Origin of the sequence: Dyella humicola, from assembly GCF_026283945.1 — a bacterium.
GTDB classification, from domain to species: Bacteria; Pseudomonadota; Gammaproteobacteria; order Xanthomonadales; family Rhodanobacteraceae; genus Dyella; species Dyella humicola.
On record NZ_JAPDPC010000003.1, the window covers coordinates 344,967 to 401,625 of the forward strand.

The window sequence follows — 56,659 nt, forward strand, 5'->3', positions numbered from 1 at the left end:
AGGCTTGGCCGCCTTGGCGAAGGTGGGCGCAAGCTCGCCCAGCGGGCCGGCGAGGATGTTGGCGATGAAGATGTCCGAGGGTTCCGCCTCGAGTTCGTCCGGCAGGAATAGAGCGAGACGGTCGGCTACCTCGTTGCGCTCAGCGTTGTCGGCTGAAGCCGTAATCGCCTGCGGATCGTTGTCCACTCCGATGGCGCTGGCGGCGCCGAGCTTGAGTGCGGCGATGGCGAGGATGCCTGAGCCACAGCCGAAGTCGGTCACGGTCTTGCCAGCAAGATCTTGCCCATCCAACCACGCCAGGCAGAGCGCCGTGGTGGGGTGCGTGCCGCTGCCGAAGGCCAGGCCCGGGTCCAGGCGCACGACGACGATGTCCTCATCCGCCGGCGGCTCGATATTCCACGGATAGATCCACAGCCGGCGGCCGAACACCATCGGCTTGAACTGGTCCATCCAGGCGCGCTCCCAGTCCTCGTCGGCGACGTCGCGGAACTGCATATGGTCCGGCTCCAGCCACGGCAGCAGTTCGCTCAGCGCCTCGCTCAGGCCGCGGCGATCGGTCTCTGCTTCGAACAACGCATTGAGGGTGATGGTCGGCCACAGCGGCAGCTCGCCCACGCCCGGTTCAAAGATGGCCTGCTCGTCCGGCGTTTCCGCATCCGCGTCCTGCAGCGTGATGGACAGCGCGCCGATATCGTCCAGCGCCTCTTCTACGCGAGGCTGCTGTTCGGCACGGACGGTGAGCGAGAGTTCAAGCCAGGGCATGGGCGGAGAGTCCTGCGGAAAGCATGCATTGTCGCCGAAGAGGTGGCGAGCGGGAGAGGCGGTTACAAGAGTGGCGACGGCATGCCAAGGAAGGCATCGTGGCGGCGGTAGTGATCCAGCGCATTGGCGAAATCGCTCACGCCAGAAGCTGGTTCGCGACGCCGCTGCACGAACAGCACTTCGGCGAAATCAGCTGCTTCGAGGAAATGCTGCAGGTGATGCTTGGCAGCGAAGGCGGGCATGGCCTCGCCGTTGTCGTCGATCAGCGAGTCGTCCTCGTCCGCCACATGCGAGAGGTAGAGGCGGCACGCGGGTTCGGTGATCTCGCCACGGAGGTACACCCACGCGTAACGATCCCAGCCATCACCGTCGTCGAAGGCGTCGGTGATGGCCGCGATGGCTTCGTGCAGGGTCAGTAGCATGATGTTCGGCGTGGTCTGGCGGGTCGCTGTTGCGGCCCGCCATTATCGCTCATGCAGCGGTCGTTCAATGACCGCCAGCAGCCTTTTCTTTCTGCTCGGCCATGCGCTTTTCCAGATAGTGGATGTTCTGTCCACCCTGCTGGAAACCGACGTCAGCCATGATGCGCTGCTGCAGCGGGATATTGCACTTCACGCCTTCTATCACCGTCTCGGCGAGCGCCAGGCGCATGCGAGCGATGGCAGTTTCGCGATCCGGACCGTGCACGATCAGCTTGCCGATCATCGAATCGTAGTTCGGCGGAATGCGGTAGCCGTCGTACAGATGCGTGTCCACGCGTACGCCCGGGCCACCGGGTGCCTCGAAGCGCTTCACCGTGCCTGGCGAGGGCAGGAAGGAATCTGGATCTTCGGCGTTGATGCGGCATTCGATCGCATGGCCGTGGATCTGAATGTCTTCCTGGCGGATCGTGAGCTTCTCGCCACCGGCGATCAGCAGCTGCTCGCGCACCAGGTCGATGCCGGTGATCAGCTCGGTCACCGGATGCTCCACCTGGATGCGGGTGTTCATCTCGATGAAGTAGAAGCGGCCATCCTCGAACAGGAACTCGAACGTGCCGGCGCCGCGATAACCGATGCGGATACAGGCTTCCACGCATACCTTGCCGATCTGCTCGCGCAGTGCCGGCGTGATGCCCGGCGCGGGGGCTTCTTCCACCACTTTCTGGTGACGGCGCTGCATGGAGCAGTCGCGCTCGCCGAGGTGGATGGCGTTGCCCTGGCCGTCGGCCAGCACCTGGATTTCGATGTGGCGCGGGTTCTCCAGGAACTTCTCCATGTACACCTGATCGTTGCCAAAGGCCGCCTTGGCCTCCTGCTTGGTCATTGTGATGGCGTTGCCCAGATGTGCCTCGGTACGCACGACGCGCATGCCGCGACCGCCGCCGCCGCCGGAGGCCTTGATGATCACGGGGTAGCCGATCTCGCGCGCGATGCGCACGTTTTCCTCGACGTTATCGCCAAGCGGGCCACCCGAGCCGGGCACGCAGGGCACGCCGGCCGCCTTCATGGCGCGGATCGCTTCGACCTTGTCGCCCATCAGGCGGATCACGTCGGCGGTCGGGCCGATGAAGATGAAGCCGCTCTGTTCCACCTGCTCGGCGAAGTCGGCGCGCTCGGAAAGGAAGCCGTAACCCGGGTGGATGGCCTGGGCGTCGGTGATCTCGGCTGCGGCGATGATGCGCGGGATGTTGAGGTAGCTGTCGGTCGAGGGGCCGGGGCCGATACAGACCGACTCGTCGGCCAGGCCGACATGCTTCAGATTGCGGTCCACGGTGGAGTGCACGGCGACGGTCTTGATGCCAAGACTGTGGCAGGCGCGCAACACTCGTAGGGCGATTTCGCCGCGGTTGGCGATGACGACTTTTTCGAGCTTCATGATCGTCAGGCTGCTCAGGCGATCACGAACATCGGTTCGTCGAATTCGACCGGCTGGCCGTTCTCGACCAGGATGGCCTGCACGGTGCCGGAAACCTCGGCCTCGATCTGGTTGAACATCTTCATGGCCTCAATGATGCCGAGCGTCTCGCCGGCCTTGACCTGCTGGCCGACCTTGACGAACGCCGGCGCACCCGGGGTGGCCGACGCATAGAAGGTGCCGACCATCGGCGCCTTGAGCACGTGCCCGGCGGGCAAAGCCGCGACGGCAGGTGCCGCTTCGGCCACCGGTGCGGCCGGCGGTGCGGCAACGGGCGCGGCGGCCATCACCGGCGCCGGGGCGACGGTCACGGTGCCCTTGGGCACGCGCGAAAGACGGACGACTTCCTCGCCTTCCTTGATCTCAAGTTCCGCGAGGTTGGATTCCTCAAGCAGGTCGATGAGCTTCTTGATCTTGCGCAGGTCCATTGTTCAAACCTTTTCGTGAGTGCCGCCAGGAGCGGCCGGATGTGGAATGGGTGGCCGGTGGCCGTGATTCAGGCGGCGGTGGATGCCGCCGCCCGGTCGAGCCGATGCAGGGCGGCATCCAATGCCAGCCGGTAGCTGTCCGCGCCGAAGCCGCAGATCACGCCAACGGCGATGTCCGAGAGATACGAGTGCTGGCGGAAGGACTCGCGCGCATGCACGTTGGACAGGTGCAGCTCGATAAACGGGATCGCCACCCCCGCCAGCGCGTCGCGCAAGGCGATGCTGGTATGGGTGAAGGCGCCCGGGTTGATCAGGATCATCGCCGTGCCATCCAGGCGCGCCTGGTGGATGCGCTCGATCAGGCCGTGCTCGGCGTTGGACTGCAACGAGACGAGGGTATGGCCGGCGGCCTGCGCGCGTGATGCCAGCAGGGCGTCGATATCGGCCAGGGTCTCGCGGCCGTAGATCTCCGGCTCGCGCACGCCCAGCAGATTGAGATTGGGTCCGTGCAGGACCAGGATCTTCGCCACGCCTATACCCTTGGGTCGAACCGGCTGGGCCGGCTTCCGGCGCGGAGTGTGCGCGTCCTCGCCAATGTTGTCCAGTTCGGCGTAGTTCGGCGATGTTTGAAGGAGAAGTTAACGTTAAGCCGTGCGCGAACGTATGGTAGGGCGAAACCGCATCAGCGCGCGGCTGGCGCCAGCCATTGCTGCAACTGCGTCACGTCCAGGGCACCCCGGCGGCTGGCCAGCACCCGACCGTTCTCATCCAGAAGCACGCTGTAAGGCAGTAGTTCGCCGACGTTGCCTAGTTGAAGCGAAGTGCTGGGGCTGTCGAGCCGGCCCAGCAGGACCGGATAGTTCAGCGGATGGTTGGCCAGGAAGGCGCGCACGTGCTCGGGATCGTCCATGGCAATGCCGACGACGATCGCCCCTTTTTCGCCGACGTTAGCCTGGGCTTTGACCAGGGCTGGCATCTCCTGCAGGCACGGGCCGCACCAGGTCGCCCAGAAGTTCAGCAGCACCCGGCGACCGCGATAGTCCGTCAAGCGATGCGGCTTGCCGTCTAGATCGGTCAGGGTAAGGTCGGGCGCGATGTCTCCGTTTTCGGTCACCTGCACGCCGGCAGGGACGTGCGCGCGCTGGCTCGCGCGCTGCATCCAGCCGCCCGCGGCGGCGGCCAGCACCGCCAGCGCAAGAATGGTCCAGTTGCTGCGACTCAACATCATGGGGTGGCGGCCACCGGCGTCCCCGCCGCCTTGGTCAGGGCGGTTTCGACCAGCGAAGAGGTCAGCACCGTGGGGAGCTTTTTGCCGTCACTGCCATCTTTCGGGAACACCACATAAAGCGGCACGCCGGGCGAGTGGTATTGCTGCAGGAAGGCGGCGATGGTCGGGTTCACGTCGGTCCAGTCGCCCTTCATATAAACCGCGCCGGTGCGCTTGAGCAGGTCGCGGAAGGCGTCGGTATCGAGCACGGCGTGCTCGTTAGCCTTGCAGGTCACGCACCAATCGGCCGTCATGTCCACGAACACCGGCGTGCCGGCCTTGCGCAACTCGGCGAGCTTTTCGGGCGAGTAGGCCACCACACCGTCCTCGGCTACGGTTGCCGCGGTCGGTGCGGGCACATGGGCCAGGTAATACAGCGGCACCAGGGTGGCCAACGCCAATAGCGCAACGGCTACGCGCGACAGCGCGCCGTGGGAACGGCTGCGCTCGAACCACCACAGCGTCATCGCCAGCAGGACGGCAGCCACCAGGACCAGGCCCACCGCATCGGCGCCACGTTGGTGCGCCAGCACCCACACCAGCCACACGGCAGTGAGATACATCGGGAACGCCAGCACCTGCTTGAGCGTTTCCATCCATGCGCCCGGCCGCGGCAGCAGTCGTCCCAGTGCGGGCACGAAACCGATCAGCAGGAACGGCAGCGCCAAACCGATGCCCAGGACGAGGAAGACCAGCAAGGCGTTGAACATCGGTGCGGCGAACGCATAGGCCAACGCGGTACCCATCAGCGGCGCCGTGCATGGGCTGGCCACCGCCACGGCGAGCACGCCGGTGAAAAAGTCGCCTGCGGGACCCGAGCGCGATGCCAGCGAGTTGCCCACGTTGCCTAGCGAGGTGCCGAACTGCACCACGCCCGACATCGACAAGCCGACGGCCAGCATCACGCAGGCGAGCACGCCCACCACCAGGGGCTGCTGCAACTGCGCGCCCCAGCCCAGTGCGTGGCCGGCCGAACGCAAGGCAACGATGGCAATGCCGATCAGCATGAAGCTGCTCAGCACGCCGGCGGTATAGAAGAGTGCATGTTTACGCACTCTCGCCGGGTTCTCGCCGCTTTCCAGCAAACCCACCGCCTTGATCGACAGCACCGGCAACACGCAAGGCATCAGGTTCAGCACCAAGCCGCCACCCAAGGCGAGCAGCAGGGCGGTGAACAGGCTTACTTCTAGTGCTGGAGCGGCCGGCGGCATCTCCGGCGCCGGTTCCGCTGCCGTGCCGGTGGTTGGCGTCGCGCTGCCGAGATCGACGCTGAGTGCGCGCGTCAGCATCGGATAGCACAGCCCGCCGTCCTGGCAGCCCTGGAAGCTCGCTTCCAGCGCCAGCGTCTGGCGACCCGAGGTATCGCCCTGGATCGTCACCGGCAGCTCGACCTGGTCGAAGTACACCGTGGTCTGGCCGAAATGCGGGTCGTTGTGCATCACGCCGGCGGGCCACTCGGGCGTGGCCAGGGTCAGGCCATTGGCATCTTTCAGGCGCAGCGTGGTCTGGTCGCGATACAGGTAATAACCCTTGGGCATGGTCCAACGCAGCAGCAGGTGCTGGCGGTCCTTGGCCAGGGCCTCGAACTGGAAAGCCTGTTCGGCCGGCAGCGGGGCGCTGTCCATGCCCGCGGGAGCGGCCTTGCCGGCGGCGCCCAACTTGCCCAGCGCGTTACCGAGGGAGCCGCTGGCGCCTGTGCTGGCTGCGCCGCCAGCGAGCAGTGCCAGATCCAGGTGCTCGGTGTTCGGCGGATAGCAGATCTTCGGGTCGACCTCGTGGCAGCCCTGGTACTGCACGCTCAGCTTCAGACGCGTGGTGCCGGCCGCCAGCGTATAGGGCACGGTGGCGTCGATGCCGTGGTGATACGTCTCCACGTCGCCCAGGTATTCGTCGTGATGCTTCTCGCCATCGGGCAGCTGCGCCTCGCCCAGCGTCACGCCGTCGCCGCCCTTGAACTTCATGCGGCCGCGGTAGAGGTAGTAGTCGGGCGCGATGGTCCAATGCAGCTTCACCACGCCCGGGGTCGAGGTGTCGGTGCTCAGCTTGTACGCCTCGGTCACCGGCAGCAGACCATCGCTGTCGTCCTGCGCCAAGGCAGGCAGGGCGCTCAGGCAGAGGGCAAAGCACAGAAAAAGCAGAGCGGAGAATCGAGCGGCCAGTTGGCCTGGGTGGATCGGACGCATTGCAGCTCCAGCGAGGAGGAGCCTGCGCCGGAGCGCAGGCGAAGGAAGATTATGGCTCAGCTTGCAGGAAGCGATTGTTCAGGCCTCTTCCACGGCGACGACCTTTGTTGCGAGGGGGCGCAAGCGCACCAGGCCGGTGGTCAGCGCGACGCCGAGCAGGATGATGGTGCAGCCGCCGGCCATCGCCGGGGTCACCGGCTCGTGCAGGAAGACCAGCCCCCACAGCACGCCGAATACCGGAATCAGGTACAGCACGGCCATCGACTTGGTGGCGCCAATGCGCGACATCAGCCGGTAGAACAAGACATAGGCGATCGAGGTGCAAGCGGCAGCGAGACCGAACATGGCCAGCCAGGCCTCGACGCCCGGCATCTTCGCCGGCCACAGCCAGACGGTGAAGGGCAACAACAACATGGCCGCGGCCACTTGGCTGCCCGTCGCCACCGACAGCGGCGCCACGCCACGCAGGCGTCGCTGGCTGTAGTGGGCGCCGAAGGTGTAGCAGACATTGGCGCCGACACAGGCCGCCATCGCCCAGCCGGTCGCGCCGCCGCCATGACCGAAACCCATCGTGCCGGCGACCAGCCAGACCACGCCGGTCAGGCCGATCACCAGCCCGCTGGCGCGCGTGGCGTCGAGCCGTTCACCTAGCCACATCCAGCCGGAGGCGGCCACCAGCAGAGGCGCGATGGCATCGGAAATTGCCGAGACACCGGCCGGAAGGCTTTGCGCGGCATAGGAGAACAACACGAACGGCAAGGCGGAATTGGCTAGGCCCACGACGGCTATAGGGCGCCAATGCGTGCGCATCTCGGCCATGCGCCGACGCGACAGCAGCAGCGGCAGCGAGCACACCGCAGCACCAATGGCGCGCATGCCCGCCAGCGCCATGCCGCCGAACTGGTCGGCGCCCATGCGCATGAACAGGAACGACGCGCCCCAGATGGCACCCAGTAGCAGCAGCGCGGCGATGTCGGACTTCTTCATGGCGAGGGACTCGTGGGTACGTGCAGCAAAAGTAGTCCAGGGTAGCGACGAGACCTGTCAGTAGTCTTCGCCGCCGAGGTCGGGAGGGTTACAGACCCTCAGCGCCTATCGGGGGTTCCGACCTGGCCGAACAGCACGCGGCGTTCCTCGTCGGAAATGTCGCGCTGGCGCGCGGCGTAGACGTTGGCGACGCCTTCATAGGTCCGCAGGGTGGCCGGCCGCTGCGACATCGCCACGAACCAGCGCTCCAGGTGGGGGAAATCGGACAGTGTCTGGCCGTGTGCCTCATGCGGCACGATCCACGGGTAGCAGGCGATATCGGCGAGGGAGAGGTCACCCGCGATGAACGCGCGATCGACCAGACGCTGGTTCAGCACGCCATAGAGGCGGGCGGTTTCGCGGGTGTAGCGATCGATCGCATAGGGCACCTTTTCCGGCGCATACACATTGAAATGCCCGATCTGCCCAGCCATCGGCCCCAGCCCCGCCATCTGCCAGAACAGCCACTGCAACACCTCGGCGCGGCCGTGGATGTCGGCGGGGATCAGGCAGCCCGCCTTCTCGGCCAGGTAAAGCATGATCGCGCCCGACTCGAACAAGGTGACCGGCGCGCCGCCGCCCGCAGGGGCGTGGTCGACGATGGCGGGAATCTTGTTGTTCGGCGAAATGGCGAGGAATTCCGGCCGAAACTGTTCGCCCTTCCCGATATTCACCGGGGTCACGAAGTACGGCAGGCCGGCTTCCTCCAGGAACAGCTTGAGCTTGAGGCCGTTCGGCGTGGCGGCGAAGTACAGCTCGATCATGACGGGACTCCTGCAAGTGGCTGGAAGTAGCGATGGCTTAGTGTCGTTGGTCCACTGGTCTTGAAAAAGATCCAGATAAGGCGAAATCTTTAGGTCCAGTGAGGCAGCTCGGCCAAGGCGCCATGGATCAGCTTTTCGCTTTCCCCCTAGAGATTCCGGCGCGCGGCCGCCTGCAGGCGCTGCACGGGCAGTTGCGTGCGGCCATCCTGGATGGGCGACTACGGGGCGGTCAGACCTTGCCTTCGACGCGCGCGCTGGCAGGTTCGCTGGGAGTGTCGCGCAATACCGTGGTATCGGCCTATGACCGGCTGCTCAGCGAGGGCTACGTCTCGGCGCGGCAGGGGGCGAGCCATGTGGTCGCCGATGTATTGAGCAGCCGCTCCGCCGCGCCGCATGCGCGGCCGGCGGGTGGTGATTCGCGGCTGCATCCGCGTTGGCGCGAAGCGACTCTGCCGCAGCCGCTCAGCGCAGCGATGCCGGCGCGTTACGACCTGCGCGTGGGCCTGCCCGACACCTCACGTTTTCCGTTCGAGATCTGGCGGCGGCTGTCCGCGCGAGCGCTGCGCACGTTGTCGCGCGCGCCTGCCATCTACGATGCGGCCGAAGGACGCCTGTCACTGCGTGCCGCCATCGCCGGCCATATCTCGTTTACGCGCGCCGTGGCCTGCAGCGCGGACGACATCGTGGTGACCAGTGGTGCGCAGCAGGCGTTCGATCTGCTGGCGCGCGTGCTGGTGATACCAGGCCGCACGGTGGTCGCTGTGGAAGACCCGGGTTATCCGCCCTTGCGCGCCGCGTTTGAGGCGGCGGGCGCTCGCGTGGTGCCGGTGCCGGTCGATGCCGAAGGTCTCGTGGTGGAACGCATTCCCATCGAAGCGCGCGTGATCTACGTGACGCCCTCGCACCAGTTCCCGCTGGGCATGGTGATGTCGCCTGCGCGTCGCCTGGCGCTGCTGGCGTTTGCGCGACAGCATGGTGCGGTCGTGATTGAGGACGATTACGACGGCGAATTCCGCTACGGCGGTCGTCCGCTCGACGCTTTGCAGACGCTCGATCGCGATGGCGTGGTGTTCTACGTGGGCACTTTCTCCAAGAGTCTGTTTCCCGCGTTGCGCCTTGGCTACCTGGTAACGCCGCCGTGGGCGATGGCGGCCCTGGCTCGTGCGCGTCAGTTGAGTGATTGGCACAGCGATGTGCTCGCGCAGGACACGCTGGCCTTGTTCATAGCCGAAGGTCATCTCGCTCGGCACGTGCGCAAGATGCGGCGAATCTACGGCGAGCGTCGGGATGCCCTGCTCGATGCATTGTCACGCCAAGCGGGAAACGTGCTGCGGCCGCTGGCATCCGACGCGGGGCTGCATCTGGGGGCGACACTGTCCGCACCCATCAGGATCGATGCATTGATCGCTCACGCGGCGGAGCAGGGGCTGCGGATCGAATCGCTGCAGGATTACGCGATTGGCGATAGTGCACCAAGCGGCTTGGCCTTCGGCCTGGGCATGATGTCCGCGGCGCGCATCGAGGAGGCCGCGCGTCTGCTGGGCCGGCTGCTTCATGCGCACCGGGAAACGCATCGACCGTGACAAAGAGGCATCTGCTGCCTTGCTCGGCTTTCCTGATGAAAGACAGCTAGCCCAGAAGACCCATTGTGTCGCCGCAGTCATCATGTATACGATGTATACATGACTCGCTTGACCACCGCCGAGAAAATCCTCCGGGCCGCGCACAAGCTGTTCGATCGCGACGGCGCCGACGCCGTGACCATGCGCCGCGTCGCCGAGGCGGTGGGCATCACGCCTATGGCGATCTACCGTCACTTTGCCACCCGCGATGCGCTGCTGAAGCGGCTCTCCGACGACAGCTTCAATGCCGTCGCGCATGAGTGGGAAACGCGCCGCACACGGAATCCCGAGGTACTGAAGCGATTGATGGCACTGGCCGAGCCCTACCTGGATTACGCGCTGGCGCATCCGCATCTGTTCGACCACGCGTTTTCGGTGCGTCGCGATGATGCGCGACGTTTTCCCGAGGACTTTCGCGCCGGCCATTCACCCACCTTCAATGTCTTGCTCCATGCCGTGGTTGAAGGCATGGCCCAGGGGGTGTTGAAACAGGACGACCCGCACGACGTTGCGATGGCCCTATGGGCACAGCAGCACGGTTTGATCGCGCTCTATCGCGCCGGGCGCTTCAGTTACGACGAAGTGCAGTTTCGTGCCTTCTACCTACAATCGCTGGGGAGGTTGTTCGATGGCATCAAGGCCTGATCGAAGCGCACCGCTGACGTCGTTGGCGGCAACGGCGCTGACGGCGCTAGGCTGGTGGTTCGGCACGGGCGTACAACCACGATGGTGGTTGACCTGGCTCGCGCTACTACCGCTGCTATGGCTTGCCCCTCGGGTTCGCGCACGCTGGACAGCGCTGGCGGCCTTTCTGGCGATCGCAATCGGTGGGTTCAATCAGTGGGATTATTTGCACGAGTATATCGGCTTGCCCGTGCCGATCATCGTGTATGTCATCGCCATGCCCGCCCTGGTGATGATGTTATGCGTGCTGTTGTTCCGACGCTTGCTCCTGCGTGGCCGTCATCTTGCGGCGGCCTTGGCGCTGCCAACGGCATGGGTGGCCGCCGAATACATCAACAGTCTGACGTCGCCGCATGGCACGTTCGGCAGCCTTGCCTACACGCAGATGAACGCCCTTCCGATCATCCAGGTCGCCGCCCTGGCAGGCATCTGGGGTATCAGCTTCCTCGTGTTGTTGTTGCCGGCCGCCATCGCCACACAACTGGCACCGCAAGCCGCGAAGCGTCACCGCCTTCCGGTGGCCGCGACGGCCGCAGTGCTGATCATCGCCAGCATCGCCTACGGCAGCTGGCGCTTGCAGGCACCGGCGGTGGCGACGATGCGCATCGGCCTGGTCTCGCTGGAGAAGCCGATCCGACCCGCCTTGGGTGATGCGGATGGCCAGGCACTGGAAGCGCGCTACATCGATGCGATCAGTCGGCTCGCGAACGCTGGCGCGCAGGCCGTCCTGATCCCGGAAACATCCTTTGCCACGTCCGAGACGACCGTGCCGGCCTTCGCGGCACTGGCGAGGCAACACGCGGTAGCCGTGGGCGTCGGTATCGATTTCAAGGGTGATCCACGCGCTGAACGCAATATGCTGATGGTGCTCCCATCCAGCGCCACGGCGCCGGCTGCCTACAACAAACGTCATCTGATCCCTGGTTTTGAACGCCATTACACGCCGGGCGACAGCTACACCCTGCTCGCCGGCACGCCGCGGATCGGACTGGCGGTGTGCAAGGACATGGATTTCCACGATATCGGCCGCGCCTACGCAGCGCGCCATGCGCAACTGTTGCTGGTGCCCGCGTGGGACTTCAGCATCGACGGCTGGCTGCATAGCCGCATGGCGATCATGCGTGGCGTGGAAAGTGGATTCGCCATCGCGCGGGCGGCCCGCTCCGGCCGACTGACTTTAAGCGATGATCGCGGTCGCGTCGTGGCCGAGGCTTCCAGCGAAGAGCATGACGCCGACGTGGTAGGCGATCTCCCGTTACGCGACACGCGCACGCTGTATGCGCGATGGGGTGACTGGTTCGCGTGGCTCAGCCTGATCGCGTTGACGGCGTGGCTGGCGCTGGCCTTCCTGCCACGCGGCGCAGGCGATCGCTAGAAGCGTTTCCGTTCGAGGCCTGGCGGAGGTTTCCATCCGCACACCTCGCACGCGAGAATTTGCACGGCGGCACCTCGTGCCCCGACTTGAACTACGGGCGCAGCGAAGCGCACCGGTATCTGGAGGTTTGGTGGAAGGTAAGACGTTGGAATCAAATGCGCGGCGCTCACGGCGCTGGAAGAGTCTCGGTCGGGTCGCGCTGGTGCTGCTCAGCATCGGCTTGGCGACCAGTGCCACGGCCGCGGCTGCGAGCAAGCCCTTGAGGCACGCCGTGCAGGTCGGCTCGTATCGCGTGGAACGCGACGTAACACCTGGTCGCAACAAGGTGGTGGGAACGTTGACCAACGTGAGCCGGGCGCGGATCCACGCCACCCGGGTCAGCTTCCGGCTGTTCGATGCGAAAGGGCGTGCCATTGGGCGCGCAGTTGACGAGGTGCACGACCTGGAACCCGGACAGACATGGAAATTCCACGCCCGTGCGCGTGGAAATGTAAGCCGGGCCCACCTGTTGCGCGTCGAGACTGAGTAGCATCCGTGCGGGGGCCGCTCGTCGCTTTTGGTCGAAAAGTGGTATGGCCGCCCAGACGATGGGAATCGTCCGCGTTCGATCCAAAACGAGCTCATCTCAAACGAGTGCCCGTGGCCTCTTGGGCCCTTGTTGACGAGCTGTTTTTTTCGACGTGCCCACGCCGGGTTCGGAAGAAAGTTTCTGTCGCATGCGCTCGTAAATGGTTGCTTTCTGCAGGGCGCGATCCAGCCGATCAAGGGCCTCGACGACATTGCCGGCTTCGGCATTAAGTTCAATGGAGATCGCGTTGAGCGCTTCCCAGAGCGGCTCGAGGCGACGAACTAGTTTCTTGCCAAGCGGTGATAGGCGGAGCCGGCGACTACGGGCATCGACCGGGTCAACGTCTGAGCGCACCAGGCCGGACTCCTCGAGCGAGCGACGCGTTTGGCTCACTGATGAATGACGAATGCCGAGATAGCTTGCCAATTCGCTGACGGATAACGAACCGTGCAGGGCCAGTTGTTCCAGAATCCCCACCCAGCGTTGCTGAAAGTCGATGCCGAGTTCGACGTAGATTCTCCCCGCATCCTCGTCAATGACTTCCGAGAGTCGCCGCAGCCGTGCGCCGATAGCTGCTGGCCCGAACCTGGATGTGGCATCAGTCATGGGTGGAATCTCGCTGGTTGCCGTTGAACATATGTAGGTGCCTACATAATATGTCTGCCTAACGACGATGAAAAGGCAGGCCGATATGCGAAGGGGATGGCTGGAAGCGCTTCTCGTAGGCTTGTTGACCGTGGCGGGCGGGGTTTCGGCCCAAGAGGCCAATCAGGCAGGCGATCATGCCGCCGACAAGGATCGGCTATACACGCCCGCACAGCTTCGCGCTGATTTCGAGCACATGGTCCGCGGGCTTCACTCTGCTCACGTCGACCTGTACGCATTTACGTCCAAGCGGGCGCTGGATCAGCGCCACAGGCAGCTGTACGCGCAATTGAATCAGCCTTTGACCCTGCTTCAGGCGAAAACCCAGTTCGAACTTTTTGCCGCCGACGTACATATGGGCCATACCCGTATCGACTCGCCGGCATCCGATTGGCGGAAGTTCCGCGCGGGTGGCGGCAAGGGGTTCCCGCTCGAGATTCGCATCGTGGAAGGGCGCGTCTATGTTGGCGCGAACCTCAGTGGTGTGGACGCGATCAAGCCAGGAGACGAAATTACTAGTATTGACGGGCAGAGCGTCCAGCAATGGCTGAAGCGTACGGAGCAACATGTCTCGGCCGAGACAAGTTATATGGCGGACTCCCTGATGGAGTACGACTTCGCGATTTACTTATGGATCGAGCTCGGCCCCGTCGATGGGTTTGACGTGGTGATTAAGCGTGACGGATCGAAACCGCAAAGCGTGCGCGTACCGGCGCGTACCAGTACGCAGATGGAAGCGTCTCGCGCACAGCAGCCACCGTCCCTGGATCTCGAAACACCGCTTCGTATGGCGAAGATGCTTGACGACCACGTGGCTTATCTCCGGCCAGGACCGTTCTATAACGTGGAGGCGAAGACCGAGGCCGAGAGTTGGGATGTTTCGGCATTCCAGCGGTTCATCGATCAGTCGTTCGAGAGTTTCCTGGATGCTCGTACGGATAGTGTCATTATCGATTTGCGTGGCAATCCCGGCGGAGACAATCTTTTCAGCGACGTCATGGTGTCCTGGTTCGCGACCCGCCCATTTCGATTCGCCTCGCAGTTCAAAATAAGGGTCAGTGAGGAATCCACCGCCGCCAATGCGGATCGGATTGCGAACGACGCGGAGGCGGCAGGCCCCATCTCGCGCAAGTTTGCGGAGATCTATGCGCGATCCAAGGTGGGTGATGTCGTCGACTTCGATATTCCACTTGCCTATCCTCGTGAAGGCCGGCGCTTCGCCGGAAAGGTGTTCGTGCTGGTCGACGGGCATTCCTATTCGAACGCCGTGTCCGTCGCCGCGCTCGTGCAGGACTACCAGTTTGGCGTCGTGCTGGGCGAAGCCACCTCCGATATGGCGACTACCTACGGTGCCATGGAGCAGTTCAAGCTGCCCTATACCGGGCTGTCCGTTGGCTATCCCAAGGCAAGAATAGTTCGGCCCAACGGCGATCTCAGCGCCAAGGGCGTGACGCCGGACCTGCCCATCCGCATGCCGGTCATCCAGACACCGGCCGATGAAGTTCTGCAGCAGGCTGCAGCGATCGCACGAGGGAGCCGGCAGGGAGGATGACCTTGCACGTGCGGCGCGACCGCACCAGCGACCTTCACTGAGCCGACCGGCGATGGCGCAGGACGTTCTGGTCAGCTCACGCTCGTGCGTACCCAATCCAGATAAGCGGCGTGACCTTGCGTTACCGGCACGGCGATCAGTTCCGGCACTTCATACGGATGCAGGGCCAACACCCGCTCCTTGAGGGCGGCAAAGCGGCTTTCGGTGGTCTTGATCAGCAGCAATACCTCGCTGTCGGTGATCACCTTGCCGTGCCAGCGATAGGTGGAGCTGATGGCGGGCAGGCCGCTCACGCAGGCGGCCAGGCTTTCGCCCACCAGGGCATCGGCCAGGGTTTGCGCGCTGGCGGCGTCGGGGCAGGTGCAGTAGCAGAGCAGGACGGGGTCGGACATCAGGGCTTCGCCGCCATCAGGCCGTAGTTGGCGAATTTTTCGAGGACCTGGGTGACCTCGTTGTCCGTCAGCATCACCGGCTTGCCGAGCTGCAGCGCCAGGGCGTATTGCCTGGCCAGGGTTTCGACCTCGATGGCCCGCCACATCGCCTGTGCCAGGGTGCCGCCAGTGGCAATCATGCCGTGGTTGGCCATCAGGCAGGCCAGGCGGCCTTCCAGTGCCTGAACTACCGCGTCGGAGAGAGCTTGGGTGCCGTAGGTGTGGTAGTCCGCGCAGCGGATCGAGTCCCCGCCACCCACCGCGATCATGTAGTGGGCCGCCGGAATATCCATACGACACATGGCCAGCGCGGTGCTGTAGGGCGGGTGCACGTGAACTACGGCCTGGACGTCGGGGCGCGCGGCATAGATGTCGCGGTGGAAGCGCCATTCGCTCGATGGCCGTAGCGGCGGGTCCCAGTGGCCCGCCATGTCGACCTGGACGACCCCGGCCGGAGTGATCTCCTCGTAGGGGGTGCCGCTCGGGGTAATCAGGAAGCCGGTTCCACAGCGGATGCTGAGGTTGCCCGAGGTGCCCTGGCTCAGGCCGGATGCGGCCAGTTTCGCCCCTTGGGCGACGATGTCCTTGCGTAGCGTCAGCTCGTCGCTCACAGCGGTCGATGGCCTGGAGGGTGCTTGAGACCACCATCGTCGTCGCTCCCGGATGCCTTGTCGATGGCCCCCGCAGGCAGGTCAGCCCTTGAAAGGCCTGCCCGGCCCCCCCATTGGGAGATGCAGCCACCGGACCGGCGCCTCTTGCATGGGGGCTTTGCGTCGTTAGAATTAGCACTCACCTCCGGGGAGTGCTAACAAGCGCCAGCACAGGCGTCGCTCCGGGGTCCAAATTCTGTTCAACCCATCCAACCAAGCTGGAGCCCACCCATGAGCAAACTGCGTCCGCTGCACGATCGCGTCATCGTCAAGCGTCTCGAAGAAGAGCGCGTCTCCGCTGGCGGCATCGTCATTCCTGACAGCGCCACCGAAAAGCCGACCCGCGGCAAGGTCATCGCTGCCGGTACCGGCCGCATCCTGGACGACGGCAACGTGCGCCCGATGTCGCTGAAGGAAGGCGACGTGGTGCTGTTCGGCAAGTACGCCGGCCAGGAAATCAAGATCGACGGCGAAGAGCTGGTCTTCCTGAAGGAAGACGACATCGTTGCGGTTATCGAAGGCTGATCTGTTCGACGGGGTGTTAGCGCGATAGCCGCGCTTTGTAGCAGTCCCGTCGCCAGCGTTCCCATTCCTATTCAAAAATTTTGAGGCAAAAATCTTATGGCAGCTAAAGAAGTCCGCTTCGGCGAAGACGTACGCGCACGCATGCTCAAGGGTGTCAATACCCTGGCCAATGCGGTCAAGGTCACCCTGGGCCCGAAGGGCCGCAACGTGGTGATCGAGAAGAGCTACGGCGCCCCGACCGTGACCAAGGACGGCGTGTCCGTGGCCAAGGAAATCGAACTGGCCGACAAGTACGAGAACATCGGCGCCCAGATCGTCAAGGAAGCCGCTTCCAAGACCTCCGACGTGGCCGGCGACGGCACCACCACGGCAACCGTGCTGGCCCAGGCGTTCATCCAGGAAGGCCTCAAGGCTGTGGCCGCCGGCATGAACCCGATGGACCTCAAGCGCGGTATCGACCAGGCCGTGTCCGCCGCCGTGGGCGAGCTGAAGAAGCTCTCCAACCCGACCGCTGACGACAAGGCGATTGCCCAGGTCGGCACCATCTCGGCCAACTCCGACACCAACATCGGCGACATCATCGCTACCGCGATGAAGAAGGTCGGCAAGGAAGGCGTGATCACGGTTGAGGAAGGCTCGGGTCTCGAGAACGAGCTCGACGTCGTCGAAGGCATGCAGTTCGACCGCGGCTACCTGTCGCCGTACTTCATCAACAACCAGCAGTCGCAGCAGGTTGAGCTGGACGACCCGTTCATCCTCATCCACGACAAGAAGGTCTCCAACGTCCGTGAGCTGCTGCCGGTGCTGGAAGCGGTCGCCAAGGCTGGCAAGCCGCTGCTGATCGTGGCCGAGGAAGTCGAGGGCGAAGCCCTGGCGACCCTCGTCGTCAACACCATCCGTGGCATCGTCAAGGTTGCCGCCGTGAAGGCGCCGGGCTTCGGCGACCGTCGCAAGGCCATCCTGGAAGACATCGCCATCCTCACCAATGGCGTGGTGATCTCCGAGGAAGTGGGCCTGGCTCTCGAGAAGGCCACGATCACGGATCTGGGCCGTGCCAAGCGCGTCGTGATCACCAAGGAAAACACCACGATCATCGACGGCGCCGGCGAAGCTGAGCGCATCCAGTCGCGCATCGGCCAGATCAAGGCGCAGATCGAAGAGACCTCGTCGGACTACGACCGCGAGAAGCTCCAGGAGCGTGTGGCCAAACTGGCTGGCGGCGTGGCCGTCATCAAGGTGGGCGCCGCGACCGAAGTCGAGATGAAGGAAAAGAAGGCTCGCGTCGAAGACGCCCTGCACGCTACCCGCGCTGCCGTGGAAGAAGGCGTGGTTCCGGGCGGCGGCGTGGCGCTGATCCGTTCGCTGAAGGCCCTCGAAGGCCTCAAGGGCCACAACGCCGATCAGGACCTGGGCATTGCCATCACCCGTCGTGCGCTGGAAGCCCCGCTGCGCGCCATCGTGGCCAACGCTGGCGACGAGCCGTCCGTCATCCTCAACAAGGTGAAGGAAGGCAACGGTAACTTCGGTTACAACGCGGCCACCGGCGAGTTCGGCGACATGATCGCCTTCGGCATCCTGGACCCGACCAAGGTCACGCGTTCGGCCCTGCAGTTCGCGGCCTCGGTGGCAGGTTCCATCATCACGACCGAAGCGGCCGTGACCGAAGTGCCGAAGAAGGACGAAGGTCATTCGCACGGCGCGCCGGGCGGTGGCATGGGCGGCATGGGCGGCATGGACTTCTAAGTCCGGCCCTCAAGCCTGCACGTTGAGAAAACCCCGCCTTGTGCGGGGTTTTCTTTTATGGCGAATTTTTTTGTCCATCCATTTCCGTTTTCGGCGCCCCGCACGTCGTAGAGAGGTCACAGCCACTACGCGGATCGCGCGCCATGGACCAACGGAATCTTCTGTCAGGGAATGACATCTTGGATGCGGACCTGGTTTTCGCGGCCAGCGGTTGTGCCTTGGCGGCGCAGCAAGCGCTGGAGCGAGAGCTGCGGGTGGTCGCGGGTGCGTCGCGCCCGCGAGTGACGGTGCCGTTGAAGGAGCCGGAAGCCAGGGATGGCCTCGTCAATCTCGCGTTGTGGCTGGGTTCGCTGCGTGATCGCAGCGACTGGGTGGGCAACGCGTTCCAGCGCACCATGATGGCTGCGAAGTACCTGGTGCGTGCCTCGTCACTGCCGCGCGAGCATCAGCGCTTCCTGGCCTTCGCCCAAGCGCATCCACTCATGCGGGCCTGCGTGAAATGTGATCCGCGCTTGCTGGAGCGCCATCTGCATCGCTTCATCAACCGACATTGGCATCGTGCGGCCCGCCTGCGCAGTCTGCAATGCCATTACCGCCACATGTTGCATCGGTTGCCGACGGCCTTGTTTGACGATATCTATGTGCGCGGGCGAGCCACGCTGGGCCAATTGACGTTGAAGGACGGCAGCCAGCTGGCGCTGCATCTGCGGCCGCCCGTCTTCATGGGTTGCGAGGGCGAGTTGTGCATCGAGCTCAGCGAGATGGATGGCCGCCCGTTCTATCGTCTGGTCATCACCATCATAGACGACGAGCCGACCCTTGCGATCGGTTGCCTCCAGGGTCCAGATGGCGAGCACGCCCGTGAACGGGTGCGTGAGCTGACCCGCCATATGCATGGCATGCGTCCCAAGCAACTCGTGCTGACACTGGCCTATGCGTTTGCCTCGCGATGCGGCGTCCGCCGCATCATGGCGGTTGGCAATGCCGGCCATCCATTGCGCGGCCGCCGCCAGTTTCACGCCGACTACGATGCGTTTTGGCAGGAGCAGGGTGGGGTGCAGGCGCGTGGGGGTTGGTTCCTGATGCCTTCGACTTTGCCTCACCGGATCGAGTCCGAGGTGCCCAGCAAACACCGAGCCCTTTACCGTCGCCGCGCTGAACTGCGCCGCCAGGCCGAGCAGATGTTGGCTGATGCCATGGGCGACGCGCCCGCTGCCACCGTCACGTTAGAATCCAAATCGTCCGTTCCAGGCGTACTTCGGGAAGCCGCGTGGACAAGCTAGTCAAAACGGAAGCAATCCGTGGCGAAAGTGCTGCGGTGCCTGCCCATGCAGCGCAGATTTCGGCGCTGTTTCGTGATCACAACCGTGCCCTGGTCGCGTTCCTGCAATGCCGCCTCAATTCGCTCGCCGATGCGCAGGAAGTCGCGCAGGAGGCGTATATCCGCATGTTCACGCTCGAACACCCCGAACAGGTGGATTCGCTGCGCGCTTACTTGTTCCGAACGGCATCGAACCTGGCGGTAGATCGCCTGCGCATGCGCAAGGTACGTAACGACCATGCGATCGAGCCACCGAGCGAGGATGTGCATCTCGCGCCGATTCCCGAACGCCACGCCTCGGCCACCGAGCAGTTGCACGGCCTGCATAAGGCGTTGCGCGAGCTGCCTGCCAAGACCAGCCGCGCGTTCGTCATGCACGTCATCGACGGAAGCGACATTGGCGTTATCGCGCGAGCCATGAAAATCAGCGAGCGCATGGTGCGCTATCACGTTGCCAACGCCCTGGCGCATTGCCGGGCGCAGGTGGACGAACTGGAGATGCCATGATGGCCGATACTTTCAACGAGCAGACCATGCACGCCGCCGCGGATTGGTGGGTGCGTCTGCGCGATCCCGCTGCCGCCGAGCAGACCATCGAACAGTGGTTGGTGTGGACCTCGGCCGATGCCAGCCATCTGCGCGCCTTCGAACGGATCACGGAACTGGCCGAGCGACTCAGTGCGCTCGGCGAGGTCACGCGTGCGCAACTGGTCGCCGAATTCTCGCCGGTCGAGGTTGTACGCCGACGCTGGTTGCCGATGGCGGCTGCAGCGGCGGTGGTGGGCGTGGCGCTGATGTGCGGCTATATCGCGTGGAGCCTTCGCGGCACTGAATTGGCGCCACGGGTCTACAGCAGCGAGGTAGCCGCCAGGCGCGATATCACCCTGGTCGATGGCACGACCGTGACCCTGGGTGGCGCGACCAGGCTCACCGCGCAGTTCAACCGGGATCATCGCCAGGTGGAGCTGGCGCAAGGCGAGGCGTTCTTCCAGGTCGTGCACAACGCTGAGCGGCCGTTTGTGGTGAATGCCGGCAAGCTGGCGATTCACGACGTCGGCACGGCGTTCGATGTGCGGCGCACCGGTGATCAAGTGACGATTTCGGTGACCGAAGGGCGCGTACGCATCTTCAATCGCGCCGATCGCACGGGCGACGGCCTGGAGGCCGTGGCAGGGCAAAGGGTGTCGTACGATCCGGGCCGCGCCGCCTTGAGTGTGTCGAGCACCGACCTGGCACGCGCCACGGCCTGGCAAAGCGATCGATTGGAATTCGACAACGAATCGCTGGCTGTCGTGGTCGCCAACATCAACCGCTACCGTATGCGGCCCGTGCGTATCGAGGATGCGCATCTTGACTCGCTGACCTTCACCGGAACGGTGAAGACGGATGCCATTGACGATTGGCTGCATGCGCTGCCGCAGGTGCTACCTGTGAAGGTGCGCGACGCGGCTGGGCAGACGATTCTGTCTGACGTCGGATCCACCAGCCGCCGCTAGGGCGACAGCGTGAGCACGCTGCTATCGATTGCATCTGCGCGACGATGGCCGGCTTCGTGAGATGCATTGACGACGTTGACCTTTTGCATCGCAAGGTCAACGACAGTAATCGTTCATAGCGTCGATACGCTGCCAAAAAATCCCGGACGCATGTCACACTGCGTGTTTTCGCTTAGGGAGAAGCGGAGACCATGACGGTGCGTGCGCAGCTGCTTTTCTACAGCAGCGTCGCCATGGCGATGACGATGCTCGCGCCCCGTGCCGTGTTGGCGGTAGCGCGTGCGACGCCCGCCGACGCGCGCGTGGATTTTGCCATTCCCGCGCAATCGCTGGCCGCCGCGCTGATCGCGTTCGGCAAGCAGGCCAATGTGCAGGTGCTCACCGCTGGCGGCACCATCGCCGGTATTCGTTCGCCTGGATTGAGCGGCAGCTTTTCAGTCGAAGCCGCATTGCCGCGGCTGTTGCAGGGCACCGGCCTGAACTATGAGTTCACCGATGCCGGCACGGTGGTGGTGAGGCCACCTGCCGTCGCATCGTCAGCACAACTCGCTGATCGTGCCCAGGTAAAGGAGCTTGCGCCCGTACGCACCGATGCGATGGTCGATCGCGATGTGGGTTTCGTGGCCGAGCTCAGCAGCATGGCGACACGCAGCGATGCGTACCTCATCGACGTACCGCAATCGATCAGCGTGGTCACCCGCGACCTGATCGATTCGCAGCAGGTCCTTACCGTGGCCGATGCCGTGCGCAACATCGCCGGCGTGCAGTACATCGACGGCTCGGATGGTTTGCCGCTGTTCCAGATTCGCGGCTTCTATACCGGCAACGGGCTGACCGACGGCATGCCCAACAGCATCGCCGGATCAGGCGACTATCCACCGTTGATCGGTGTGCAGCGGGTGGAAGTGCTGAAGGGGCCGCAGTCGATCCTGGGCGATACCACGGGCGGCAGTTTCGGCGGCTTGGTCAACATCACGACCAAACAGCCGCAAAGCGAACCCGTGCATCAGATCAGCTATTCGCTGGGCGAGCAGGGCGAGGCGCAGGCCGGACTGGATCTGGCAGGCCCGCTCGGCAGCACCCCGGGACTGACGTATCGGCTCGTGTTGTCCGGCGAGTATGCCGATCGCTCGCCGCAGGGTTATGGTCATCGGCGCAATGCGTATATCGCGCCGTCGATCGGCTGGCGCGGCCACACCACCCAGCTGGTCGTCGGCGTGCAGCGCATCGACCATCGCCTGCCGATTCCCGATCACGTGGTGCTGTTGAACGGCAGCCTATCGTCGGCCTCGCCCTTCGGCCTGCTGACGGGCAGCCCGAGTGACTACGCCAGCTACCAATCGGACCGGCTCTATTACCTGCTCGACCAGCAACTGGGCGACACCTGGGCGTGGCGCAGCCGTGGCCAGTACGTGCAGCAGCGAAACGACCAGCAGAGCTGGACGCTGTACAACCCTGCAGCGAATGGAAACGCCGACGCGATTGCCGAGGCTTATCGCTACAGCGATGCCTACTACTCGCTGCAGAACGATCTCGTAGGCGTGTTCGGCACGGGGCAGGCGACGCACACGGTGACGGTCGGTTTCGACTACTCACGTTCGCGCCTTGGGCACAGTGACGATTTTCTGCATGCGTACGACGGCGCACAGTTCAACCTGTTCACCAGCGCTCCGCTGCCCTCGGTGGCGTCGGTGATCCAGCCGGCCGACAACCTCCCGCTCGGCGGTACGCCGTGGTCGATCGACAGCGGCCTGTTTCTGCAGGACCAGCTCGCGCTCGGCGAGCATTGGAAGGTGCTCGCCGCCTTGCGTCGTGCGGCTTACGAGGTCGCAACCGTCGACACGGCTGGCAATCCCTGGAATCCGCGCCGCGCCAAGTGGGTGCCTAATGCCGGGCTGGTTTACAAGCTCACGCCCGATGTCGCGTTCTACGGCAGCGTGGCCAGCGGCTTCCAGCCGGTTTCCTTCCTCGGCGAAAACGGCCGCCCGCTGGTGCCCGCGCTGTCGCGCCAACTGGAGGCAGGTGCCAAGTTCAATCTGTTCGAGGAGAAGGCAAGACTCACCCTGTCGCTGTATCGCATCATGCTCGACCACAGCTACGTGCTGCTATCACCGCAGCCGCCGAATTTCGCCGAGCTGGGACCCGGCCAGACCAATCGGGGTGCGGAGCTGGAATTTGCCGGGCAGGTTACACGAGGGCTCGATATCAGCAGCAGCTACACGTTTGCGCAGATCAGCAATCACGATGGTACGGCGGCGACGGGGGCGCCGCGCCAGCGCTTCAACCTGTGGGCCAGCTACTGGTTTCAGGGAGCGGTCTTGCACGGCTGGGGTGTTGCCGGCGGCGTGCTCGCCCGCAGTCATTCGTTAGGTCAGAGTCTGGATGGCGACACCCTGTTCTCCATACCCGGTCAGGCCGAAGTGGGCACCAACGTGTCGTATCGCGCCGATCGCTGGCGCATGACGATGGGGCTGAAGAATCTGCTGGCGCGGCGGCTTTATGCGGATGATTTCGACGAAACCTTTGTGCCGGTACGCACCGGGCGAACGTTTCTGCTGACGGGCAGCTACGACTTCTAGGATGGCGCTGCAGTGATGTTCCGCGGGCCATGAGAAGAGCCCCGGGAGTTGCCTCCCGGGGCTCTTGGCTAACCAGGCGGAGACGATTATTCGCCGCTGGTCTTGGCGCCTGCCTCCGTCTTGGTGGCGTCGCCGGCCGCTGCCTTGGCCTTGTGGCTGGTGTGCTTCGTAGCTTTGTGGGTGGCCGTGTCCGCTGCCTTGGTGGCGGTCTGATCGGCCGTCTTGGCAGTGTCCTGCGCTGTCGCGCCGGCGGTCGTGCTGGCTTCGGTCTTGGTCGCGGCGGCGGTGGTCTGGGCAAAAGCCGGCACGGTCAGGACGGAAGCAGCGGTGACGAGCAGGGCGGCAAGCATGGTCTTACGCATGAGGTAAACCTCCAATGGGGATGTGCCGTCGAAGACGTTGCTTCGGGGCTGGGATCAACGCTAGACGCTACTCGCCTTACCGAACCTGAACGAAACTAGGCGCCTTAAGCAAGCAGACAGTTCGATGAATTTTCGCCTTGCGTCGCATCAGTCATGTGCCGTGGACTACTTGAAAAGCTCGAAGAACGGCCACCAGGCTCAACTGTATGGACGTCCAAACCCCTGCTCCTATTACTGCTGCGCACCTGCGACGTCGATTATCTCGCTCGGCATGCCAGACTCGATGTCGACGACATCTGCCGTTTGTAGCTCGGCCTTTGGCAGCAACGGGCCCAGTTTGCCCATGAAGCGCAGCAAGGCGACGTTCGCCATGTCCTCGTCGGCCGCCTTCCTGGCACTCTTCTCATCCGCTGGCGGCGCGCCTGGGGCTTGCGTTAGCGCCGCCAAGGGCGGGGTGATGACCTGGGTAAGCGCGAAGTAGGCATCGTCGCGGATGCCCGCCTGGTCCAGCAGTCGCCCCGGCAGCATCCACGCCGCCAGCGCCTGGTGCATCGCCGGATTCGGGTTGCGCGGGTTGACGAGCAACCACATGCTGGCCTGGCTCAGCATGTCCTGACCATCGGCAAAGCCGGTGTCGTGGTACATGTCCGTAAGAGCGGGCAGGTGATCGCCATAGAACAACAGCAGGGTGGGGCGTTCGCGTTCGGCGAGCAGGTCAGCCAGTCGGCCCAGCTCCCGGTCGGCATGCTGTAGGTGATACAGGTAGTTCTGCAGCTCCCGCTTGTTGGTGCCGGTGACGCTATCCGGTACGGGAACGGCGTCGCGAGCGGCGACGTCCGCGGGCGTGGTGTCGTAAGGCCCGTGCGCCTCGATGCTGATGGCGAACAGGAACTGCGGTGGCCCGGCGTCCTTGAGCTGGACCATGATGGCGTCGGTCATGGCGCTGTCGGCCATGTACTGGCCATCCATGGCGGCATCGGCGGGGAAGGCCTCGCGCGACACGAAACGGTCGAAGCCGATGGCGCGGAACGCCGTATGGCGGTTCCAGAAGCCCGGATCATTGCCATGCAACGCGAGCGTTTCGTAGCCGTGAGCACGCAGCGTGCGCACCATACTCGGCACGACCTTGTTGTTCATCTGCAGATAGGGAAATTGCAGGTCGCCGAAGTAGCGCAGTGAGAGCCCCGTCAGTACTTCGAACTCGGTGCGAATGGTGCCGCCACCAAAGGTGGGAACGTGCAGGGGGCCGCTCTCCCCCTGAGCGGCAAGTCGCCGCAGGTTGGGTATGAGGTCGGTGTTCTCATAACCCCTCATGATGGAAGGATCGAAGAACGATTCGCTTTGTACGACGACGATATCCGGCGTTTCACCCTGATTCCGCGAAGCTGGCATCAGTCGTGCGCGCAAGGCGACATCGGAACCTTGGATCAGCCGCCGAGCGGCTGTCGCATCCGGTTGCTTGCGGGCATGGCCCTGGTGCAGGTGAAACATCAGCAATGAGCTGACCAGGCCGGAATGCTCGGCGGTCGCCGAAGCGGACCACGGTTCAAGCCACAGGTGGCCGCCCCCATAGACCTTCTGCCAGCCCGGCATGCCGGCGAACAACGTGGTCAGCAAGGCAAGCAAGCTCAGGCCCGACAGCAGCCGCTTGCCGCGTGTGCGGCGCGCGAATAGCGGCGGCTCCATGCGCCAAGCGATCAGCATCACGATGACCGCGCCGACCGCACTCAGATAGGGCCAGGGACTGGCCGGCAGATAGCTGCCCAGCAATGGCAGCCCGCCACGGCGCAACTGGCCGACCATGTGGAAGTCGGCCGGCATCAGCGGCGTGCTCAGATGGATCACCTTCAAGCGGTTGATGCCGTACACCACCATCTGCAACAGGAAGGCGAGGCCGAACGACAGCAGCGCGCGTCGGCTAAGCACCAGCAACAACACCGCCAGCAGCAGGCCGGGTAGTGCGTTGGCGAGCAGGAAAGTGGGCTGTTTCAGCGCTTGCGCAGGACTTACCCCGACGCCGCCGTCCAGGAGACCGGTCAGCAGCGTGAAGACCAAGGCCAGCAGGACCGGCACGGCCAGGCGAAAACAGAGGGAGCGCGCACATGGCGCGGGCGGAGTCGCTGACATGGTCACGGCGTCCTGCTGATGGCTGTCATGGCTCGGACATCGGAATGTAACGACTTGGATATGAACGAATCATGGAGCGCAGGGGCAGGCTGGTTGCGTTGGGATCAGCGCGCTAGAAGCCACGTACGCACACCGATGTAGGGCTGTCCGGTCACGGTCTGTACCGCTTGGCGCGGGCGGCGCTCTTGCTGGGTTGTCGGCAGCCAGCGCGCTACTACGGCACAATGCGCCGATGCCTGCCCTGGAATCTCCCGCGCTACGAGCGCTGATTGATGATCGCTACGCTGAACTGGCTGCCCGCTGCCGCACCATGGGCGTGCCATTGCACGATGACGCCGGTGTCGCCGAGCGCATCCGGCGGACCCTGCTGGCCAGCGATTTTGCCTTCGATACCTGGTTCCGCCAGCCGCAATTGCTGGCGCCGCAAGGTCTGGAGCGACTGCGCTCAAGCAGTGATGCCAGTGCGCGTATCGACGCGCTGAAGCTGACCGACGATGAGGCCACCTGCCTGATGGAGCTGCGTCGCTTTCGCCATGCGGAAGCGTTGCGGCTGGTGTTTCGCGACATCAACGGATTGGACGAACTACCCGAGACGCTGTCCGCCACCAGCGTGCTCTACGAGGCCCTGCTGGGTGCCTCGCTCAGCTGGTCGGAACGCGCCATGGCGGCGCGCTATGGCCATAGCCGAAGTCACGATGGTGTGCTGCAGCGAATGGTCGTCGTCGGCTTCGGCAAGCTCGGCGGCAGTGAGCTGAACTTTTCGTCCGATATCGACCTGGTGTTGGCCTATCCGCATAGCGGGCAAAGCGACGGCGCGCGCTCGCTCGACAATAGCGAGTATTTCGTGCGGCTGGCGCGCCAGCTTGTGCGCCTGCTCAACGAACCCACCATGGATGGCATCTGTGCCCGCGTGGATTTGCGCTTGCGACCCTTCGGCAACGCGGGACGGCTGGCGCTGCCATTCTCGGCCATGGAGCAGTACTACCAGAGCGAAGGGCGTGACTGGGAGCGCTATGCCTGGATCAAGGCGCGCCCGGTGGCGGGCGATCGCCATGGCGGCAAGCAGTTGCAGGAGCTGTTGCGGCCGTTCGTCTATCGCAAGTATCTCGACTACACCGCGTTCGCTGGTTTGCGCGAGATGAAAGCGCTGATCGACGCCGAGGTGGCGCGCAAGGATCTCGCGGACAATCTCAAGCTGGGGCCGGGCGGAATCCGTGAAATCGAGTTCGTGGTGCAGCTGGTACAGCTGATTCGCGGCGGACGCGAGCCCAGCCTGCGGGTGCGAGGCCTGCTGCCCGCACTCGCAGCTTGTGAGGCGCGCGGACATATCAGCATGGCCCGCGCGAGAGCATTGCGCGAGGCGTACATCTTCCTGCGTCGGGTAGAAAATCGCGTACAGATGTTGCGTGATGCGCAAACGCACGATATTCCCGAGGATGCGTTGAGCCGTGAGCGCATCGCGCTGGGACTCGGGCATGCCTGCTGGGAAGAGCTGGAGCTGCAGCTGGCCCAGCATCGCGCCCATGTCAGCGAAGAATTCGCCGAAGTGCTGATGCCCCAGGGCGGTCGCAAGGCCAACGCGCCGGTGGCGGATGTGGCGCTGTGGCAGCAGGCCTGTGCGGAGACGCTCGACGCGGCTGCGATGGAGGCCTCGGGTTTTGTGCCCGGCGCCGAGGTGGCCGAGGCCGTGCACAAGCTGTCGCAAGCGGCATCGGTGCGCGCCATGTCACAGCGTTCGCGCGAGCAACTCGATCGCCTCATGCCGCAGTTGCTGGCTGTCGCGCGCGACAGCGCCGCGCCGGCACCGTGTCTGCTGCGCTTGTGCCGCCTGGTGCAGGCGGTGGCACGTCGTTCTTCCTACCTGGCATTGCTGGAGGAGCAACCCGCGGCGCGTCTGCGGCTCGCCCGTTTGTTCGCCGAGAGCGCTTTTCTCGCCGAGCGCGTGATTGCCCAGCCGCTGTTGCTGGACGACGTGCTCGACCCGCGCATCGATCAGCTGCCGCTCAAGCGCGCGGACATCAGCGCCGAAATCACCCGCGTGCTCGCCACCCTGGATGAGCGCGAGGCCGAAGCGGAACTTGAACGTCTCAACGAATTCAAGGCCAGTGTCGCGTTTCGCCTCGGCCTGGCCTTCAATGACGGCCGCGCCGATGCCGTGGCCACGGCACGGCGCCTGGCGGTGCTGGCAGAATCCATCGTGTTGGCGGTGACCGCGCTGGCCGAACGTGAGCTGGTCGCGCAACACGGCCGCCTGGCGGGCGCGGGAACGGCTTTCGCCGTACTCGGCTACGGAAGCCTGGGGGGCGAGGAACTCGGCTTCGCCTCCGATCTCGATCTGGTGTTCGTCTACGACGGCAAGCGTGCGCACCTGATGAGCGATGGCGCGCGACCCCTGGAGGGTTCGCGCTGGTACCAGCGGTTGGCGCAAAGAGTGATGAACTGGCTCACCGTGCTCACCCGCGCGGGGCGTCTGTATGAAGTGGACACGCGCCTTCGTCCGGACGGCTCCAAGGGTTTGCTGGTAAGCAGCCTGGAGTCGTTTACCGGGTACCAGAAGAGTCGCGCCTGGACATGGGAGCATCAGGCCCTGCTGCGGGCGCGGCCCGTGGCCGGAGATGCTGTGCTCCATGCCGAGCTGGCGGCCGTGCGGCGCGACGTGCTCGCCGCGCCGCGCGATCGTGCCGCGGTGTTGCAGGAAGTGAGCAGCATGCGCCAACGCTGGCGGGCGGAGCGCGATCGTTCCGATGCCCTGCAACTTGATCTCAAGCAAGGCCTGGGTGGTCTGCTCGATATCGAGTTCGCGCTGCAGGGACTGGTGTTGGCGCATGCGGCCGAACATCCGGCTCTACTCAGGATCACGGCCAATGCAGGCCTGATCGAAGCGTGCCGCCAGGCAGGCTTGCTTGACGGCCGCCAGGCCGGGATGTTCGCCGAAGCCCATGCCGAACTGCTGCATCGCGCACTTGCCTGCACACTCGATTTGCGTTCGCGCATTGCGCCGCGTGATGCCGAACTGGATCGATTGTGCAGCGGCGCAAGCGCCGTCACGTTGGAACTGGGGTTCAGGTTCTGAAGGCGCCAGCGCTGCGCTTCGCGTCAGCTGGTTGATGGTTGCAGCTGACGTGCCGCGATGCGTTTGCGCAGCGTGGCGGCGATGGCTTTGGTTTCGCGTAGGGGGTGTGGTGGCGGTGCGGCTACGGCGTCGAGCGAATGCAGGCGTCCGGCGTCGCGCAGTGCGCGATGGAAGCGTTCGAGCTTCGCCGGCAGCGAGGCGGTGACCAGGGTAAGCACGGGGCAGCCAACCGCGCAGGCTTCGGAAAGCATGTTGACCGAGTCGGGCGTGACCACGAGGCGGTCTGCCCAGCCGAGCACGCTCGGATAGGGATTGCTGCCATCGTCCGGGCCGGCCCAGAACAGTCCGGGCACGCTGGCGAGGCGCTTGCGCATCACGTCGACGTGCGCAGGCGGCGTGCGCCGTGACGCCAGCACCAGCAAGCTGCCGCCTTCGGCGCGCTGGCGCTCCAGCAATTTCGCAGCCAGTTCCTCGATGTAAGCAGCATCCAGGGCGATGCCCTTGCGCGGCCCGCCAAGCAGAACGCCGACTCGGGGGCGTGGCAGATCGACGAACGCGGGGTTGGCCTCGCGCGCGTCCTCAAGCCAGGCATCATCGATGGGATTGAGCGATCCCAGCGGACGCAACACATTGGGCCCTTCCAGTTCGTCGTGTTGCGGGGCCACGACGGTGTCCCAGTGCGAAGGCTCCACGCGCGGGTCAAGAATCTGCACCGTGTAACAGCGACCATGGCTCATGGGCCGCAGCAGGCGCGTATACAGCGCCGACGTACGCCCGCAGCCGATGGCGATGGTGGGCCAGGGTGGTGCGAACTGCCGCCGTTGGGTCTCAGAGAGGGCGAAACTCGCACCTAGGCCCAGCCGGGGTGCCAGCCAGGACCATGGCGCGCGAGGTTCGAGCTGCAGGTGCTGGATGGGCAGGTCGAGCGTTTGCGCCAGCGCCAGGGCCTGTCGCTGGTTTCCGGCCGCGGCGTCGGTGATCACCCAGCAGACACCATCCAGCTTCAGCATGCGGGCGACGTCCGGGGCATTGTTTCTCGAAACGGCACAGTACGTTCCATTTGCCAGGGTCCTGTTTGCTCGCGCCCGCCCTTACACTGTCCACAGTTGCGCCCAAGATGGCGTGCCACGATCACAAGGATACCCATGAGCGAGATGCTTTCCGAGGCCGCCCTCGACCAGTTGTTCCGCAGCGCCCGCACGTTCAACGCCTGGCTGCCGAAAGACGTCAGCGACGCTCAACTGCACGAGCTCTATGAGCTTGCCAAGTTCGGGCCGACCAGCGCGAACTCCTCGCCCATGCGGCTGATCTTCATGAAGTCGAAGGAAGCGAAGGAAAAGCTCTCGCCGTTCCTGTCCGACGGCAATCGGGCCAAGACCATGGCTGCGCCGGTAACCGCGATCGTGGCCACCGACCACGCGTTCTACGACAAGCTGCCGCAACTGTTTCCGCATGCCGATGCACGCAGCTGGTTCGTGGACAACCAGCCGCTGATCGACGTCACGGCGTTTCGCAACGGTACGCTGCAAGGCGCTTACGTGATCATTGCCGCGCGCGCCATCGGCCTCGATTGCGGCCCGATGTCCGGCTTCGACGCTGCCGGCGTGGACGCGGCGTTCTTCGCGGGCACCACGATCCGCGCCAATTTCCTGATCAACATCGGCTATGGCGATGCCAGCCGAGACCTGTTCCCGCGCAGTCCTCGACTTTCATTCGAGGAAGCCTGCCGGATCGTCTGAGTACGTACGTGTTCGCTGTCGATTAAGTGCATTCCCCAACCCCTTTGGAGATCAGATTCATGCGTGCATTCCGTTACCTCGTTCTGGCTGGCCTGATCGGCGCAGCCGTCACCGCGCAGGCTGCCCCGGTGACTTACCAGATGGACCCGCACCACACCCAGGTGCTTTTCAGCTGGAACCACTTCGGCTTCTCCAACCCGACCGCCAATCTTGGCCTCGGCGAGGGCACGATCGTGTTCGATGAAAAGGATCCGGCCAAGTCATCGGTCGACGTGACCTTGCCGCTGGCCAACCTCGACACGCATGTCAGTGCGCTCGACGAGCACCTGAAGAAGCCGGATTTCTTCGACGCCGACAAGTTCGCGGCGGTGACCTTCAAGAGCACCAAGGTCGAGTCGGCGGGCGGCAACAAATACAAGGTCACCGGCGACCTGACCGTTCACGGCGTGACCAAGCCGGTGGTGCTCGACGCCACGCTCAACAAGAGCGGCATGCATCCGATGATGAAGGTGGCGACCGTGGGCTTTGATGCCACCACCATCCTGAAGCGTTCGGATTTCGGCGTGGGCGCTTATGTGCCGAACGTCAGCGACGAGATCCAGGTCCGCATCACCACCGAAGCTTCGGTGCCGAAGGCCGTGGCAGCAAAGTAAGCGCTCCGATGGACGCAGAGCCCGCGCCGGCGACGGCGCGGGCTTTTTGTTGGGTGCTGCGCGCGGGTTCCTGCTCCGATCAGTTCGCGGTCGTGCCTTCGTTCTTGAGCGATTCGAGCTTGTCCAGATCGACCCCGTTCACCACCTGCTTCAGCTGGTCGATGTTCTCCGCGTTGCCAGTGGCCTTGACCGCGAAACGCCGAGCCACGATGACGCCGTATTCGCCACTGTGCGTGTCGTTGTTCCAGGCCTCGTGGATCAGGCGTCCCTGGCTGGTATAGGTCTTCTCGTAGCCGTGCTCGGTCTGTTGCTCGGAATCCGGTGCCAGCGCGCTGGCGGCGGCCATCATGCCCCGCATGCTGCCCGTATCGCCTACCTCCAGCTGCACGCGGTGGCCATGGTCATCGCTGTAGTTGGCACGGGCCGAAGTGACCTGCATGCCCACTGTGCTGTTGCGCTCCGCGGACAGATCTTCCCGCTTCATGCCGGCCAACGTGTCGGGCAGAAACGTCTTGATCGTATCGGTTGGCAATGACTGCACGTGGTTGTCGACCGGTTTTTGCACGGCCTCGAGTGCCTTGCCGGCCGGCTCGGCGGCCGTGCTGTTTGCCTCGGTCGTGGCGTGGCGGGCATCGCCACCGAGTTGCATGCCGCCCATCCTGGCGCCGGTAAGCGCTGCGGTTCCGATCAAACCCGCCACGATCAAGCCGACGATCCAACTCAGCACGATGGTAATGATGACGGTGACGGCGGTATAGCCAGCTGCCTTGTCCGCGGGGCAGCGCATGGTATGCGGCAAGCCCAGGTAGAGCAGGTAGATGCCGTAGATCAGGCTTGCGAGCGCGACCAGCCAGCCCAGCCACGGAATGATCACCGCGATGCCGCCGACCCAGCCGGCGGTCCACGCGTACGCCACGGTCTTCAGGGCCTGCACGAGATCTTTCTGGCCACCAAACGTCGGTGCCAGCGCATTGGTGAGCAGGGCAACCACATAGGTCAGCGCCAGGGTCAACAGGTAGTACAAGACCATGCCGAGCAGGCCCATGCCAACGGGCGTATGCAGATGCGTGCCCCAGCCGCCGTAGCCGATCAGGCTGTGGCGGATGAAGTGGGCGAGCACCGGCAGCGCCGCCACGATCAGGATGTAGTGGCGATAGAGCCCATTCACCGTGGCCGGCTCGCCGGCAATCACCGGCCATTCGGTTTGAGGCGTGGTGAGGATGGCTTTGATCCGGGCGAACAGGTTTCCGAGGTCCATGACAATCCTTGCTGATCAGGCGGTCGATGGGCGGTGCCCCGCATGGGTCGTCGGCGCGCGGGGGAAACATCAGCCGACGACATCGGCCCAGCCCTTGGGCGGAGCAAGGTTTCAGCTGCCGTTGCGCAGGCCGGACAGCGCTCAGCTTGATTCTCAACCCGTCCTGGATGGGCTCCCATTCGTCGCATGGGCTATGCCCTTCGGCGAGCTTGGGTCGTGCGGGGATAGTGAACAGGCGCGATGTTGGCCAGGGAGGCCTGTTAACATGGCGGACCCGGTGCCTTGATGGAGTTGTCCCCCATGTCGCGTTCCCCTGCGGCTGCCGCATTGATCCCGGCGAATGCCGAAAATCGTTATGAAGTGACGCGCGCGGACCTTCCGCTTTCCTGTCCGATGCCCGGTATGGCGCTCTGGAATTCCCATCCGAAGGTCTATCTGCCGATCGTTGAGGATGGTGGCGAGTCCACATGTCCTTATTGCGGCGCACATTACGTCCTGCGGGACTAATCCATTCACCCGGATCGAATCCATAAATCCTCGCGAGCGCGGGTTTAGGCACGATTGCTGCTTGCCTATCAGGGATGAAGGCACCTTTTGAACAAATCATGTCAGCAGTCGCCACCCCAGCCAGGTCACTGACCGTCGTTCAGCTGATCCCCGGCCTCGATTCGGGCGGGGCGGAGCGTTCTGCGCTGGAAATCGCGCGGGCGCTGGTGAAGGCTGGCCACCAGTCCGTCGTGATCTCGGCGGGCGGCCGTATGGTGCAGCAGCTGGAAGCCGAAGGTAGCCGGCACGTCGTCCTGGATGTGGGTCGCAAGTCGTTGAGTACGCTCATGAAAATGGGTGAGCTCCGGCGCCTCCTGCGCGAGCTCAAGCCCGATATTGTGCATGCCCGTTCGCGTCTGCCGGCGTGGATGACCTGGTGGGCCATCAAGGGCCTCAAGCCGAAACCCCATTTCGTGACTACCGTTCACGGGCTCAATTCGCCGGGCCGCTATAGCGCGATCCTGCTGCGTGGCGAACGGGTGATCGCGGTGTCGCAGACCTTGCGAGATTTCATGCTCAGTCACTACCCGTGGCTGGAGCCGGCGCGGGTGCGGGTGATTCCTCGCGGTATTGATCCGGAGGCCTTTCCGTACGGGCATCGCCCCGATGACATGTGGCGGAAAGCCTTTTTCGCCGAGTTCCCGGCGCTCGCGGGTGCACCGTTGCTGACCCTGCCGGGCCGCGGCACGCGGCTGAAGGGACACCACGATGCCGTCGAGCTGCTGGGTGAACTGAAGCGTCGCGGTATCGACGCACGCCTGCTTCTGCTCGGCGTTATCGAGCCCGGCCGTGACGCCTATGTCGATGAACTGCGCAGCCTGATTCGCGCCCGTGGCCTGGAGTCACAGGTCGTGCTGACCCCGCCGCGCAGCGATGTGCGCGACATCTATGCGATCTCGTCGCTGGTGCTGCAGCTCTCCAAGAAGCCCGAATCGTTCGGGCGCACCGTGATCGAGGCGCTGTCGCTGTGCCGCCCCGTGCTGGGTTACGCGCATGGTGGTGTCGGTGAGTTGCTGGCCGAGCTGTATCCCGCGGGCCGTGTTCCGGTGGCCGACCGCGAGCGGCTGGTCGAGCGTGCCGCCGAGTTGCTCCGTGTCGCACCGCCTATCCCGATGCTGCAAAGCTACCGGCTCACCGACATGCAGCAGGCCACGCTGGCGCTTTACGACGAATTGACTGCCTGATCGTTGCGGTACCTGGCTCACCTACAATGCGTGAGCCATGATCACCTGACGTCCGCATGAGTTCATTCGCCGTTTCCCTGAAGGCTGCCCTGCGCTCGCCTCTGCTGCCGTTCTGGCTGGTAATCGCCCTGCTGCCGGTTGGACGCAGCTCGGAGCTGGGCACCTTTCTCTGTCTGGTCGGCGTCATCCTGCTGTTTGTCCGGCATCCTTCCGCGTTGCGTGAGCATGCGGGTGCAAGGCTTCTTTTGTGGCTGCTTGGTGCCTATGTGAGCGCGGCCTTGTTGTCGGCTGTCGATTCGCTGGCGCCGGGCAAGAGCTGGTCGACGGTGGCGTCCTTGCTTCGCTACGTGCCGTTAGGCCTGTATGCCTGTTTTGCGATCCGCCGCGAAGAGAAGCTCAGCGCACTGTTTACGGCGGTTGCCGTGGTCGTAGGCGTTTGGGCGCTGGATGCCTGGGTGCAGGCACTGACGGGATGGAGTCTGGGTGGGCATGCCGATGCAGAGCGACTCTCGGGCATCTTTGGCGCCACCAATCTCAAGCTGGGTCCCACGCTGGCAGTGCTATCGCCGTTCGTGCTGTGGGCTGCGCACCGACGTGGGGGATACAAAGGGCTGCTGGTGGCCTTCATGCTGCTGCTTGTACCGGTCCTGTTGTCAGGTTCACGGGCGTCGTGGCTGTGCTATGCCTTGGTGATGGTGGGTTTTGCCTGGCACTTTTCGCGGACGCCGCTGCGTTTTCTCGCCATCGTCGCCGTCGGCATGGTGTTGATGGTTTTTGCGGCGGGCGTGGCCTGGAAAACCTCCGACCGCTTCCAGCTTCGCATGGAGCGCAGCTTGCAGGCGCTCCACGGTTCCGATCAGTCCGTCGACACGGCTCTCAGCGGGCGCCTGGATATCTGGCGAACCAGCATGGCAATGTTCAAGGCGCACCCGATCAATGGCGTGGGTGTGCGCGCTTACCGCTTTGCCTATCCCGAGTTCGCGGCGGCCAATGATCATTTCGTCGTCGCCGAGAGCTGCGGCGAGGGCGAGGGTGCATGCCATGCGCATCAATGGGTGCTGGAAGTACTCACTGAAACGGGCACGCTCGGCTTGTTGCTCTGGCTGGCAGCCATGGCCATGGCTGCGGTGGCGTGGCGGCGCGTGGGCGCAGGCGCGCGCGCGCGGGCATTTCCGGTGACGTTGGCGCTTGCGGTCATGCTGTTTCCGCTGAACACGCATCTGGCGTTCTATTCCGCCTGGTGGGGATTGCTGTTTGCCTGGCTGCTGGGCCTCTGGTGCGCAGCGCTGTACGTCGAGCCGGGCGTGTTGCGTGCAGAAGGGCGCGCATGACACGCGAACCACTTTCGGTGGTGGTCATCACCTACAACAATGCCGACACGCTGGATGACTGCCTGCGCCAGGTCGACTGGGCCGAGGAGATCCTGGTGCTGGATTCCGGCTCCACCGATGGCACCGTAGCCATCGCCAGGCAACATGGTGCGCGCGTAGCCGTTCACCCGTTCGATGACTATGGCCCGCAAAAGCAGCGTGCCTATGACATGGCCAGCCACGACTGGATACTCAACCTCGACGCCGATGAGATCCTCTCGCCCGGCACGCGCGAAGTCATCGAGCTCGCACTGGTTGCGCCACGCTACGCGGGTTTCCGCCTGCCGCGTCGCGAGCGGATGTTCTGGACCGTGCAGCATCGCTGGAGCTGGCGCAACGGCCATCTGCGTCTGTTCGATCGCCGGCGTGGTGGCATGAACGACGTCGAGGTGCATGCGGCGGTCGAAGTGCTCGGTCCGGTCAAGACGCTACGGCGAGCGGACTTCGTCAATGATGGCGATGGTGACATCGCCACGCGGGTGGAAAAGATCAATCGCTATACCAGTGGAATGGTGGCTCACAAGCTGCGCAAGCAGCAGCATTTCACTGGTCTGCGCATGGTGTTCTACCCGCCCGTGTTCTTCTTGCGGCAATACATCGGCAAGCGTTATTTTCTCAACGGCTGGGCGGGTTTTATCGCCAGCGTGACCGGCGCTTTCTACGCTTTCCTCAAATACGCGAAGCTGCACGAGGCGCGTGTGCAAGCGGCGCGCAAACATCTTCGCTGAAGCCTGTCGGATGAGATTGCGTTCCGGCATGGAGGTCACGCCATTGGCGTCGATCGAAGCTTTTCATTCAGTAATCGTTTAGAAAGCTGCCCTTGCATGGGGCAATTTCTTGCTGCGGCGAAATTACTTGCCCTGCATCCGGATCGCATCAGCGGGCCAGCGGCTGGCGGCCAAGCTCGCGAGCAGCACCCTCGGCGAAATATGTTGCGCCTGGGTGCCGCGCGTTTGGAATGGCGATCCGCATGGAAAAAAGCTCATTTGCCCGTGGTTTTGAGGGTTTTTCGGCGACGTGTGATGGTGCCGTCAACTTGCGCCTGCGGTTGTCGTTGCGGTGGCGGCCCCGCTGTTTCTACACTCGAGCGAGTTGGGGTGCGTTATCGCGAACAGGCGTCAGGGGCTGCCGTTCGCTTCAAGGGTAAGTTTTAGGGTGAGTTTTTTTGCGACGAATGAAACACGCTGTCCGTGAGGCCGCGTGACGCCCTGTTTTGTAGTTTGTCCACCACGTGCATCGGAAAGGAGGTCACGCACTTACTCGGTCTTTGCTGGCGGGACGATTTCATCACAGGGGGGCTCGCCTGTTTTCGATGGAATATCTCCAGGAGACATTGCATGAGAAACGAGCACCTGTATCTAGGCGCCGCCGTAGTCCTCGCTCTCGCGGGACTGCCCGGCATCGCGGCCGCACAGTCATCCACGTCGCAGAACGCGGCGTTGGCAGATATCAATACGGCGGAAGCGCCACGGGTCACGCAAACGATCAATAACAAGGTCGTTTCGCCGCTGCAGCGAAGTCACGTTGCCGCCGTGGATAGCGTGAAACCTACGCAAAGCGTGGCCGATAGCTTGCTGATGAACCATATGCACCTCGTGCTTCAGCGCAGTGCATTGCGACAGTCCGCATTGGACGCACTCATTGCTGCCCAGCACGATCCAAGCTCGCCCAAGTTCCACCAGTGGGTCACGCCGGATCAGTTCGGCGAGAAGTTTGGCGTGAGTGACGCCGATATCGTCGCAGCAACTTCATGGCTGCAGTCGCAGGGGTTCAAGGTCAATGGTGTGTACCCCAACAAAATGCAGATCGACTTCAGCGGTAATGCGGGCCTGGTCAAGCAGGCCTTCCATACCCAGCTCAATCGGTATGCATTGGGCAAGACCAACCATATCGCCAATGCCGCGGACATCAGTGTTCCGACGGCCTTGAAGGACGTCGTGGTGGGCGTTGCCGGCCTCAACGACATCCACCCGCAGTCGCAGCGAGTGGAGTCCAAGGTGTCGCAATACGATGCCTCCACGCACAAATTCATCATCAAGCAACCCGCCGGCTCCAAGCCTGCCACGGTGAACCCGGAGGCGATTGGCTTTACCAACGGCGCGCGTGGCCTCGTTCCCTATGACATGGCCAAGATCTACGGTGTGGACCAGCTGCGTAACAGTGGACTGACCGGAACAGGCATCACCCTTGCAGTCGTCGAGGACAACTCGATGGTGCCCGACGATTGGACCAACTTCGTCAGCCAGTTCAGCCTCGGCAGCTTTGGTGGAACGTTCACGCAGTTCCAGCCTCAGGCCACCGGCTTCACCAACTGCATTGATCCCACCATTGCCAACCCAGGCGAGGATGATGGCGAGACGTTGCTCGATGCGGAATGGTCAACGGCGATGGCACCGGGCGCCAATATATGGGTGGCCACCTGCGATGATTCCAATTCCAACAACTTCTTCGGTGGCGTATTCACCGCGGCGACCAACCTGATCAACGCGGCCAACCGGCCAAACATCATTAGCGCGAGCTACGGCTACGGCGAAGGCTACACCGACGCCGCCAGCAAGACGGCCATCGACCTGATGTGGGCACAGGCGGATGCCGAAGGCATTTCGGTCTTTGTATCGAGTGGCGACTCAGGCTCCAACCCGAGCTTCAACGGCTTCATCATCAATGGTGTCGGAATTGACGCCAACGCGTTCGGCACTTCACCGAACGACACGGTGGTCGGTGGTACCGACACGGCGGACGTGCTCGATGGCACGACCAAGAAGTACTTTGCCTCGACCTACAACTCGGTCTACGGCTCCGCGTTGTCCTATGTGCCGGAGATTCCGTGGAACCAGTCGTGTGGCAACGAAGTGGCCGCCAAGTCGCTCGGCTTTGCCAGCGCACTGGCGTTCTGCAAGGAATACATCAAGCTTGATCCCAATGGCTACTACCTGACGTCAGAGGCGGGCAGTGGTGGTCCGTCGTCCGTCGACAGCAAGCCGGCGTGGCAGCGGCAGGTACACAATGCCGCCAAGGACCAGTCGCGTGACGTGCCGGACGTGTCGCTGTTCGCGGGCTCCTATGGTGGCGACACCTGGGTCATCGTGTGTACGTCGTTCTATCCCTGCCAGCCCGGCTTCCCGGGGCTGATCGCACTCAGCGGAGGTACCTCGCTGTCGTCGCCGATGTTTGCAGGTATCCAGGCCTTGATCGACCAGGGCCTGGCGGCCAAGGGTCTGTCGCCCAACCAGGGCAATGCGGCACCGACGCTGTATGCATTGGCTGCCGACGAGTACGGCGGCGCCAAGGGCACACCGCCCGCCAGCCTCGCTGCCTGTAGTGCTGACAACGGTACGAAGGGAACCGGCAAGTGCGTGTTCCACAACATCACGCGCGGAAGCATTGCCACCCAGTGCATCCAGCAACTGCCTGCGGTGGTTACGCCAGACTGCTATTTCTACGGCAACCTTCCCGGTTCGTACCTTGGACCGCTTCAGGTCGGTCTGACCTCGACCAACATCAACAAGTACAACAGCAACACGGAGGCCTTTGCCACCCAAGCCGGTTGGAGCTTCGCTTCCGGCCTTGGCTCGGTCAATGCCAACAACCTGTTTAATGCGTGGAAGGCGTTCGTCAACGTGAAGTAATCGAAGAGGCGTGTGTCCTCGGCGGTCGTTATGGCCGCCGAGGATCATTCCGTGCGATCGGTTCAATAGATCGGCGGAAAGCCTTCAGGTCGCGTCTTGAAACGCTTGTGCACCCAGAGGTATTGCTCGGGTGCGGCGCGCACCATCGCCTCGATGCAGACGTTGATGCGGGCCGTATCGTCGAGTGCATCGGCGCTCGGGAATTGCTCCAGTGGCGCCCCCAGTCGCAAGACATAGCCAGCGTTGCCGGGCAGGCGACGATGATAGAAGGGGATCACCGCGGCGCCGGACATGCGCGCGAGATGATGAGTGGCGGTGATGGTTGCCGCCGGTACACCGAAGAACGGCACAAACGCATTGTCCTTGCTGCGCATGTCCTGGTCGGGTGCGTACCAAAGCGTGCCGCCGTTGCGCAGATGCTTGACGGTGCCCCGGATATCATCCTTGTCGAACATCGCCTCGGCGTAGTCGAGGCGCGCGCGCAGCACGGCCCACTCGAAGACGCGCGAATCCATCTTGCGGTACATGCCCGAGATGCGGATGCGTTGCGAGACCAGCCGCGCGCAAAGTTCCAGGTGCGAGAAATGGCCGCCAACCAGCAAGACGCCCTTGCCCTGCGCGCGAGCGGCTTCCAGCTGTTCCAGCCCCTCGATGGTGACGGGCACGCGCGCGATCGCGCGTTCGCTACCCATCCAGCCGAGTGCGAACTCCATCATCATCAGGCCGATGTCGCGAAGATGCGCATTGACGAGCGCCGCCTGTTCGGCCTTTGAAAGCTCGGGGAAGCACAGGGCGATATTTGCCTCCGCGATATGCCGGCGCGGCGAAGGTACGCGTTGCACGAGCGCGCCGAGCAGTCGGCCGAGTCCCATCAGCAGCGGACGCGGCAGATGGGCAATGGTCCAGATCGCGCCGACGCCCAGCCACGCTGGCCATTGCAGCGGTGCGAGCAGGGAGCGGGTAAAAGGGGGGCGGGGCATGCCTGGCATCGCCGGCATTGTAAGGAACAACCGAAAACGTGGCGAGCAACGCGCGCCGTGGGAGAGGGCTGCCCCATCGCGATGGCCGGGCCATCGAGCCAAGTCGATATACTGATGCACCGGATTCAAGGGCTTCCCGTTGCGCTACCTCTATACCCTCGTCATGTACCTGGTGACGCCGCTGATCATGTTGCGCCTGTTGAAGCGCGGCGTGCGCTACGGCGATTACCACAAACGATGGCGTGAACGCTTTGGTTTCTTTCAGGGGCCACGCGTCAGGGAGAGCCTGTGGGTGCATGCGGTATCCGTGGGCGAAGTGAACGCTGCCGAGCCGTTGATAAAGGCCTTGCGCGGGCGCTACCCGGACGCACCGCTGGTCGTCACCACGGTTACGCCAACCGGATCCGAACGTGTGCGCCAGCTGTTTGGCGATAGCGTGTTCCACGTCTACCTGCCTTACGACTTGCCGTTCGCCGTGACGCGCTTCCTGCGCCATGTGCGACCGCGCATGGCCATTATCGTGGAAACCGAAATCTGGCCGAATCTCTACCTCTCCTGCCGGCGGCGTGGCATTCCCTTGATGATCGCCAACGCGCGCCTGTCCGAACGCTCCCTGCGGGGCTACCGGCCGATGGGCAGCCTGGTGCGCCGGGCGCTGCGATGCGTGCGGCTGATTGCCGCGCAGTCGCGCACGGACGCGGAGCGTTATCGCCTGCTCGGCGCAGATCCCGACAAGCTCGTCGTGGCGGGCAATATGAAGTTCGACATGCCGGTGCCTTACGACGCTGAGCGCCACGGTCAGGAGCTGCGTCTTCAATGGGGGCAGCTTCGCCCCGCATGGGTTGCCGGCAGCACCCACGAGGTTGAAGAGTTGCAGGTGCTCGAGGCTCACCTTGAAGTGCTCAAGCGCTTGCCCGATGCCCTGTTGCTGATCGCGCCGCGCCATCCGGAACGTTTCAAACTGGTCGAAAGCGCTGCCCGCAGCCTGGGCTTAAGCGTCGGTACGCGCAGTGTTGACCAGGTTCCATCGACGGGGCACCAGGTTTTCGTGATCGATGCGATGGGCGAATTGATGCCGTTTTATGCCGCGGCGGATCTCGCCTTTGTTGGCGGCAGCCTCGTGCCCATCGGCGGCCACAACGTGCTCGAGCCGGCAGCGCTTTCCACGCCGGTGCTGGTGGGCCCGCATACGTTCAATTTCCAGGAAATCACCCTCACCCTGATCCAGGAAGGCGGGGCCGCGCGCGTCAGCAGTGTCGAAGAGCTGGGGTCGGAAGTGGTGCGACTGCTAGGTGATCGAGCCGCGCTTGATCGCATGGGCGACGCGGCGCGCACGGTATTTGACAGCGAGCGCGGGGCCGTGAAGCGCGTGATGGGAATGATCGGCGACCTGCTGCAGGAATAGCTGTCCCATCGTTCCTTGCGGAAACGACAAGGCCGGGACATGCCCGGCCTTGTCGTTTCGGTGGAGCGTTACGCGGCTTGCTGCGCGTTACTGCAGCATCGCGTTGACCATCTCCATATCCTTCAGGTCGATCGAGCCTGCCGACTCCTTGAGCTGCAGCTGATCGAGCACCAGGGCATGACGCGACTGCGAGTAGCTGTTCTCCGCCTCGGTGAGGGTCTGGATCGCGTTGAGCACGTTCAGCATCGTCTGCGTGCCGACGTCGAAGCCGGCGCGGGTGGCCTCCAGAGCCTTTTGGCCCGATTCCACCGAGGCCTTGTTCGCCTCCACCTGGCTGATGCCCGAGAGCACCGAGCGATAGAAGTTGAGCGTGTTGCGAACGACCTGGCGACGCGTCGACTCCAGCGAATCCTGGGCCTCGTCACGCTGGTAGATCGACTGGCGCACGCGCGATTGCGTAGCGCCGCCCGAGAAGATCGGAACGTTCACGGTCAGGCCAATCGTGGTGCCGTAGTTGCCGTTGACGCGATTGCCGCTGAGGTCGGCATAGCTGCCGTTCTCCAGCCAGGACGTGGTCTTGCCGCGCGATACGGAGGCATTCAAGGTCGGCAGATGGCCGGCGCGCGCTGCATTGATGCTGTGCTCGGCCGCCTGTACGCCGTATTGCTGGGCCTGGATCGATGCATTCGAGGTCAGCGCCTGCTGCACCCAAACGGTTGGGTCCGCCGGCGAAGGCGGATTCATCGGCATGTCCTCACGCAGCTTCTTCAGCTCGCCGGCGGGTTTGCCGGTGATCTGCGTGAGCGCTTCGCGGGCATCATTCAACGTGTTCTGCGCGGCGATCGTCTGTGCCTTTGCCAGCTCGTAGTTCGACTTGGCCTGGTAGACGTCGGTGACCGCCGAGAGACCCACTTTGAAGCGCTGGTCGGCCTGCTCGAAAGCTTCCTTGAAGGCGTCCTCGTTCGCCTTGGCGAACACCAGCGCATCCTGACTGGTCAGCACGCCGAAGTAGGCCGTGGTGACACGCACATACAGATCCTGCATCGCCGCCTGATACGTGGCGTCCTGCGCGGAAGCCGTCGAGCGAGCCGCCGACAGGTTGGCCCACTGGCTGAGATCGACGACGGATTGATTCAGGGTGGCGGAAAGCTCGCGCGAACGCGAATGGTCGGAACCCGCCAGGACACCGTTCGTTGCGCCCGAGCCGATCGGCTGCTGGGTGAGCGAGTAGGCGCCATTGAGCTGGGGCAGCATCAAGGCGCGGGCCTGGGTTACACCCTCGCCGACAGCCAGGCGAGTGGCTTCCGCCTGCGACAGCACCGGGTCATTGGCGCGTGCTTCTCGGTATGCATCCAGCAAGTCCTCGCTGTGGCCGGCCAGCGGGAACGCCGACAGGGCCAGGGCGAGGGTCAGAAGCTTCAAGCGCATGGGTTGCCTCATGTATGGGAACGGGATCAGCAGGTTCAGAATACGAAGCGGCGCGGTGGCTCCGCGTGCTTCAAGTACGGCAGATCGGTCTCGAACAGAACTTCTTCGCGGTAGCGGCCGTTACCTTCGTGGGTAAGCAGCAACACCTGCTGCACCGGCGACTCGCCACGCACCACCAGCAAACGGCCGCCAGGCTTGAGCCATGACAGGAAGCGCTGGGGAATCTGGTACACCGCGCCGGTCACCACCAGCGCATCGAACAAGCCATCGGGATGCCATGCCGTGATCGCTTCACCCACCTCCAGCTTTACATTGGCAACACCTGCACGTGCGAGGCGTTCGCTGGCGGCGGCAATGAAATCGGCATGAATGTCCAGGCTGGTGACCCCCGCCGAGAGCTTCGCCAGGCAAGCGGTAAGAAAGCCCGAACCCGTGCCGATCTCCAGCACATGGTCGGTGGGCGTCAGTTCCAGCGCCTGCAGCACGCGGCCTTCGACCACCGGCTTCATCATTACTTCGCCGTGGCCGAGCGGCAGGCAGAGATCGGCGAATGCCAGCTTGCGATGCTCGGCAGCGACGAAATCCTCGCGGCGCACGCTGCTGAGCACGTCGAGCACGCGCCCATCAAGCACCTCCCAGGGGCGCACCTGGTTTTCCACCATGTTCTGTCGCGCCTGTTCGAAGTTCATCGCCATCTTGCTGACATCCTATTCGGATCGAAAAAAAGGCTAAAAAGGATAAGCGCTTAGCCATCTTCCGACAATGTGCAAAGCCTGCGGCCTGGCCCAGTGGCTACGAAGTGCCGGAAGTCATCGCGCTTGGTTGACGGAAGTCATGTGTGGCGCGGTGTCCGCGGACACTATGCGCTTCGACGATGTCTATGCGAGGTCACGTCAAGCATACCGGCGGGCAGCCGTTGCAGGGCATCTTGCACGGCCTGGTGCAAGGTCGCGTCAAGACGCCGGATGCGTGCTTCCGGCGAAGCCACTCCTCGGCTGCGGGCAGCGACGCAAAGCCAGGCCAACCAGCGCGCCAAACGGCTACGTTCGGTGGCATCGAGGCCTACCAGCGCCGCACGCACGGCAAAGGCTCCATGGCGAGCGCCGACCTCGCCACGCTCCAGCCAGGTGGCCAGCGTGCGCTGGGCATGGCGATATACCTTGCTGAGGGAAAGTTCTGCGATAGTGGTGGTCATAGGGTAAGCCGTGTATCGTGGCCATGGAAAATAACTAAACCGTCGCGTATACTAAACCGGCGTTATCCATTTGTGAAGCCAGTCATGAAGGTGTTGCCATGAGCACGATCCCGCAAACCAAGCCTCAGGGACCCGGTCGTCCCAAGGATATGGAGAAGCGTGCGGCGATCCTCGAAGCAGCCAAGGCCCTGTTCATCCGCAATGCCTTTGCTGGTACCAGCATGGACGCGGTGGCGGCCGAGGCGGGCGTGTCCAAGCTCACGGTCTACAGTCATTTCGGCGACAAGGACAACCTGTTCCGCGAAGTCATTCGCGCGCGCATCCAGGACCTGATGCCGGAAGACACCTACCAATACGACCCGAACGAGGATGTCCGCGAGACGCTGGAGCGCATCGCCCTGCATCACGTGAGGCTGGACTGCGACGTTCAGAACGTTGGTACCTTCCGCGCCATCCTCAGCGACTGCCGCCAGGGCAACCCCCGCTACGGCAAGCTGCTGTGGGAGGAAGGCCCGGACCGCACGCTTGGTTTGATGAAACGCCTGCTGCAACAGGCCGTTGACGACGGCAAGCTGGATATCCCCAACGTGACACGTGCCGCTGGCCAGTTCATCTCCCTGATCAAGGGTGAGATGCTGCTTCGCCGCATGTTCGGCTGCGAGGAATGCGCTTTCTCGTACGCCGCCGAGCTGGAACAGACTGCCCGTGATGGCGTGGACATGTTCCTGCGCGCTTACAGGAAGCACTGATTTCACCCCTCCCGTACGGTCGTTCATGGCTGCCGGCAGCAGCCACCCTCGCGACAAACCTCGCTTCGTGCTCAAATAGCGCCCTGGAAGCGGGGGTGCCGGCAACAGTCGGCTGAGAGAGTCCCTTCGAACCTGATGCGGCTAGTACCGCTGTAGGGAGCTTCGCCGCACGACCCTCGTCGTGCGACTGGCGCCGTCGCTTCGTTGCTTGTCTGCGAATCCCTTCGCAACAACCCGCGCCTCCATGTGCGGACTCTTCAACAAAGCGCGTCCCTATGTGGACATTGCTAGCACCGGACCCATGCTGATGAACGCTCTGCCCACCGACCTCGCGCGCGCTGCGCAGGAACTCTCCGAAGCCGTGACGCGCCCGATTCCGGGTTCGCGCAAGATCCACGTGCAGGGCAGCCGTCCCGATCTGCGCGTGCCGCTGCGCGAAATCGAGCAGGCGCAGACGCCGACGTTATTTGGTGGCGAGGTGAATCCGCCGATCACCGTCTACGACACCTCGGGTCCGTATACCGATCCCGACTACCAGGTGGATCTTGCTGCCGGCCTGCCGGCGCTGCGGGCGGCCTGGATCGCCGAACGTGGCGATACCGAGCAGCTGGATGGCCTCAGTTCGGCGTTCGGTCGCCAGCGCGCCGCCGACGCCAAGCTCGATGCCTTCCGTTTCACCGGCATCCGCGCGCCGCATCGCGCCAAGGCGGGCGCCAACGTAACCCAGATGCATTACGCGCGCCGTGGCATCGTCACGCCGGAGATGGAATACATCGCCATCCGCGAGAACCAGAAGATCGAGGCGCTGCGCGATAGTGCTCTGCTCAAGCAGCATCCTGGCCAGTCCTTCGGTGCGGCGCTGCCCAAACTGATCACACCGGAATTCGTGCGTGACGAAGTGGCGCGCGGTCGCGCCATCATCCCGGCCAATATCAACCATCCGGAAAGCGAGCCCATGATCATCGGTCGCAACTTCCTCACCAAAATCAACGCGAATATCGGCAATTCGGCGGTTTCGTCGGGTATCGCCGAGGAAGTGGAGAAGCTGGTGTGGTCGATCCGTTGGGGCGGCGACACGGTGATGGATCTTTCCACCGGCAAGCACATCCATGAGACGCGCGAGTGGATCATTCGCAATTCGCCGGTGCCGATCGGCACGGTGCCGATTTACCAGGCGCTGGAAAAAGTCGATGGCGTCGCCGAAAACCTCACCTGGGAAATCTTCCGCGACACGCTGATCGAGCAGGCCGAGCAGGGCGTGGATTACTTCACCATCCATGCTGGCGTGCTGCTGCGCTTCGTGCCGCTCACCGCCAAGCGAGTGACCGGCATTGTGTCGCGCGGCGGTTCGATCATGGCCAAGTGGTGCCTGGCGCATCACAAGGAAAACTTCCTCTACACGCATTTCGAAGACATCTGCGAGATCATGAAGGCGTACGACGTGTCCTTCAGTCTCGGTGACGGCCTGCGTCCCGGCTGCATCGCCGACGCCAACGATGCGGCGCAGTTCGGCGAGCTCGATACCCTGGGTGAGCTGACCCAGATCGCCTGGAAGCACGATGTGCAGGTGATGATCGAGGGCCCCGGCCACGTGCCGATGCACCTGATCAAGGAGAACATGGAGCGTCAGCTGGAAAAGTGTGCCGAGGCGCCGTTCTACACGCTGGGGCCGCTGACCACCGATATCGCGCCGGGCTACGACCACATCACCAGCGCCATCGGCGCGGCGATGATCGGCTGGTTCGGCACCGCCATGCTCTGCTACGTGACGCCAAAGGAGCACCTGGGCCTGCCGAACAAGCAGGACGTGCGCGACGGCATCATCGCCTACAAGATCGCCGCCCATGCGGCGGATCTGGCCAAGGGGCATCCCGGTGCGCAGGTGCGTGATAACGCACTCAGCAAGGCCCGTTTCGAATTCCGCTGGGACGACCAGTTCAACCTTGGTCTGGATCCGGAGAAGGCCAAGGAATTCCACGACGAGACCTTGCCCAAGGATGCGCACAAGAGCGCCCACTTCTGCTCGATGTGCGGTCCGAAGTTCTGCTCGATGAAGATCACCCAGGACGTGCGCGATTACGCCGCCGAGCACGGCACGGGCGAAATCGAGGCTTTGGATGCGGGCATGGCTGAGAAGTCGGCCGAGTTCCTTGCGCAGGGTGCCGAGGTCTATCACAAGGCCTGATGCAGTAACGACCATCGGATGGGACAAAAAAGCCGTGCGCACAGGTGGCGCACGGCTTTTTTTCACCTGCGTTTCGCGCGCGTCACCCTACGGTTCGGGCCATTCAAGAGTCGTGTCCGTGCATGGTCGAAGGCGTTCTCGCCGTGACAAGGGATCCTGCGAAGGATCTTGCGGGGATGCTGGGCAGATAGGCAAGAACGGCGAGCCGGGCAAGCGCCGAGACCGTCGGTCAGCCAAGCTCGGACATCGGCGTTATAGGCAGAACTGTCCCCTCAAGGAGTCGCTTATGTCGACGCCGGACAATCTTGGTCGATCCAGTCATCTGATGCTGCGCGCGGTGCTGGTGGCGTTGGCTATTGGCGTGCTGGTCGCCTGCGCGCTGATGTGGTGGTGGGTCAGGGCGCCGGATATCTACGAACCAGCCGCGGTCCTATCGAACCACGCGCCATGGGCGCAGTGGCTTTCCTGAGCGCGGGGGGCGCTCGTCGCGCGGCGAGCGGACACAAAAAAACGCGCCGCCCGGAGGCGACGCGCCTTATCAAACGCGATCAGTCAAAGCCGATCAATTCAGGCTGATCAGCCTTTCTTGTCAGCCTGGTAGCGGTCGATGCCGGCCAGGATTTCGGCCTTGGCCTCATCGGCGCCGACCCAGCCCTCGAGCTTGACCCACTTACCCTTCTCGAGATCCTTGTAGTGCTCGAAAAAGTGGCCGATGCGCTCCAGCCAATGGCCGGAAACGGAACCGATGTCCTTGATGTGGGCGTAACCAGCGAAGATCTTCTCCACCGGAACGACCACCAGCTTCTCGTCGCTGCCGGCCTCGTCGGTCATCTTGAGCATGCCGACCGGATGGCAGCGAATCACGGCGCCCGGCACCAGCGGCAACGGCAGGATCACCAGCGCGTCCAGCGGATCGCCGTCGCCGCCCAAGGTGCCCGGCACATAGCCGTAGTTGCACGGATAGCGCATCGGCGTGGACAGGATGCGGTCGACGAAGATCGCGCCGCTTTCCTTCTCCACCTCGTACTTGACGGGCTCGGCGTCCTTGGGGATTTCGATGATGACGTTGATTTCGTCCGGAACCTTGCGGCCGGCGGAAACGAGGTGCAGACCCATGGGGGTGTCCTTAGGCTTGGTCAAAAACAAAGACCCAAAAGCATACGGCAAAAGGTGGTGCATCGCAGCAGCCGGGGTGTTGGCCGGGTCAGGTGCGGTTGGCTGTTCGGCTGGATCAAGAGGGTTGGCGCGTCGGAATGCGCGCCGCGTGGATGCTTCTCAGGGCTTATAAGGCCGCTCTCGCAGCCATTTGGTGGCGATCCACTTCTCACCACGGGTCACCGGCAGGCCCGCATGCAGCGAGGCCTCGTCGCCCGTCTCATAGGCGAAATAGACGGCTGAGCCGCGCAGGGCGGTGACCGTGAGCCCCAGCGCCGGAAAGGCCGTGCCGCCACCTTCCTCAGGCGTGTTGAGATACATCACCACGCTGGCGATGCGTTGGCCGCCCCGGGCCGTGATGGCCTCGAAGCCGGGCTGGCTTGGGTCGAACCAGTCGTAGTGCGGCTCGTATTCCTGGCCGGGCAGATAGTGCAGGATCTGCAGCCCTTCGCCGTGATCGGTGGGGACATCCAGCAAGCTGGCGATGCGCTGTTCGATACGCTGGACCAGCGGTGTCTCGCCATTGCGAAAGAACATGCCCTGGCTGGTGCGCCGTTCGTCCGTCTGGTGCCGGCCATCCACGTCGACGGTCAGCGAGCGCTGCAGGCGAGGCCTGGATTGCGCGATCAGCTCGTCACATTCTTGATCGGAAAGCAGCCCCTCGAGTACGCGGATCACCGGCGTATCCACGCTCAGCGTGACGCGCACCGCGCGATCGCCAATCACCTGCAGTGGTGGAGCGGGGTGTCGCGTTCGTCGACCGTGGGGACGCTTGCCCGTGCTGAGCGTAAGCGTGGCTACCGGAATATTCAGCACGCGAGCGACAATGTGGCGGCTCTGGTCACCGCTGTAGCCGGCCTCTTTCATCAGCCGGAGTACATCCTGGGCGCTGTGTCCGTCGCGGGTGGTGGTGAGAATCCACTCGCGCAGTTCAGGGCGAATCGTGTGGTCTTTCATGCGCCATCGAAGGAGAGCCGGCCCATGCCGGCCCTCCCATGTTACGCGGTGAGGCGGCCCTACTTCACGTGTTCCCAGAGGTAGCTGTAGCCCAGGGCGCTCATGAAGGCAGACTGTTTGTTGTCCGCTGCGGCGCCGTGACCGCCTTCGATGTTCTCGTAGAAACTGGTGTCATAGCCCAGCTGGTCCAGCTTGGCGTACATCTTGCGCGCGTGCACCGGACCTACGCGGTCGTCGCGCGTCGAGGTGGTGAACAGCACCGGCGGGTACTTCTGTGCGGCCCTGGCGTTCGTGTACGGTGAGAAGGTCTTGATCCACGACCACTCGGCCGGCTTGTCCGGGTCGCCGTACTCGGCAATCCACGAGGCACCGGCCGACAGGTGGGTGTAGCGCTGCATGTCGAGCAGGGCCACCTGGCTGACGATGGCGCCATACAGCTGCGGATACAGTGTGAGCATATTGCCCATCAGCAATCCGCCATTGCTGCCACCCATCGCGCCCAGGTGCTGCGGCGAGGTGATCTTGCGTGCGATCAGGTCTTCGGACACGGCAGCGAAGTCTTCGTAGGCACGCAGACGGTTCGCCTTCAGTGCGGCCTTGTGCCAGCGCGGACCGTACTCGCCGCCGCCACGGATGTTCGCGATCACGTAGATGCCGCCCTTCTCCAGCCAGGCACGACCCACGTTGCCGCTGTAGTTCGGCTGCAACGAGATCTCGAAACCGCCGTAGCCGTATTGCAGGGTCGGGTTCTTGCCATCAGCCTTGAGGTTCTTCGGGGCAATCTCGAAGTAGGGCACGCGGGTGCCGTCCTTGGAGGTGGCGAAGTGCTGGCTCACCTCAAAGCGCGAGGCATCGAAGAAGCTGGGGCTGTGCTTGATCGCCTGCGCTTCGCCCTGGCCGAGCGTGCCATAGTACAGCGTGGTGGGTTGCAGGAAGCCGGAGACCGTGAGGAAGTAGTCGTCGCGGCTGTCCTCGTCCACCGCGCCTGCGGCGATAGTGGAGAGCTTGGGCGCGCCGCCCAGGCTTTCACGTTTCCACTCGCCGGCCCGTGGCGTCAACACTTCCAGCTTGTTCACCACGTTGTCCATCACATTGAGGATCAACTGATGGCGGGTCCACGAATAGCCGTCCAAAGCCGTGCTATCGGTAGGCTCGAACAGCACGGTGAGCTCGCGCTTGCCGGCCATGTAGTCGTCGAATCGTGCAGTTAGCAGCGAACCGGACTTGTACGTCTTGCCGCCGATATTCCAGTCGCTGCGTGGTTCGATCAGCAGCCATTCGCGGTGCACGTCGGTGATGGCGTCGGTCGGCACGTCGATCCTGCTGAGCTTGCCGTCCTTGCCACGAACGAAGGTCTCGCTGTCGTAGAAAGCGATCTGTCGAACGACGAAGTCACGCTCGAACCCGGGCGTGTTGTCGCGTGCCGCCGATACGCTCATGTCGTCGTTCTCGGCTTCGTACACGGTAGTGGCGCTGGACAGCGGCGTGCCGCGCTTCCATTCCTTGACGATGCGCGGATAGCTGGACGTGGTCATCGAGCCGGGGCCAAAGTCCGTGGCGACGTAGAGATGGTCCTGGTCCATCCAGGCGACCCGGCTCTTGGCCTCGGGCAGCTCGAAACCACCGTTGACGAACTGCTTGCCGGGCAGGTCGAACTCGCGCACTACATCGGCGTCTGCGCCGCCGCGCGATAGGGAGACCAGGCAGCGCTGGTAATCAGGCTTCAGGCACTCCGCGCCGTGCCACACCCAGTTCTCGTGCTCGGATTTGGCCAGGGCGTCGAGATCGATCACGATTTCCCATGCCGGCTGGTCCTTGCGGTATTCGTCCAGCGTGGTGCGGCGCCACAGGCCCTTGGGGTGATCCTTGTCGCGCCAGAAGTTGTAGAAGTGGTCGCCGATCTTGCTCACCATCGGGATGCGCTCGTTGGAATCGAGCACCTCGAGGAGGCGCGCATCGAGTTGTTTGAACTCGGCGCTGTCGGCGTATTTCCTGACCGTGTCGGCGTTCTGCTGCTTGACCCAGTCGAGCTGCTTGGTGCCGTCGATGTTTTCCAGCCACAGGTTGGGATCATTGCTTGCCGGCGCAGCCGGCATGGCTTTGTCAGTTGCGTGCGTCATGCCGCCTAGTGTGAGGCTCAGCGCCAGTACCAGCCAGAGTGAGGTCTTGGATGCCATGGAATTTCCTATTCCTTACTCCCTCCCCCCAAAGGGGAGAGGGGGCAATCGTGCCGTGCGGGTTCGCACGATCACCGATGAGGTGATCGTGCGCGCTTGGTCAAAGCAGAGGTATCAGCAACAAGGCCACGATATTGATGATCTTGATCAGCGGATTCACTGCCGGTCCAGCCGTGTCCTTGTACGGATCGCCGACGGTGTCGCCGGTGACGGCGGCCTTGTGTGCTTCCGAACCTTTGCCGCCGAAATGGCCGTCCTCGATGTACTTCTTCGCATTGTCCCAGGCACCACCGCCGGTGGTCATGGAGATGGCTACGAACAAGCCGGTGACGATGGTGCCGATCAAGACGCCACCCAGCGCCTGTGCACCGGCTTCCACGCCACCGAGCCACTTGAAGCCGAACAGCACCAGCACGGGGACCAGCACAGGCAGCAGCGAAGGCACCAGCATTTCCTTGATCGCCGACTTGGTCAGCATATCCACCGCGCGCGAATAATCCGGCTTGGCCGTGCCCTGCATGATGCCGGGAATCTCGCGGAACTGTCGGCGCACTTCCTCCACTACCGCACCGGCCGCGCGACCCACGGCTTCCATCGCCATCGCACCGAACAAGTACGGGATCAGGCCGCCAATCAGCAGGCCGATGATCACGTAGTGGTTGGAAAGATCGAAGCGGAAATCGGTGACATTGAGATGCTGGCTGAGGTTGTGCGTGTAGTCGGCGAACAGCACTAGCGCGGCGAGGCCGGCAGAGCCGATGGCATAGCCCTTGGTGACCGCCTTTGTGGTGTTGCCGACCGCATCGAGCGGATCGGTAATGCCACGCACCTCCGGAGGTAGATCCGCCATTTCGGCAATGCCGCCGGCGTTGTCGGTGATCGGGCCATAAGCATCGAGCGCCACGATCATGCCGGTCATGCTGAGCATGGCCGTCGCCGCGATGGCGATGCCGTACAGGCCAGCCAGTGCGTAGGCGCCCCAGATCGCCGCGCAAACGGCGAGTACCGGCAAGGCCGTGGCCTTCATCGAGATGCCCAGGCCCGCGATGATATTGGTGCCATGACCGGTGGTGGACGCTTTGGCTATGTGCTGCACCGGGCCATATTCGGTGGCGGTGTAGTACTCGGTGATCACCACCATGGCGCCGGTCAGCACCAGGCCGATCAGGGCACAGCCGTAGATATGGCCCACACCGTAGGCTGAATCGGCCATCAACTGGCTGGTGATCGGCCAGAACGCGATGGCGGCAAGTACCGCCGACACTGCGACGCCGGCGTAGAGCGCATTCATGATCTTGGGGCCGCGGGCCTTCACGAAGAACGTGCCGATGATCGAGGCCACGATGGAGGCGCCACCGAGCAGCAGCGGGAACAGCACACCGTTGCTTCCCGTCTGCTCGGCCATGACGCCGCCCAGCAGCATGGTGGCGATCAAGGTCACCGCATAGGTTTCGAACAGGTCGGCGGCCATGCCTGCGCAATCACCGACGTTGTCGCCCACGTTGTCGGCGATCACCGCAGGGTTGCGCGGGTCATCTTCAGGGATGCCGGCCTCCACCTTGCCGACCAGGTCAGCGCCCACATCGGCGCCCTTGGTGAAGATGCCGCCGCCCAGGCGCGCGAAGATCGAGATCAGCGACGAGCCGAAGGCCAGGCCGACCAGCGCGTGCAGCGCGTGCATGGTCTCGTAGCCCAGGTAGCGCAGAACGAGGTAATACCCGGTGACGCCGAGCAGGGCCAGGCCAACCACCAGCATGCCGGTGATGGCGCCGCCGCGGAACGCCACATTCAGTGCCGCGGCGAGTCCGTTTCGGGCCGCTTCGGCGGTGCGCACGTTAGCGCGGACCGAAACATTCATGCCGATATAGCCGGTAGCGCCGGACAGGATGGCGCCCACAGCAAAGCCGACGGCGGTACCCCAGTCCAGCGCGAAACCGATGATCAGAAACAGCACGACACCGACGCCGCCGATGGTGGTGTATTGGCGGTTGAGATACGCCTTTGCACCCTCCTGGATCGCCGCTGCGATCTCCTGCATGCGCGCATTACCCGGTGATTGCGCCAGGACCCAGCGCACCGAGAGCGCGCCATACAGAACTGCCAAGACCGCACATGCCAGCACGATCCACAAGCCATACTGCTGCAGCATCAGAGCCTCCCCATGAGTGGTAATACCTCCATCGGGACCGCCTCCGGCAGCCCGACACGGCGACCGCCCTTTGCGGGCGGTCCTGGGGAGTATAGGCAGAGGTTGACGACAGTCGTGTTGTGCGTCGCAGCGCATGGTGGGCCGCGGTCACAAAATGGGCGATGCCTCACGGCATCGCCCTTGGGGCAGCCGACGGGGCGATCAGCGGATAGCGACGTCCAGGATCATGTTGTCGCCGATCGATACGAGCACGTAATTGCCGTCGTCGCGCACCCAGCGGTAGCCATACGGCGGCGGAGCCAGCCGGTAATCGACGTAGTCGTTCACGATGTACATGGGCCCGTCATAGCGGACGCCACGTTCCCAGTGGCGCGGCCCGGCGTAATAGCGGTCGGCGCGGTCATAGCGGACGCCGTAATAGCGGCGGTCTTCCCCACGGTGATCCCAGTCGCCGCCACGATGACGGTCGTCGTGGTTGTAGCGGTCCCGACGGTCGTCGCGATCGTGGTGGTCATCGCGATCATGGCGATCGGCGTATCCCTGCCCGCGGTCGTGTCCATGGTCGTCGTGGTCGTGATCGGCCAGGGCGGCGCCACTGCTCACGAGCAGGGACAGAGCTACGAGCACGCTGGAAAGGGCCTTCATCGCATCCTCCTCGGTAAGCCAGCCGACGCCACGGGCGTTGGTCAGGCAAGCTCATCGTAGAAATCCGTATCTGAACGCTGAGGGTGATTTCCTGCGAAGGACGTGAGAGCTTTCAGCTATCGCTCATTCACGAGACATGCATCCGCGTGGCGTGCGTGGATTGAGGGCCTGCTGGTGGTTCATGCACGAGGGAGGGGGTGATGTTCCTGCGGGTGACGGCCGTGTTTGTACTGCTTGCTGCGCTGCTCTACGGCGCGCTCTGCCTATCGTTGTACCTGGGGCAGCGTCAGCTGGTCTATCACCCGGAGGCGACGTGGCTGGTCAAGCAGCGACCAGACTTCGCGCTGACCCGCGATGGCGTCGTCTTGCATGGATGGGTGATGAACCCGGGGCAGCGGCGGGCGTTGCTGTACTTCGGTGGGAACGCTGAGCGAGTCGAGGACGCGCGCACCGATCTTGCGTCGTGGTTTCCCGATCGGACGATTTATCTGCTGCCTTATCGCGGCTATGGCGCCAGCGAGGGTGTGCCGACCGAATCAGCGCTGGTGGCGGATGCGGTCGCCCTGTTTGATCGGGTCGCGCCGCAACATGCGTCGGTCGCGGTAATTGGCCGCAGCCTTGGCAGCGGCGTGGCGGTCCAGTTGGGGGCTCAGCGGCCGGTCGAGCGGCTGGTGCTGGTGACGCCGTTCGACAGCCTGGTGCGGGTGGCTGCGTCTTACTACCCATGGGTGCCAGTGAACGCCCTGATGCGCGAGCGATTTGAATCGTGGCGTCACGCCGCCGCCATTCATGCTCCGGTCTTGCTGATACGCGCCGGACAGGACGAAATCATTCCTGCCGAGCGCACGGCGGCGCTCGCCGCCACTTTTCCCCAGGCACCCGCACAGCAAGTCGTACCCGACGCAGGCCACAACACGATCCAGGACTACGCGGATTACCGCGTGAGCATGACCCGCTTTCTCACGCCTTGAACGAGGGCAGCTTGCGTGGGATGGCTTCGTTCCTGAGCGTCACATACTTCGGCAGGCCATCCTTGCCGTATGGCAATGGTGCTTCGCCCTGAATCAAAGGAGCGAGATAGCGTCGCGCTGCCGCCGTAATGCCGAAGCCGTCACGGGAGAGAAATCCCGCGGGCATTTTCTTTTCGCGATTGGCGATCTTCAGCAGCGGTGCGGCTTCGATTTTCCAGCGGTAGGGCGCGTCACTGGTACGTACGATCACCGGCATCACGGCATTCATGCCGGCCAGCGCGTAGTCGACAGCGGCCTTGCCCACAGCGTAGGCCTGATCGGCGTCGGTCTTCGAGGCGAGGTGACGAGCCGAGCGCTGCAGGTAGTCAGGCAGAGCCCAGTGATACTTGTAACCGAGCTTTTCCTTCACCAGCGCGGCCAGCACTGGTGCCACGCCGCCCAGCTGGCTATGGCCGAATGCATCGCGCGTGCCCGCTTCCGCAAGGAACTGGCCTTGTGCATTGCGAATGCCTTCCGAGGCGACCACGGTGCACCAGCCCACGCGTTCTACCGTGGCCTTCACCTTGGCCAGGAAGGCAGCTTCGTCGAACACGCGCTCGGGGAACAGGATGAGGTGCGGCGGCGCATCGGCGCCTTCGCCGGCGAGTCCTGCTGCTGCGGCGATCCAGCCGGCATGGCGACCCATCACTTCCACGATAAAGACCTTGGTCGACGTATCGGCCATCGAGGCGACATCGAGGCTGGCTTCCAGCGTGGACACCGCGGTGTATTTCGCCACCGAACCAAAACCCGGGCAGCAGTCGGTCACGGCGAGATCGTTGTCCACCGTCTTGGGCACGCCGATGCAGCGTATGTCGTAGCCCATGGCCTTGCCGAGCTGGGAGATCTTCAGCGCCGTATCGGCGGAATCGTTGCCGCCGTTGTAGAGAAACCAGCGGATGTCATGTGCGCGGAATACATCGATCAGGCGCTCATACTCGGCGCGGTTCGCTTCGAGCGACTTCAGCTTGTAGCGGCAGGACCCAAACGCGCCGCCCGGTGTATGGCGCAGCGCGGTGATGGCGGCCTTGGATTCCTTGGACGTATCGATCAGATCCTCGCGCAGCGCACCGAGAATGCCGTTGCGCGCCGCACAGACCTTCACGCCCTTGGCGCGCGCAGCCTCGATCACGCCTGCGGCAGTGGCATTGATCACGGCGGTGACG

Annotated in this window: 50 protein-coding genes and 1 riboswitch (2 of these 51 only partly in view); of the genes, 24 read left to right on the plus strand and 26 right to left on the minus strand. The window is 63.7% G+C overall.

Annotated elements, in window-relative coordinates; genetic code table 11:
• The 9 genes from prmA to OUZ30_RS18145 all read right to left on the minus strand — a co-directional run.
• A protein-coding gene (gene prmA / locus OUZ30_RS18105; RefSeq protein ID WP_266183835.1) for a 50S ribosomal protein L11 methyltransferase crosses the window boundary here: on the minus strand, positions 1–762 show its 5' portion. 144 nt of this gene lie to the left of the window's left edge; the window shows 762 of its 906 coding nt (coding positions 1–762); its start codon is at positions 760–762; the stop codon falls past the left edge of the window.
• A gap of 62 nt (positions 763–824) precedes the next feature.
• The gene (locus OUZ30_RS18110) at positions 825–1,184 is read right to left on the minus strand and encodes a DUF7716 domain-containing protein (RefSeq protein ID WP_266183836.1); all 360 of its coding nucleotides are present in this window, start codon (positions 1,182–1,184) and stop codon (positions 825–827) included.
• Between the two features lie 64 nt (positions 1,185–1,248).
• Positions 1,249–2,619, minus strand: coding sequence for an acetyl-CoA carboxylase biotin carboxylase subunit (gene accC / locus OUZ30_RS18115; protein WP_266183837.1), 1,371 nt, complete (start codon positions 2,617–2,619; stop codon positions 1,249–1,251).
• Between the two features lie 14 nt (positions 2,620–2,633).
• Positions 2,634–3,086, minus strand: coding sequence for an acetyl-CoA carboxylase biotin carboxyl carrier protein (accB, locus tag OUZ30_RS18120; protein WP_266183838.1), 453 nt, complete (start codon positions 3,084–3,086; stop codon positions 2,634–2,636).
• A gap of 68 nt (positions 3,087–3,154) precedes the next feature.
• Entirely contained in the window at positions 3,155–3,616 is a 462-nt protein-coding gene (aroQ, locus tag OUZ30_RS18125) for a type II 3-dehydroquinate dehydratase (protein WP_266183839.1), read from the minus strand.
• A 152-nt stretch (positions 3,617–3,768) separates the two neighbouring features.
• Positions 3,769–4,314, minus strand: coding sequence for a peroxiredoxin family protein (locus tag OUZ30_RS18130; protein WP_345781054.1), 546 nt, complete (start codon positions 4,312–4,314; stop codon positions 3,769–3,771).
• The gene (locus OUZ30_RS18135) at positions 4,311–6,536 is read right to left on the minus strand and encodes a protein-disulfide reductase DsbD family protein (protein ID WP_266183840.1); all 2,226 of its coding nucleotides are present in this window, start codon (positions 6,534–6,536) and stop codon (positions 4,311–4,313) included. The genes OUZ30_RS18130 and OUZ30_RS18135 overlap by 4 nt, the downstream gene beginning before the upstream one ends.
• Positions 6,537–6,614: 78 nt before the next feature.
• Complete coding sequence (locus OUZ30_RS18140; RefSeq protein WP_266183841.1) at positions 6,615–7,523, minus strand: DMT family transporter; 909 nt, start codon at positions 7,521–7,523, stop codon at positions 6,615–6,617.
• Between the two features lie 98 nt (positions 7,524–7,621).
• Positions 7,622–8,326, minus strand: a complete 705-nt coding sequence (locus OUZ30_RS18145) for a glutathione S-transferase N-terminal domain-containing protein (protein ID WP_266183842.1) — start codon at positions 8,324–8,326, stop codon at positions 7,622–7,624.
• A 122-nt stretch (positions 8,327–8,448) separates the two neighbouring features.
• On the opposite strand from OUZ30_RS18145, the gene pdxR reads away from it, so the two are divergent.
• The 4 genes from pdxR (at position 8,449) to OUZ30_RS18165 (ending at position 12,536) form a co-directional block, all read left to right on the plus strand.
• On the plus strand, positions 8,449–9,909 hold the full coding sequence (gene pdxR, locus OUZ30_RS18150; RefSeq protein ID WP_266183843.1) for a MocR-like pyridoxine biosynthesis transcription factor PdxR: 1,461 nt from the start codon (positions 8,449–8,451) through the stop codon (positions 9,907–9,909).
• A 99-nt stretch (positions 9,910–10,008) separates the two neighbouring features.
• Entirely contained in the window at positions 10,009–10,593 is a 585-nt protein-coding gene (locus tag OUZ30_RS18155) for a TetR/AcrR family transcriptional regulator (RefSeq protein ID WP_266183844.1), read from the plus strand.
• Positions 10,577–12,007, plus strand: a complete 1,431-nt coding sequence (locus OUZ30_RS18160) for a nitrilase-related carbon-nitrogen hydrolase (RefSeq protein ID WP_266183845.1) — start codon at positions 10,577–10,579, stop codon at positions 12,005–12,007. Before OUZ30_RS18155 ends, OUZ30_RS18160 begins: the two co-directional genes overlap by 17 nt.
• Before the next feature lie 130 nt (positions 12,008–12,137).
• Complete coding sequence (locus OUZ30_RS18165) at positions 12,138–12,536, plus strand: FxLYD domain-containing protein (protein ID WP_266183846.1); 399 nt, start codon at positions 12,138–12,140, stop codon at positions 12,534–12,536.
• A gap of 96 nt (positions 12,537–12,632) precedes the next feature.
• Here OUZ30_RS18165 and OUZ30_RS18170 read toward each other — a convergent pair whose 3' ends face one another.
• Entirely contained in the window at positions 12,633–13,181 is a 549-nt protein-coding gene (locus OUZ30_RS18170) for a MarR family winged helix-turn-helix transcriptional regulator (RefSeq protein WP_266183847.1), read from the minus strand.
• A gap of 130 nt (positions 13,182–13,311) precedes the next feature.
• Here OUZ30_RS18170 and OUZ30_RS18175 point away from each other — a divergent pair, with 130 nt between their 5' ends.
• Positions 13,312–14,772: a S41 family peptidase gene (locus tag OUZ30_RS18175; protein WP_266183913.1), complete on the plus strand. Its 1,461-nt coding sequence runs from the start codon at positions 13,312–13,314 to the stop codon at positions 14,770–14,772.
• 71 nt (positions 14,773–14,843) lie between these two features.
• Here OUZ30_RS18175 and cutA read toward each other — a convergent pair whose 3' ends face one another.
• Together cutA and OUZ30_RS18185 are read right to left on the minus strand one after the other, a co-directional pair.
• The gene (gene cutA / locus OUZ30_RS18180; RefSeq protein ID WP_266183848.1) at positions 14,844–15,164 is read right to left on the minus strand and encodes a divalent-cation tolerance protein CutA; all 321 of its coding nucleotides are present in this window, start codon (positions 15,162–15,164) and stop codon (positions 14,844–14,846) included.
• Positions 15,164–15,814 carry a class II aldolase/adducin family protein gene (locus OUZ30_RS18185; RefSeq protein WP_266183849.1) on the minus strand — a complete coding sequence of 217 codons (651 nt, stop codon included), beginning with the start codon at positions 15,812–15,814 and terminating at the stop codon, positions 15,164–15,166. The genes cutA and OUZ30_RS18185 overlap by 1 nt, the downstream gene beginning before the upstream one ends.
• 270 nt (positions 15,815–16,084) lie before the next feature.
• Between OUZ30_RS18185 and groES the strand changes: the two genes are divergently transcribed.
• The 6 genes from groES to OUZ30_RS18215 all read left to right on the plus strand — a co-directional run bounded on the left by groES (position 16,085) and on the right by OUZ30_RS18215 (position 23,517).
• The gene (groES, locus tag OUZ30_RS18190; RefSeq protein WP_266183850.1) at positions 16,085–16,378 is read left to right on the plus strand and encodes a co-chaperone GroES; all 294 of its coding nucleotides are present in this window, start codon (positions 16,085–16,087) and stop codon (positions 16,376–16,378) included.
• A gap of 96 nt (positions 16,379–16,474) precedes the next feature.
• On the plus strand, positions 16,475–18,121 hold the full coding sequence (groL, locus tag OUZ30_RS18195) for a chaperonin GroEL (protein WP_266183851.1): 1,647 nt from the start codon (positions 16,475–16,477) through the stop codon (positions 18,119–18,121).
• A 179-nt stretch (positions 18,122–18,300) separates the two neighbouring features.
• Complete coding sequence (locus OUZ30_RS18200) at positions 18,301–19,404, plus strand: VirK/YbjX family protein (RefSeq protein ID WP_266183852.1); 1,104 nt, start codon at positions 18,301–18,303, stop codon at positions 19,402–19,404.
• Positions 19,392–19,949 (plus strand): RNA polymerase sigma factor, encoded by a 558-nt coding sequence (locus OUZ30_RS18205; RefSeq protein WP_266183853.1) that lies wholly within the window; start codon positions 19,392–19,394, stop codon positions 19,947–19,949. Before OUZ30_RS18200 ends, OUZ30_RS18205 begins: the two co-directional genes overlap by 13 nt.
• Complete coding sequence (locus OUZ30_RS18210) at positions 19,946–20,938, plus strand: FecR family protein (protein WP_266183854.1); 993 nt, start codon at positions 19,946–19,948, stop codon at positions 20,936–20,938. The genes OUZ30_RS18205 and OUZ30_RS18210 overlap by 4 nt, the downstream gene beginning before the upstream one ends.
• A gap of 191 nt (positions 20,939–21,129) precedes the next feature.
• The gene (locus tag OUZ30_RS18215; protein ID WP_266183855.1) at positions 21,130–23,517 is read left to right on the plus strand and encodes a TonB-dependent siderophore receptor; all 2,388 of its coding nucleotides are present in this window, start codon (positions 21,130–21,132) and stop codon (positions 23,515–23,517) included.
• An 86-nt stretch (positions 23,518–23,603) separates the two neighbouring features.
• On the opposite strand, the gene OUZ30_RS18220 is transcribed toward OUZ30_RS18215, so the two are convergent.
• Positions 23,604–23,879 carry a hypothetical protein gene (locus OUZ30_RS18220; protein WP_266183856.1) on the minus strand — a complete coding sequence of 92 codons (276 nt, stop codon included), beginning with the start codon at positions 23,877–23,879 and terminating at the stop codon, positions 23,604–23,606.
• A 231-nt stretch (positions 23,880–24,110) separates the two neighbouring features.
• Positions 24,111–26,006: an LTA synthase family protein gene (locus OUZ30_RS18225; RefSeq protein ID WP_266183857.1), complete on the minus strand. Its 1,896-nt coding sequence runs from the start codon at positions 26,004–26,006 to the stop codon at positions 24,111–24,113.
• Between the two features lie 232 nt (positions 26,007–26,238).
• On the opposite strand from OUZ30_RS18225, the gene glnE reads away from it, so the two are divergent.
• Entirely contained in the window at positions 26,239–29,079 is a 2,841-nt protein-coding gene (gene glnE / locus OUZ30_RS18230; RefSeq protein ID WP_266183858.1) for a bifunctional [glutamate--ammonia ligase]-adenylyl-L-tyrosine phosphorylase/[glutamate--ammonia-ligase] adenylyltransferase, read from the plus strand.
• 23 nt (positions 29,080–29,102) lie between these two features.
• Here the strand turns inward: glnE and OUZ30_RS18235 are convergent, their stop codons facing one another.
• Entirely contained in the window at positions 29,103–30,089 is a 987-nt protein-coding gene (locus OUZ30_RS18235) for a mitochondrial fission ELM1 family protein (protein WP_266183859.1), read from the minus strand.
• 135 nt (positions 30,090–30,224) lie between these two features.
• Here OUZ30_RS18235 and OUZ30_RS18240 point away from each other — a divergent pair, with 135 nt between their 5' ends.
• Positions 30,225–30,818, plus strand: coding sequence for a malonic semialdehyde reductase (locus OUZ30_RS18240; protein WP_266183860.1), 594 nt, complete (start codon positions 30,225–30,227; stop codon positions 30,816–30,818).
• Positions 30,819–30,877: 59 nt separating this feature from the next.
• Positions 30,878–31,471, plus strand: a complete 594-nt coding sequence (locus tag OUZ30_RS18245) for a YceI family protein (RefSeq protein WP_266183861.1) — start codon at positions 30,878–30,880, stop codon at positions 31,469–31,471.
• A 79-nt stretch (positions 31,472–31,550) separates the two neighbouring features.
• On the opposite strand, the gene OUZ30_RS18250 is transcribed toward OUZ30_RS18245, so the two are convergent.
• Positions 31,551–32,729, minus strand: coding sequence for a Yip1 family protein (locus OUZ30_RS18250; RefSeq protein ID WP_266183862.1), 1,179 nt, complete (start codon positions 32,727–32,729; stop codon positions 31,551–31,553).
• A 300-nt stretch (positions 32,730–33,029) separates the two neighbouring features.
• On the opposite strand from OUZ30_RS18250, the gene OUZ30_RS18255 reads away from it, so the two are divergent.
• The 5 genes from OUZ30_RS18255 to OUZ30_RS18275 all read left to right on the plus strand — a co-directional run bounded on the left by OUZ30_RS18255 (position 33,030) and on the right by OUZ30_RS18275 (position 39,458).
• The gene (locus OUZ30_RS18255) at positions 33,030–33,236 is read left to right on the plus strand and encodes a zinc-finger domain-containing protein (protein WP_266150761.1); all 207 of its coding nucleotides are present in this window, start codon (positions 33,030–33,032) and stop codon (positions 33,234–33,236) included.
• A 98-nt stretch (positions 33,237–33,334) separates the two neighbouring features.
• Positions 33,335–34,459 carry a glycosyltransferase gene (locus tag OUZ30_RS18260; RefSeq protein ID WP_266183863.1) on the plus strand — a complete coding sequence of 375 codons (1,125 nt, stop codon included), beginning with the start codon at positions 33,335–33,337 and terminating at the stop codon, positions 34,457–34,459.
• A 56-nt stretch (positions 34,460–34,515) separates the two neighbouring features.
• On the plus strand, positions 34,516–35,790 hold the full coding sequence (locus tag OUZ30_RS18265; protein WP_266183864.1) for an O-antigen ligase family protein: 1,275 nt from the start codon (positions 34,516–34,518) through the stop codon (positions 35,788–35,790).
• Positions 35,787–36,557 carry a glycosyltransferase family 2 protein gene (locus tag OUZ30_RS18270; protein ID WP_266183865.1) on the plus strand — a complete coding sequence of 257 codons (771 nt, stop codon included), beginning with the start codon at positions 35,787–35,789 and terminating at the stop codon, positions 36,555–36,557. The genes OUZ30_RS18265 and OUZ30_RS18270 overlap by 4 nt, the downstream gene beginning before the upstream one ends.
• Before the next feature lie 609 nt (positions 36,558–37,166).
• Positions 37,167–39,458 (plus strand): S53 family peptidase, encoded by a 2,292-nt coding sequence (locus OUZ30_RS18275; RefSeq protein ID WP_266183866.1) that lies wholly within the window; start codon positions 37,167–37,169, stop codon positions 39,456–39,458.
• A gap of 62 nt (positions 39,459–39,520) precedes the next feature.
• Here the strand turns inward: OUZ30_RS18275 and lpxL are convergent, their stop codons facing one another.
• The gene (gene lpxL / locus OUZ30_RS18280; RefSeq protein WP_266183867.1) at positions 39,521–40,438 is read right to left on the minus strand and encodes an LpxL/LpxP family Kdo(2)-lipid IV(A) lauroyl/palmitoleoyl acyltransferase; all 918 of its coding nucleotides are present in this window, start codon (positions 40,436–40,438) and stop codon (positions 39,521–39,523) included.
• A 139-nt stretch (positions 40,439–40,577) separates the two neighbouring features.
• Between lpxL and waaA the strand changes: the two genes are divergently transcribed.
• Entirely contained in the window at positions 40,578–41,843 is a 1,266-nt protein-coding gene (waaA, locus tag OUZ30_RS18285; protein ID WP_266183868.1) for a lipid IV(A) 3-deoxy-D-manno-octulosonic acid transferase, read from the plus strand.
• A gap of 87 nt (positions 41,844–41,930) precedes the next feature.
• On the opposite strand, the gene OUZ30_RS18290 is transcribed toward waaA, so the two are convergent.
• The 3 genes from OUZ30_RS18290 to OUZ30_RS18300 all read right to left on the minus strand — a co-directional run bounded on the left by OUZ30_RS18290 (position 41,931) and on the right by OUZ30_RS18300 (position 44,466).
• A complete protein-coding gene (locus OUZ30_RS18290; protein WP_266183869.1) occupies positions 41,931–43,271 on the minus strand; it encodes a TolC family outer membrane protein in 1,341 nt (446 codons plus the stop codon).
• Between the two features lie 35 nt (positions 43,272–43,306).
• Positions 43,307–43,966, minus strand: coding sequence for a protein-L-isoaspartate O-methyltransferase family protein (locus tag OUZ30_RS18295; RefSeq protein ID WP_266183870.1), 660 nt, complete (start codon positions 43,964–43,966; stop codon positions 43,307–43,309).
• Between the two features lie 164 nt (positions 43,967–44,130).
• Positions 44,131–44,466 (minus strand): hypothetical protein, encoded by a 336-nt coding sequence (locus OUZ30_RS18300; RefSeq protein WP_266183871.1) that lies wholly within the window; start codon positions 44,464–44,466, stop codon positions 44,131–44,133.
• A gap of 98 nt (positions 44,467–44,564) precedes the next feature.
• Here OUZ30_RS18300 and OUZ30_RS18305 point away from each other — a divergent pair, with 98 nt between their 5' ends.
• The 3 genes from OUZ30_RS18305 (at position 44,565) to OUZ30_RS18315 (ending at position 47,869) form a co-directional block, all read left to right on the plus strand.
• A complete protein-coding gene (locus OUZ30_RS18305; protein WP_266183872.1) occupies positions 44,565–45,215 on the plus strand; it encodes a TetR/AcrR family transcriptional regulator in 651 nt (216 codons plus the stop codon).
• 81 nt (positions 45,216–45,296) lie between these two features.
• A riboswitch (TPP riboswitch) is annotated at positions 45,297–45,391 on the plus strand.
• Positions 45,392–45,522: 131 nt separating this feature from the next.
• Entirely contained in the window at positions 45,523–47,400 is a 1,878-nt protein-coding gene (gene thiC, locus OUZ30_RS18310) for a phosphomethylpyrimidine synthase ThiC (RefSeq protein ID WP_266183873.1), read from the plus strand.
• Between the two features lie 286 nt (positions 47,401–47,686).
• Positions 47,687–47,869 (plus strand): hypothetical protein, encoded by a 183-nt coding sequence (locus OUZ30_RS18315; protein ID WP_266183874.1) that lies wholly within the window; start codon positions 47,687–47,689, stop codon positions 47,867–47,869.
• 107 nt (positions 47,870–47,976) lie between these two features.
• Here the strand turns inward: OUZ30_RS18315 and ppa are convergent, their stop codons facing one another.
• The 5 genes from ppa to OUZ30_RS18340 all read right to left on the minus strand — a co-directional run bounded on the left by ppa (position 47,977) and on the right by OUZ30_RS18340 (position 54,483).
• Positions 47,977–48,516 carry an inorganic diphosphatase gene (gene ppa / locus OUZ30_RS18320; RefSeq protein ID WP_266183875.1) on the minus strand — a complete coding sequence of 180 codons (540 nt, stop codon included), beginning with the start codon at positions 48,514–48,516 and terminating at the stop codon, positions 47,977–47,979.
• A gap of 159 nt (positions 48,517–48,675) precedes the next feature.
• Complete coding sequence (locus tag OUZ30_RS18325; protein WP_266183876.1) at positions 48,676–49,512, minus strand: 2OG-Fe(II) oxygenase; 837 nt, start codon at positions 49,510–49,512, stop codon at positions 48,676–48,678.
• A gap of 59 nt (positions 49,513–49,571) precedes the next feature.
• The gene (locus OUZ30_RS18330) at positions 49,572–51,689 is read right to left on the minus strand and encodes a prolyl oligopeptidase family serine peptidase (RefSeq protein ID WP_266183877.1); all 2,118 of its coding nucleotides are present in this window, start codon (positions 51,687–51,689) and stop codon (positions 49,572–49,574) included.
• Between the two features lie 100 nt (positions 51,690–51,789).
• Positions 51,790–53,838, minus strand: a complete 2,049-nt coding sequence (locus OUZ30_RS18335; RefSeq protein ID WP_266183878.1) for a sodium-translocating pyrophosphatase — start codon at positions 53,836–53,838, stop codon at positions 51,790–51,792.
• A 201-nt stretch (positions 53,839–54,039) separates the two neighbouring features.
• Positions 54,040–54,483, minus strand: coding sequence for an RcnB family protein (locus tag OUZ30_RS18340; RefSeq protein WP_266183879.1), 444 nt, complete (start codon positions 54,481–54,483; stop codon positions 54,040–54,042).
• 200 nt (positions 54,484–54,683) lie between these two features.
• Here OUZ30_RS18340 and OUZ30_RS18345 point away from each other — a divergent pair, with 200 nt between their 5' ends.
• Positions 54,684–55,454, plus strand: a complete 771-nt coding sequence (locus tag OUZ30_RS18345) for an alpha/beta hydrolase (RefSeq protein ID WP_266183880.1) — start codon at positions 54,684–54,686, stop codon at positions 55,452–55,454.
• Here OUZ30_RS18345 and OUZ30_RS18350 read toward each other — a convergent pair.
• Positions 55,444–56,659, minus strand: partial view of a 6-phosphofructokinase gene (locus tag OUZ30_RS18350; protein ID WP_266183881.1) — the 3' portion only. The gene runs 56 nt beyond the window's last position; the window shows 1,216 of its 1,272 coding nt (coding positions 57–1,272); its start codon lies off the right edge, out of view; its stop codon occupies positions 55,444–55,446. The genes OUZ30_RS18345 and OUZ30_RS18350 overlap by 11 nt on opposite strands.

Coding starts and splice junctions, on each gene's coding strand:
- OUZ30_RS18340 (WP_266183879.1), bottom strand. CDS start 54,483: ATGAAGGCCCTTTCCAGCGTGCTCGTAGCTCTGTCCCTGCTCGTGAGC.
- accC (WP_266183837.1), bottom strand. CDS start 2,619: ATGAAGCTCGAAAAAGTCGTCATCGCCAACCGCGGCGAAATCGCCCTA.
- OUZ30_RS18225 (WP_266183857.1), bottom strand. CDS start 26,006: ATGTCAGCGACTCCGCCCGCGCCATGTGCGCGCTCCCTCTGTTTTCGC.
- OUZ30_RS18110 (WP_266183836.1), bottom strand. CDS start 1,184: ATGCTACTGACCCTGCACGAAGCCATCGCGGCCATCACCGACGCCTTC.
- OUZ30_RS18250 (WP_266183862.1), bottom strand. CDS start 32,729: ATGGACCTCGGAAACCTGTTCGCCCGGATCAAAGCCATCCTCACCACG.
- OUZ30_RS18290 (WP_266183869.1), bottom strand. CDS start 43,271: ATGCGCTTGAAGCTTCTGACCCTCGCCCTGGCCCTGTCGGCGTTCCCG.
- pdxR (WP_266183843.1), top strand. CDS start 8,449: ATGGATCAGCTTTTCGCTTTCCCCCTAGAGATTCCGGCGCGCGGCCGC.
- OUZ30_RS18260 (WP_266183863.1), top strand. CDS start 33,335: ATGTCAGCAGTCGCCACCCCAGCCAGGTCACTGACCGTCGTTCAGCTG.
- glnE (WP_266183858.1), top strand. CDS start 26,239: ATGCCTGCCCTGGAATCTCCCGCGCTACGAGCGCTGATTGATGATCGC.
- OUZ30_RS18305 (WP_266183872.1), top strand. CDS start 44,565: ATGAGCACGATCCCGCAAACCAAGCCTCAGGGACCCGGTCGTCCCAAG.
- accB (WP_266183838.1), bottom strand. CDS start 3,086: ATGGACCTGCGCAAGATCAAGAAGCTCATCGACCTGCTTGAGGAATCC.
- OUZ30_RS18265 (WP_266183864.1), top strand. CDS start 34,516: ATGAGTTCATTCGCCGTTTCCCTGAAGGCTGCCCTGCGCTCGCCTCTG.
- OUZ30_RS18220 (WP_266183856.1), bottom strand. CDS start 23,879: ATGCGTAAGACCATGCTTGCCGCCCTGCTCGTCACCGCTGCTTCCGTC.
- OUZ30_RS18325 (WP_266183876.1), bottom strand. CDS start 49,512: ATGAAAGACCACACGATTCGCCCTGAACTGCGCGAGTGGATTCTCACC.
- OUZ30_RS18315 (WP_266183874.1), top strand. CDS start 47,687: ATGTCGACGCCGGACAATCTTGGTCGATCCAGTCATCTGATGCTGCGC.
- groES (WP_266183850.1), top strand. CDS start 16,085: ATGAGCAAACTGCGTCCGCTGCACGATCGCGTCATCGTCAAGCGTCTC.
- OUZ30_RS18155 (WP_266183844.1), top strand. CDS start 10,009: ATGACTCGCTTGACCACCGCCGAGAAAATCCTCCGGGCCGCGCACAAG.
- OUZ30_RS18255 (WP_266150761.1), top strand. CDS start 33,030: ATGTCGCGTTCCCCTGCGGCTGCCGCATTGATCCCGGCGAATGCCGAA.
- OUZ30_RS18335 (WP_266183878.1), bottom strand. CDS start 53,838: ATGCTGCAGCAGTATGGCTTGTGGATCGTGCTGGCATGTGCGGTCTTG.
- OUZ30_RS18210 (WP_266183854.1), top strand. CDS start 19,946: ATGATGGCCGATACTTTCAACGAGCAGACCATGCACGCCGCCGCGGAT.
- OUZ30_RS18245 (WP_266183861.1), top strand. CDS start 30,878: ATGCGTGCATTCCGTTACCTCGTTCTGGCTGGCCTGATCGGCGCAGCC.
- OUZ30_RS18275 (WP_266183866.1), top strand. CDS start 37,167: ATGAGAAACGAGCACCTGTATCTAGGCGCCGCCGTAGTCCTCGCTCTC.
- OUZ30_RS18240 (WP_266183860.1), top strand. CDS start 30,225: ATGAGCGAGATGCTTTCCGAGGCCGCCCTCGACCAGTTGTTCCGCAGC.
- OUZ30_RS18215 (WP_266183855.1), top strand. CDS start 21,130: ATGACGGTGCGTGCGCAGCTGCTTTTCTACAGCAGCGTCGCCATGGCG.
- thiC (WP_266183873.1), top strand. CDS start 45,523: ATGAACGCTCTGCCCACCGACCTCGCGCGCGCTGCGCAGGAACTCTCC.
- OUZ30_RS18170 (WP_266183847.1), bottom strand. CDS start 13,181: ATGACTGATGCCACATCCAGGTTCGGGCCAGCAGCTATCGGCGCACGG.
- OUZ30_RS18145 (WP_266183842.1), bottom strand. CDS start 8,326: ATGATCGAGCTGTACTTCGCCGCCACGCCGAACGGCCTCAAGCTCAAG.
- OUZ30_RS18270 (WP_266183865.1), top strand. CDS start 35,787: ATGACACGCGAACCACTTTCGGTGGTGGTCATCACCTACAACAATGCC.
- OUZ30_RS18135 (WP_266183840.1), bottom strand. CDS start 6,536: ATGCGTCCGATCCACCCAGGCCAACTGGCCGCTCGATTCTCCGCTCTG.
- cutA (WP_266183848.1), bottom strand. CDS start 15,164: ATGTCCGACCCCGTCCTGCTCTGCTACTGCACCTGCCCCGACGCCGCC.
- OUZ30_RS18130 (WP_345781054.1), bottom strand. CDS start 4,314: ATGATGTTGAGTCGCAGCAACTGGACCATTCTTGCGCTGGCGGTGCTG.
- OUZ30_RS18300 (WP_266183871.1), bottom strand. CDS start 44,466: ATGACCACCACTATCGCAGAACTTTCCCTCAGCAAGGTATATCGCCAT.
- OUZ30_RS18140 (WP_266183841.1), bottom strand. CDS start 7,523: ATGAAGAAGTCCGACATCGCCGCGCTGCTGCTACTGGGTGCCATCTGG.
- OUZ30_RS18235 (WP_266183859.1), bottom strand. CDS start 30,089: ATGCTGAAGCTGGATGGTGTCTGCTGGGTGATCACCGACGCCGCGGCC.
- OUZ30_RS18330 (WP_266183877.1), bottom strand. CDS start 51,689: ATGGCATCCAAGACCTCACTCTGGCTGGTACTGGCGCTGAGCCTCACA.
- lpxL (WP_266183867.1), bottom strand. CDS start 40,438: ATGCCCCGCCCCCCTTTTACCCGCTCCCTGCTCGCACCGCTGCAATGG.
- OUZ30_RS18345 (WP_266183880.1), top strand. CDS start 54,684: ATGTTCCTGCGGGTGACGGCCGTGTTTGTACTGCTTGCTGCGCTGCTC.
- ppa (WP_266183875.1), bottom strand. CDS start 48,516: ATGGGTCTGCACCTCGTTTCCGCCGGCCGCAAGGTTCCGGACGAAATC.
- groL (WP_266183851.1), top strand. CDS start 16,475: ATGGCAGCTAAAGAAGTCCGCTTCGGCGAAGACGTACGCGCACGCATG.
- OUZ30_RS18295 (WP_266183870.1), bottom strand. CDS start 43,966: ATGGCGATGAACTTCGAACAGGCGCGACAGAACATGGTGGAAAACCAG.
- OUZ30_RS18160 (WP_266183845.1), top strand. CDS start 10,577: ATGGCATCAAGGCCTGATCGAAGCGCACCGCTGACGTCGTTGGCGGCA.